Origin of the sequence: Bacillus sp. FSL K6-0923 (genome assembly GCF_038630825.1) — a bacterium.
Taxonomy (GTDB): domain Bacteria; phylum Bacillota; class Bacilli; order Bacillales; family Bacillaceae; genus Bacillus; species Bacillus pumilus.
In genome coordinates this window covers 1,031,658-1,089,098 of record NZ_CP152044.1, presented here as the reverse complement: position 1 = coordinate 1,089,098, position 57,441 = coordinate 1,031,658, and the positions used below count along the sequence as shown (strand labels likewise).

At 40.7% G+C, this 57,441-nt stretch carries 58 protein-coding genes (1 of these 58 cut by a window edge); 27 read left to right on the top strand and 31 right to left on the bottom strand.

Annotated elements, in window-relative coordinates; translation table 11 throughout:
- From MHI16_RS05420 to MHI16_RS05410, 3 genes are all read left to right on the top strand, one after another.
- Window positions 1-390, top strand: partial view of a globin-coupled sensor protein gene (locus MHI16_RS05420; RefSeq protein WP_058014375.1) — the end only. 906 nt of this gene lie to the left of the window's left edge; the window shows 390 of its 1,296 coding nt (coding positions 907-1,296); its start codon lies off the left edge, out of view; the stop codon is at window positions 388-390.
- A 61-nt stretch (window positions 391-451) separates the two neighbouring features.
- Window positions 452-1,036, top strand: coding sequence for a histidine phosphatase family protein (locus MHI16_RS05415; RefSeq protein ID WP_058014376.1), 585 nt, complete (start codon window positions 452-454; stop codon window positions 1,034-1,036).
- Window positions 1,037-1,423: 387 nt separating this feature from the next.
- Window positions 1,424-2,569 (top strand): S8 family peptidase, encoded by a 1,146-nt coding sequence (locus tag MHI16_RS05410; protein ID WP_058014377.1) that lies wholly within the window; start codon window positions 1,424-1,426, stop codon window positions 2,567-2,569.
- 41 nt (window positions 2,570-2,610) lie between these two features.
- Here the strand turns inward: MHI16_RS05410 and MHI16_RS05405 are convergent, their stop codons facing one another.
- A complete protein-coding gene (locus MHI16_RS05405; protein WP_058014378.1) occupies window positions 2,611-3,894 on the bottom strand; it encodes a M48 family metallopeptidase in 1,284 nt (427 codons plus the stop codon).
- Between the two features lie 177 nt (window positions 3,895-4,071).
- Between MHI16_RS05405 and MHI16_RS05400 the strand changes: the two genes are divergently transcribed.
- Window positions 4,072-4,479 (top strand): hypothetical protein, encoded by a 408-nt coding sequence (locus tag MHI16_RS05400; RefSeq protein ID WP_058014379.1) that lies wholly within the window; start codon window positions 4,072-4,074, stop codon window positions 4,477-4,479.
- Between the two features lie 83 nt (window positions 4,480-4,562).
- Here the strand turns inward: MHI16_RS05400 and MHI16_RS05395 are convergent, their stop codons facing one another.
- The 3 genes from MHI16_RS05395 to MHI16_RS05385 all read right to left on the bottom strand — a co-directional run bounded on the left by MHI16_RS05395 (window position 4,563) and on the right by MHI16_RS05385 (window position 8,025).
- A complete protein-coding gene (locus MHI16_RS05395; RefSeq protein ID WP_058014380.1) occupies window positions 4,563-6,116 on the bottom strand; it encodes a fatty acid--CoA ligase family protein in 1,554 nt (517 codons plus the stop codon).
- A 171-nt stretch (window positions 6,117-6,287) separates the two neighbouring features.
- Window positions 6,288-7,277 (bottom strand): lipoate--protein ligase, encoded by a 990-nt coding sequence (locus tag MHI16_RS05390; protein WP_044140700.1) that lies wholly within the window; start codon window positions 7,275-7,277, stop codon window positions 6,288-6,290.
- A 4-nt stretch (window positions 7,278-7,281) separates the two neighbouring features.
- Entirely contained in the window at window positions 7,282-8,025 is a 744-nt protein-coding gene (locus MHI16_RS05385) for an MBL fold metallo-hydrolase (RefSeq protein ID WP_268467357.1), read from the bottom strand.
- A 156-nt stretch (window positions 8,026-8,181) separates the two neighbouring features.
- On the opposite strand from MHI16_RS05385, the gene yhfH reads away from it, so the two are divergent.
- Both yhfH and MHI16_RS05375 read left to right on the top strand, forming a co-directional pair.
- The gene (gene yhfH / locus MHI16_RS05380) at window positions 8,182-8,319 is read left to right on the top strand and encodes a protein YhfH (protein WP_008359029.1); all 138 of its coding nucleotides are present in this window, start codon (window positions 8,182-8,184) and stop codon (window positions 8,317-8,319) included.
- A 339-nt stretch (window positions 8,320-8,658) separates the two neighbouring features.
- Window positions 8,659-9,948: a cation:dicarboxylase symporter family transporter gene (locus MHI16_RS05375; protein ID WP_058014381.1), complete on the top strand. Its 1,290-nt coding sequence runs from the start codon at window positions 8,659-8,661 to the stop codon at window positions 9,946-9,948.
- A gap of 33 nt (window positions 9,949-9,981) precedes the next feature.
- On the opposite strand, the gene MHI16_RS05370 is transcribed toward MHI16_RS05375, so the two are convergent.
- From MHI16_RS05370 to MHI16_RS05340, 7 genes are all read right to left on the bottom strand, one after another.
- Window positions 9,982-11,031 carry a M42 family metallopeptidase gene (locus MHI16_RS05370; RefSeq protein ID WP_058014382.1) on the bottom strand — a complete coding sequence of 350 codons (1,050 nt, stop codon included), beginning with the start codon at window positions 11,029-11,031 and terminating at the stop codon, window positions 9,982-9,984.
- A gap of 143 nt (window positions 11,032-11,174) precedes the next feature.
- Window positions 11,175-13,484 (bottom strand): YhgE/Pip domain-containing protein, encoded by a 2,310-nt coding sequence (locus tag MHI16_RS05365; RefSeq protein WP_058014383.1) that lies wholly within the window; start codon window positions 13,482-13,484, stop codon window positions 11,175-11,177.
- A 64-nt stretch (window positions 13,485-13,548) separates the two neighbouring features.
- Window positions 13,549-14,127, bottom strand: coding sequence for a TetR/AcrR family transcriptional regulator (locus tag MHI16_RS05360; RefSeq protein ID WP_034620016.1), 579 nt, complete (start codon window positions 14,125-14,127; stop codon window positions 13,549-13,551).
- Window positions 14,128-14,302: 175 nt separating this feature from the next.
- The gene (gene hemY, locus MHI16_RS05355; RefSeq protein WP_058014384.1) at window positions 14,303-15,715 is read right to left on the bottom strand and encodes a protoporphyrinogen oxidase; all 1,413 of its coding nucleotides are present in this window, start codon (window positions 15,713-15,715) and stop codon (window positions 14,303-14,305) included.
- Between the two features lie 22 nt (window positions 15,716-15,737).
- Entirely contained in the window at window positions 15,738-16,676 is a 939-nt protein-coding gene (gene hemH / locus MHI16_RS05350) for a ferrochelatase (protein WP_339165424.1), read from the bottom strand.
- A gap of 32 nt (window positions 16,677-16,708) precedes the next feature.
- Window positions 16,709-17,767 (bottom strand): uroporphyrinogen decarboxylase, encoded by a 1,059-nt coding sequence (gene hemE / locus MHI16_RS05345; protein WP_144462434.1) that lies wholly within the window; start codon window positions 17,765-17,767, stop codon window positions 16,709-16,711.
- A 124-nt stretch (window positions 17,768-17,891) separates the two neighbouring features.
- A complete protein-coding gene (locus MHI16_RS05340) occupies window positions 17,892-20,027 on the bottom strand; it encodes a PBP1A family penicillin-binding protein (protein ID WP_339165421.1) in 2,136 nt (711 codons plus the stop codon).
- Between the two features lie 127 nt (window positions 20,028-20,154).
- Here MHI16_RS05340 and MHI16_RS05335 point away from each other — a divergent pair, with 127 nt between their 5' ends.
- Window positions 20,155-20,640: an antibiotic biosynthesis monooxygenase gene (locus MHI16_RS05335; RefSeq protein WP_169056223.1), complete on the top strand. Its 486-nt coding sequence runs from the start codon at window positions 20,155-20,157 to the stop codon at window positions 20,638-20,640.
- 63 nt (window positions 20,641-20,703) lie between these two features.
- On the opposite strand, the gene MHI16_RS05330 is transcribed toward MHI16_RS05335, so the two are convergent.
- The gene (locus tag MHI16_RS05330; RefSeq protein ID WP_260850309.1) at window positions 20,704-20,856 is read right to left on the bottom strand and encodes a hypothetical protein; all 153 of its coding nucleotides are present in this window, start codon (window positions 20,854-20,856) and stop codon (window positions 20,704-20,706) included.
- Between the two features lie 283 nt (window positions 20,857-21,139).
- Between MHI16_RS05330 and MHI16_RS05325 the strand changes: the two genes are divergently transcribed.
- Window positions 21,140-22,327: a M20 family metallopeptidase gene (locus MHI16_RS05325; RefSeq protein ID WP_342498132.1), complete on the top strand. Its 1,188-nt coding sequence runs from the start codon at window positions 21,140-21,142 to the stop codon at window positions 22,325-22,327.
- A gap of 28 nt (window positions 22,328-22,355) precedes the next feature.
- On the opposite strand, the gene MHI16_RS05320 is transcribed toward MHI16_RS05325, so the two are convergent.
- The 3 genes from MHI16_RS05320 to MHI16_RS05310 are packed head-to-tail and all read right to left on the bottom strand — an operon-like array spanning window position 22,356 to window position 25,070.
- Entirely contained in the window at window positions 22,356-23,063 is a 708-nt protein-coding gene (locus tag MHI16_RS05320; RefSeq protein ID WP_342498131.1) for an EcsC family protein, read from the bottom strand.
- 53 nt (window positions 23,064-23,116) lie between these two features.
- Window positions 23,117-24,337 (bottom strand): ABC transporter permease, encoded by a 1,221-nt coding sequence (locus MHI16_RS05315; RefSeq protein WP_342498130.1) that lies wholly within the window; start codon window positions 24,335-24,337, stop codon window positions 23,117-23,119.
- The gene (locus MHI16_RS05310; RefSeq protein ID WP_058014392.1) at window positions 24,330-25,070 is read right to left on the bottom strand and encodes an ABC transporter ATP-binding protein; all 741 of its coding nucleotides are present in this window, start codon (window positions 25,068-25,070) and stop codon (window positions 24,330-24,332) included. The genes MHI16_RS05315 and MHI16_RS05310 overlap by 8 nt, the downstream gene beginning before the upstream one ends.
- Before the next feature lie 487 nt (window positions 25,071-25,557).
- On the opposite strand from MHI16_RS05310, the gene MHI16_RS05305 reads away from it, so the two are divergent.
- The 3 genes from MHI16_RS05305 (at window position 25,558) to MHI16_RS05295 (ending at window position 27,872) form a co-directional block, all read left to right on the top strand.
- Window positions 25,558-25,986: an HIT family protein gene (locus MHI16_RS05305; protein WP_058014393.1), complete on the top strand. Its 429-nt coding sequence runs from the start codon at window positions 25,558-25,560 to the stop codon at window positions 25,984-25,986.
- Between the two features lie 162 nt (window positions 25,987-26,148).
- On the top strand, window positions 26,149-27,228 hold the full coding sequence (gene serC, locus MHI16_RS05300; RefSeq protein WP_058014394.1) for a 3-phosphoserine/phosphohydroxythreonine transaminase: 1,080 nt from the start codon (window positions 26,149-26,151) through the stop codon (window positions 27,226-27,228).
- 125 nt (window positions 27,229-27,353) lie between these two features.
- On the top strand, window positions 27,354-27,872 hold the full coding sequence (locus MHI16_RS05295; RefSeq protein ID WP_003212065.1) for a tryptophan transporter: 519 nt from the start codon (window positions 27,354-27,356) through the stop codon (window positions 27,870-27,872).
- 49 nt (window positions 27,873-27,921) lie between these two features.
- Here MHI16_RS05295 and MHI16_RS05290 read toward each other — a convergent pair whose 3' ends face one another.
- Entirely contained in the window at window positions 27,922-28,113 is a 192-nt protein-coding gene (locus tag MHI16_RS05290; RefSeq protein WP_003211362.1) for a hypothetical protein, read from the bottom strand.
- Between the two features lie 128 nt (window positions 28,114-28,241).
- Here MHI16_RS05290 and MHI16_RS05285 point away from each other — a divergent pair, with 128 nt between their 5' ends.
- Window positions 28,242-28,598 carry a YtxH domain-containing protein gene (locus MHI16_RS05285; protein WP_007497160.1) on the top strand — a complete coding sequence of 119 codons (357 nt, stop codon included), beginning with the start codon at window positions 28,242-28,244 and terminating at the stop codon, window positions 28,596-28,598.
- A 187-nt stretch (window positions 28,599-28,785) separates the two neighbouring features.
- Entirely contained in the window at window positions 28,786-29,406 is a 621-nt protein-coding gene (locus tag MHI16_RS05280; RefSeq protein WP_034663587.1) for an HTH-type transcriptional regulator Hpr, read from the top strand.
- Here the strand turns inward: MHI16_RS05280 and MHI16_RS05275 are convergent.
- Window positions 29,384-29,728 carry a YhaI family protein gene (locus MHI16_RS05275; RefSeq protein ID WP_058014395.1) on the bottom strand — a complete coding sequence of 115 codons (345 nt, stop codon included), beginning with the start codon at window positions 29,726-29,728 and terminating at the stop codon, window positions 29,384-29,386. The genes MHI16_RS05280 and MHI16_RS05275 overlap by 23 nt on opposite strands.
- A gap of 233 nt (window positions 29,729-29,961) precedes the next feature.
- Here MHI16_RS05275 and MHI16_RS05270 point away from each other — a divergent pair, with 233 nt between their 5' ends.
- Together MHI16_RS05270 and MHI16_RS05265 are read left to right on the top strand one after the other, a co-directional pair.
- Entirely contained in the window at window positions 29,962-30,480 is a 519-nt protein-coding gene (locus tag MHI16_RS05270; RefSeq protein WP_058014396.1) for a DUF3267 domain-containing protein, read from the top strand.
- Between the two features lie 82 nt (window positions 30,481-30,562).
- Window positions 30,563-30,748, top strand: a complete 186-nt coding sequence (locus MHI16_RS05265; RefSeq protein ID WP_072368131.1) for a hypothetical protein — start codon at window positions 30,563-30,565, stop codon at window positions 30,746-30,748.
- 53 nt (window positions 30,749-30,801) lie between these two features.
- On the opposite strand, the gene MHI16_RS05260 is transcribed toward MHI16_RS05265, so the two are convergent.
- Together MHI16_RS05260 and MHI16_RS05255 are read right to left on the bottom strand one after the other, a co-directional pair.
- Window positions 30,802-30,891, bottom strand: coding sequence for a YjcZ family sporulation protein (locus MHI16_RS05260; protein WP_017360317.1), 90 nt, complete (start codon window positions 30,889-30,891; stop codon window positions 30,802-30,804).
- Between the two features lie 145 nt (window positions 30,892-31,036).
- Entirely contained in the window at window positions 31,037-31,123 is an 87-nt protein-coding gene (locus tag MHI16_RS05255; RefSeq protein ID WP_008361129.1) for a YjcZ family sporulation protein, read from the bottom strand.
- A gap of 161 nt (window positions 31,124-31,284) precedes the next feature.
- Here MHI16_RS05255 and MHI16_RS05250 point away from each other — a divergent pair, with 161 nt between their 5' ends.
- A complete protein-coding gene (locus MHI16_RS05250; RefSeq protein WP_058014397.1) occupies window positions 31,285-32,160 on the top strand; it encodes a peptidylprolyl isomerase in 876 nt (291 codons plus the stop codon).
- A 55-nt stretch (window positions 32,161-32,215) separates the two neighbouring features.
- On the opposite strand, the gene MHI16_RS05245 is transcribed toward MHI16_RS05250, so the two are convergent.
- The 4 genes from MHI16_RS05245 to MHI16_RS05230 all read right to left on the bottom strand — a co-directional run bounded on the left by MHI16_RS05245 (window position 32,216) and on the right by MHI16_RS05230 (window position 37,590).
- On the bottom strand, window positions 32,216-32,446 hold the full coding sequence (locus MHI16_RS05245; protein WP_058014398.1) for a sporulation YhaL family protein: 231 nt from the start codon (window positions 32,444-32,446) through the stop codon (window positions 32,216-32,218).
- Window positions 32,447-32,562: 116 nt separating this feature from the next.
- Complete coding sequence (gene yhaM / locus MHI16_RS05240) at window positions 32,563-33,507, bottom strand: 3'-5' exoribonuclease YhaM (RefSeq protein WP_003211952.1); 945 nt, start codon at window positions 33,505-33,507, stop codon at window positions 32,563-32,565.
- Window positions 33,508-33,569: 62 nt separating this feature from the next.
- A complete protein-coding gene (locus MHI16_RS05235) occupies window positions 33,570-36,359 on the bottom strand; it encodes an AAA family ATPase (RefSeq protein ID WP_058014399.1) in 2,790 nt (929 codons plus the stop codon).
- Between the two features lie 16 nt (window positions 36,360-36,375).
- Entirely contained in the window at window positions 36,376-37,590 is a 1,215-nt protein-coding gene (locus MHI16_RS05230; protein ID WP_058014400.1) for a DNA repair exonuclease, read from the bottom strand.
- 172 nt (window positions 37,591-37,762) lie between these two features.
- Between MHI16_RS05230 and MHI16_RS05225 the strand changes: the two genes are divergently transcribed.
- Window positions 37,763-37,951 carry a YhzD family protein gene (locus MHI16_RS05225; RefSeq protein WP_012009445.1) on the top strand — a complete coding sequence of 63 codons (189 nt, stop codon included), beginning with the start codon at window positions 37,763-37,765 and terminating at the stop codon, window positions 37,949-37,951.
- A gap of 30 nt (window positions 37,952-37,981) precedes the next feature.
- Here MHI16_RS05225 and MHI16_RS05220 read toward each other — a convergent pair whose 3' ends face one another.
- Complete coding sequence (locus MHI16_RS05220; RefSeq protein ID WP_268466934.1) at window positions 37,982-38,755, bottom strand: enoyl-CoA hydratase; 774 nt, start codon at window positions 38,753-38,755, stop codon at window positions 37,982-37,984.
- Window positions 38,756-38,932: 177 nt separating this feature from the next.
- Here MHI16_RS05220 and MHI16_RS05215 point away from each other — a divergent pair, with 177 nt between their 5' ends.
- The 3 genes from MHI16_RS05215 to MHI16_RS05205 all read left to right on the top strand — a co-directional run bounded on the left by MHI16_RS05215 (window position 38,933) and on the right by MHI16_RS05205 (window position 41,048).
- Window positions 38,933-39,256 carry a potassium:proton antiporter gene (locus MHI16_RS05215; RefSeq protein WP_342498129.1) on the top strand — a complete coding sequence of 108 codons (324 nt, stop codon included), beginning with the start codon at window positions 38,933-38,935 and terminating at the stop codon, window positions 39,254-39,256.
- 67 nt (window positions 39,257-39,323) lie between these two features.
- Entirely contained in the window at window positions 39,324-39,821 is a 498-nt protein-coding gene (locus MHI16_RS05210; RefSeq protein WP_268466933.1) for a cation:proton antiporter regulatory subunit, read from the top strand.
- 3 nt (window positions 39,822-39,824) lie between these two features.
- On the top strand, window positions 39,825-41,048 hold the full coding sequence (locus MHI16_RS05205; protein ID WP_268466932.1) for a cation:proton antiporter: 1,224 nt from the start codon (window positions 39,825-39,827) through the stop codon (window positions 41,046-41,048).
- Window positions 41,049-41,084: 36 nt separating this feature from the next.
- Here the strand turns inward: MHI16_RS05205 and MHI16_RS05200 are convergent, their stop codons facing one another.
- From MHI16_RS05200 to MHI16_RS05180, 5 genes are all read right to left on the bottom strand, one after another.
- On the bottom strand, window positions 41,085-42,359 hold the full coding sequence (locus MHI16_RS05200) for a SidA/IucD/PvdA family monooxygenase (protein WP_058014405.1): 1,275 nt from the start codon (window positions 42,357-42,359) through the stop codon (window positions 41,085-41,087).
- Between the two features lie 76 nt (window positions 42,360-42,435).
- The gene (locus MHI16_RS05195) at window positions 42,436-43,935 is read right to left on the bottom strand and encodes a coproporphyrinogen III oxidase (RefSeq protein WP_268466931.1); all 1,500 of its coding nucleotides are present in this window, start codon (window positions 43,933-43,935) and stop codon (window positions 42,436-42,438) included.
- Between the two features lie 114 nt (window positions 43,936-44,049).
- Window positions 44,050-44,916 (bottom strand): Cof-type HAD-IIB family hydrolase, encoded by an 867-nt coding sequence (locus MHI16_RS05190; protein WP_144462461.1) that lies wholly within the window; start codon window positions 44,914-44,916, stop codon window positions 44,050-44,052.
- A gap of 451 nt (window positions 44,917-45,367) precedes the next feature.
- Window positions 45,368-45,724, bottom strand: coding sequence for a YlbF family regulator (locus MHI16_RS05185; RefSeq protein ID WP_012009440.1), 357 nt, complete (start codon window positions 45,722-45,724; stop codon window positions 45,368-45,370).
- Window positions 45,725-45,845: 121 nt separating this feature from the next.
- On the bottom strand, window positions 45,846-46,979 hold the full coding sequence (locus MHI16_RS05180) for a DUF445 family protein (RefSeq protein WP_061407246.1): 1,134 nt from the start codon (window positions 46,977-46,979) through the stop codon (window positions 45,846-45,848).
- 214 nt (window positions 46,980-47,193) lie between these two features.
- On the opposite strand from MHI16_RS05180, the gene MHI16_RS05175 reads away from it, so the two are divergent.
- From MHI16_RS05175 to MHI16_RS05145, 7 genes are all read left to right on the top strand, one after another.
- A complete protein-coding gene (locus tag MHI16_RS05175; protein WP_268466930.1) occupies window positions 47,194-48,297 on the top strand; it encodes a YheC/YheD family protein in 1,104 nt (367 codons plus the stop codon).
- Window positions 48,254-49,612, top strand: coding sequence for a YheC/YheD family protein (locus MHI16_RS05170; protein WP_268466929.1), 1,359 nt, complete (start codon window positions 48,254-48,256; stop codon window positions 49,610-49,612). The genes MHI16_RS05175 and MHI16_RS05170 overlap by 44 nt, the downstream gene beginning before the upstream one ends.
- A 152-nt stretch (window positions 49,613-49,764) precedes the next feature.
- Window positions 49,765-49,974, top strand: coding sequence for a YheE family protein (locus MHI16_RS05165; RefSeq protein WP_003211787.1), 210 nt, complete (start codon window positions 49,765-49,767; stop codon window positions 49,972-49,974).
- Window positions 49,975-49,994: 20 nt separating this feature from the next.
- The gene (locus MHI16_RS05160) at window positions 49,995-50,870 is read left to right on the top strand and encodes a helix-turn-helix domain-containing protein (protein ID WP_058014411.1); all 876 of its coding nucleotides are present in this window, start codon (window positions 49,995-49,997) and stop codon (window positions 50,868-50,870) included.
- Window positions 50,871-51,010: 140 nt separating this feature from the next.
- Window positions 51,011-52,117, top strand: a complete 1,107-nt coding sequence (gene ugpC, locus MHI16_RS05155) for a sn-glycerol-3-phosphate ABC transporter ATP-binding protein UgpC (protein ID WP_058014412.1) — start codon at window positions 51,011-51,013, stop codon at window positions 52,115-52,117.
- Between the two features lie 230 nt (window positions 52,118-52,347).
- Window positions 52,348-52,551: an alpha/beta-type small acid-soluble spore protein gene (locus tag MHI16_RS05150; protein WP_003210761.1), complete on the top strand. Its 204-nt coding sequence runs from the start codon at window positions 52,348-52,350 to the stop codon at window positions 52,549-52,551.
- Between the two features lie 286 nt (window positions 52,552-52,837).
- Window positions 52,838-53,455, top strand: coding sequence for an NAD(P)H-binding protein (locus tag MHI16_RS05145; RefSeq protein WP_268466928.1), 618 nt, complete (start codon window positions 52,838-52,840; stop codon window positions 53,453-53,455).
- Between the two features lie 104 nt (window positions 53,456-53,559).
- On the opposite strand, the gene MHI16_RS05140 is transcribed toward MHI16_RS05145, so the two are convergent.
- Both MHI16_RS05140 and MHI16_RS05135 read right to left on the bottom strand, forming a co-directional pair.
- Window positions 53,560-55,575 (bottom strand): ABC transporter ATP-binding protein, encoded by a 2,016-nt coding sequence (locus MHI16_RS05140; protein WP_268466927.1) that lies wholly within the window; start codon window positions 55,573-55,575, stop codon window positions 53,560-53,562.
- Window positions 55,572-57,329, bottom strand: coding sequence for an ABC transporter transmembrane domain-containing protein (locus tag MHI16_RS05135; RefSeq protein WP_268466926.1), 1,758 nt, complete (start codon window positions 57,327-57,329; stop codon window positions 55,572-55,574). The genes MHI16_RS05140 and MHI16_RS05135 overlap by 4 nt, the downstream gene beginning before the upstream one ends.
- Window positions 57,330-57,441 lie beyond the last annotated feature (112 nt).

The window sequence follows — 57,441 nt, the reverse complement described above, 5'->3', positions numbered from 1 at the left end:
TCTTTAAATGCTTCCATCGAATCTGCACGAGCAGGCGAACACGGAAAAGGCTTTGCTGTCGTCGCAAACGAGGTTCGTAAATTATCAGAGGACACAAAGAAAACGGTGTCAACCGTATCTGAACTTGTCAACAATACCAATTCACAAATCTCCATTGTGTCTCAGCACATTGGGGACGTGAATTTACTCGTGACAGATAGTAAAGAAAAAATGACTCAAATCAATTCGCTCTTCGATGATATCGTCAGCAGCATGAACTTAAGCAAAAATCAAAATGGAAAAATTGAAATAGACCTTCAAACCTTCCTAAACGAACTGAAGGAAGTCAAACAAACGGTGTCTCAAGTTGCCAGCTCAGTCGAATCCTTAACAAGTCTCACAAATCGCTAATCCAGTCTTTTTTCTTCTGCTTTAGTATAATAGAAGAAAAGATAGAAAAGGCGGGATTTGATTGACAACAATTTGCCTAGTCAGACACGGGGAAACAGATTGGAATGCAGCGAAACGAATTCAAGGACGAACAGATATCCCTTTAAATGATACTGGTAAATGGCAGGCTGAACAAACGGGCCTTTATTTAAAAGATGCCCATTGGGATGTTGTCATTTCCAGTCCACTTACAAGGGCAAAAGAAACAGCACATTTGATTTTAAAACATGTAGATGCGCCTCTTGTCATCATGGATGATTTCATTGAACGTGATTATGGCGATGCTGAAGGCATGTCATTTGAGGAGCGCCAAAAGCTGTTTCCAAATAAACAGTATCCAAATATGGAGCCGCTTGAGACAATTCAAGATCGAATGGTAGAAGGCATTGAGAAAGTCAGAGCAGCCTATCCGAATCAACAAGTCCTGATCGTGGCACACGGCGCTGCCATCCATGCTTTACTCACCACCTTAGCGGATGAACATCTTGGTCTTGAGAACACGAGACTCGTCAATGCTTGCTTAAATTATGTGGAATGGAAAGATGGTAAATGGAAGGTGCTTGATTACAATGTGGTCAGCCATTTAACTCAATCCTCTCCTACTTAAAGAACCTGTTATGTAAACAGGTTCTTTTTAAATGACAAAAACAATGATAAAATAATATTTTTTTATATCGAAATTCGAAATAGATGCTAGACGTTTCTACCTATTTTAAGGCTTTTCGTGTATCGAATATTTCTCCAGAAATGGATCATAAGAAAAAAAGCACACTTCCTTTTTAATAGATAACCGCTGAAATAGTAGAATAAACATATTTTACCATCATTTCCAAGTGACTTAATTCCCCAATTTTCGCTAGGACTTTCACAAAAATTCAGGTCTACTCTTATTTGCCTACTTCCATTAAACTGAATATACAGAATAGTCAAACGGATCATTCTTATAGACTACGGATGATTATTCTGAAATAAAAAAAAGGGATGTGGATTGTGCGTGAAAAAGAAAAATGTGATGACAAGTGTTTTATTGGCTGTCCCTCTTTTGTTTTCAGCAGGGTTTGGAGGCTCCATGGCAAATGCCGAAACGGTCTCAAAGTCAGATAGTGAAAAGAGCTATATTGTTGGCTTTAAAGCCTCTGCCACTACAAACAGCTCTAAGAAACAAGCCGTCACTCAAAATGGTGGAAAACTAGAAAAGCAATATCGTCTCATTAATGCCGCACAAGTAAAGATGTCCGAACAAGCCGCAAAAAAACTTGAACATGACCCTAGCATTGCTTACGTAGAAGAAGACCACAAAGCAGAAGCATATGCACAAACCGTCCCTTATGGAATCCCTCAAATCAAAGCTCCCGCTGTACACGCTCAAGGTTATAAAGGTGCTAATGTCAAAGTAGCTGTCCTTGATACGGGCATCCACGCTGCACACCCTGACTTAAATGTTGCAGGCGGTGCCAGCTTCGTCCCTTCAGAACCAAATGCCACCCAAGACTTTCAATCACATGGAACTCACGTAGCCGGAACGATCGCTGCCCTTGATAACACAATTGGTGTTCTTGGAGTCGCTCCAAGTGCTTCCCTATATGCTGTTAAAGTATTAGACCGCTATGGCGACGGACAATATAGCTGGATCATTAGCGGTATTGAATGGGCAGTAGCCAATAATATGGATGTCATCAACATGAGCTTAGGCGGACCAAACGGTTCAACAGCGCTTAAAAATGCCGTTGATACAGCGAATAATCGCGGAGTCGTTGTTGTAGCGGCTGCAGGTAACTCAGGTTCCACTGGTTCTACAAGTACAGTTGGCTATCCAGCAAAATATGATTCTACCATTGCCGTTGCCAATGTAAACAGCAGCAATGTCAGAAATACGTCTTCCAGCGCAGGTCCTGAATTAGATGTTTCTGCACCTGGTACTTCTATTTTAAGTACTGTACCAAGCAGTGGATACACTTCCTATACTGGAACGTCTATGGCGTCTCCTCATGTAGCAGGAGCAGCAGCGCTTATCCTTTCTAAGTACCCGAACCTATCAACTTCTCAGGTTCGTCAGCGCTTAGAAAACACAGCAACACCGCTTGGTAACTCCTTCTATTACGGAAAAGGGTTAATCAACGTTCAAGCGGCTTCTAACTAAAAAAGAATAAATAAAATCCGGCTGATGCAGCCGGATTTTATTTATTGCTTCCTCGATGTTTCCTCTTTTTCCGCTGCTTTTTCCATCTCCATAATTCTCTCCATCATCGTTGGGTGCCCGTAGCGGAAGACCTTCACTAAAAGTGGTGGATTCACCTGAGACAGTCCTGATTTTGCAAGCTTTTGAAAAGACGTCACCCCTGCCTCTCCGTCTTTAGTCAGGTTTATCGCATACTCATCTGCTGCACGTTCTTGATGTCTTGAAACTGCATTTGTAAAAGGTGATGCTGCAAATGACAGCATCGATACAATCATGAGAAGAAGCGGAAGAGCGGCGATATCGCGCGGCTCCCTCAGCCGAAATAGAACTGCTCCTTTGCGATAGAAATAAAAATAGAGACGGTCGATTGCAAAAAATCCCGCAAACGACAGTACTAAATATCCTGCTAATCCTATATAGACATGCTTCATGACGTAATGTCCCATTTCATGCGCCATGATAAATAAAATTTCGCGATCTTTCAGCTTTTGCAGTGTCGTATCCCATAACACAATACGCTTATTTTCACCAATCCCTGTGACATAAGCATTCATCGTGTTCGTTTTCTCAGACATATTGACCTCATATACATGATCTGCCGGGATATGAGCTTTGTCTGCAAGCGTTAAGATCTTGTTCTCAAGAGCTTGATCCTTTAGTGGATAAAAACTGTTATATAACGGATCAATGACGACTGGCTGTATAAAGAAGAGAAATAGTGTGAATGGGACTGTCAGACACCAAGCATACAGCCACCAGCGCTTTCTTCTTTTTTGAATAAGCCAAAAGAATATAATTGCACATAGGGCAAGAAGCGGATATTGAATCCAGAAATCTAGAATTTGATCTTTCAACCAGCTTGCCGTACTTTGAGCAGATACTCCGTAGTGCAAAGACAGCTGATAGCCGATCCACTTAATGGGAAGCGCAATCAGCATTGTCAACAGCGACAATACAAACACATATACAAGTTTGCTTAAAAATGTAAAACGAGCTGCTGCCAGACTCCAGTCTGCTAATTTTCGTGAAAACCCTGAAATGAGCAGAAGAAAAAAGACATACCAATCTAATGGAATTGTCATGAAAAACAGCAAGTTACGTATGTTCGAGAAATTCTCGCTGATGACAAGCTCATGGCTTGTCATAAAGGTATGCGGATCTGCACTTGTTCCTTTTACACTGTCAGGAACCGATGCATCCCCAAATAGAAACAAATAAGAATAAATAAAAAGACCGTACAATATGTATGCTACCGTTGCAAGAGCTACCCACTTACGTCCTCGCACAGGTCAGCCTCCTTTCCATCCCTTTCTCTATTCTAAGCATCCATTCTTTTGTTTAGAACCTGTCTCATGTGGCTCCATCATAGCATGCCCTATCTGAAAAAGCTTTCACGAAAAAAATGATTATGCTATTCAAAAATCGGAGATGCTACATATAAAATAGTGAGTTGGAGGATCGAAATGAAGAAAATCCTTGCAGGAGTTGTGATCTTTGGACTTTTACTTATTACCTTCTTTTATGTATTCAGCCGGACGAGCGACATCTTTGATGAGAATCGAGCAGAAAAATTGCTCCTTTCATCTGAAAACGAGTCCATTTCTTATGAAATAGATGATAAGGACACAGCAGAAGATTTAATAGAAGAATTAAACAAAGGCAAACAAACAAGCAATCATCTCAAAAAAAATTTAAAGAAACCAGATTATATCGCCAAGGTGATGTACGGCCGAACAAACGGCACCACCTTTCAGCTTTGGACAAACCGTTCGCAGGTTGTTTTTTTAGTAGATGGGACTTATTATGAGCTGAATCAAAAACAGTCTCATTCTTTTCAGAAACAGTTAAAAGAAGCCATTCAAAAGAGCTGAAATTTTATCTCTTTGTCTTCTGAACAGTGTTATAGAACCTGTACACACTAAGGGAGTCTCTTCATAAGAGAGACTCCCTTTTCTTATTTACTTTCCTCTGCTTGATACTTTTCCTTTAGTGCTCTTCTTAAAATTTTACCTGTTGTGTTCTTTGGAATATCATCTATGAAATGGATCGTTTGGGGCTGCTTATATTTCGCTAAAAAGCGTGAACAATGTGTGATGATGTCTTCTTGATCGATGTGAGCATGTTTCTTAGGGGAAATGTAACAGACGACAGCCTCTCCGGTGTTCGGATCCGGCACACCGATGACAACGGCTTCTGCTACAGCTTCATGTTGATAAAGCACTTCTTCTACTTCTCTTGGATACACATTATAACCGCCAACGAGAATCATATCCTTTTTCCGATCGACAATATAAATGTATCCTTCTTCATCTCTTCTTGCTAAATCACCGGTGTACAGCCACCCGTCTCTAAGTGCAGCTTCAGTATCTTCTGGCATTTGATAATAGCCTTTCATAATGTTGGGTCCTTTTGCTATGAGCTCTCCGACTTCATTTGGACCGACTTCTTCTCCTAGTTCATTCACAATCTTATTCTTCACATTCATAATGTCGGTCCCGACTGAACCAGGTTTTCTCTTTCCATCAAGAGGGTTGAATGCAGTGACTGGGGAAGCTTCTGATAATCCGTAACCCTCCAGCACCGTGACACCAAATTTTTTCTCAAAACCGTGAAGTAAAGCAACAGGCATTGAGGCACCGCCTGATATACAAATTCTCACAGAGGACATCGCTTTTTCATGCCCTTCCTGGCGGTATAAATAGTTATACATAGTCGGAACACCAACAAATAACGTGGGCTTCTCTTTTTCCATCATTCGCAAAAGCTCTGATGGGCTGAAATGCGGCAGGACATAGATGGTCGCGCCATGAATCAGTGGCGCATTCATACAAACCGTTAAACAAAATACGTGGAACATCGGCAATGCGGCAATCACCTTGTCCTTTGCATCAATGGATAGGTACTCAGCAACGTCTCTAGCATTTGAATACAGGTTGAAATGAGTCAGCATCGCACCCTTTGGTTTTCCTGTCGTGCCAGATGTAAATAAAATAACTGCCGTATCATCCTGATGAATAGAAGGATGCACGCTCTCTTTCGCATGGCCAGACACAAGCTTTCCAAAGAAGACAAGTTGATCTGATACTTCCTTAAAACTTGATCTGCACGCAGATTCATTTTCTGCACAAATAATCACCCGTTCAATAGACGGAAGCTGTTCGTACACCTGCTCGTACACTGGCAGTAGCTGTTCAGGGGCAACAATGCCTTTTACATCACCTGTAATCAGCATATAGCCAATTTCACTAGGCGTGTATGTTGGATTGATTGGTACTACGACAAGCCCTGCCTTTAAAGCACCAAAAAAAGAAATGACAAAATGCGGTGAATTTCCTAAAATAAGCGCGATATGATCCCCGGCTTGAAACCCTTCGCTCACTAAACCATCTGCAAAGCGCTCGATACTTGTCATGAGCTCTCGGTAGGTCCACTGATTTCCTTCAAAGATCAGTGCGATATCTTCTCCTTTCGTCATCGCCGTCTGCTCTAGATTTTTGATCAAATCCATTCTCCCACCCCTTACATGTCATCAATGAATGAATAACCATTCATTTTATGGCCAAACATTCCTCCTTTCTATTATAATAGACAATTGAAAAAATCCACAAGATCAAATGTAAATCGCTTTCATTTCTTTCAATCAAAAAAGCACCGCTATCTCTAGCCGTGCTTGTCCCTCTTAATAAATCAAATCAAGAAAATCCTCTTTTGATACGTTGCCGAAGTAGTGGCGCATGTCCATATCCTCTAATACGTCGCTGATCGTTTTGCGATCATACTGCTGCCCTATGAGTCTTTTTTCAATATCAGCAATATCCCCTACACCAAAGAAATCACCAAAGATCTTGCAGTCCTGAATCATTCCTTTTTTCACTTCTAATCGAAGGTCAATGGAGCCTGCTGAGAATCTCTTAGAATGCTGCAAATTAAATTTCGGCGAACGGCCGTAGTTCCATTCCCATTTTTGATATCGATCACGAGAAATCTCGTGAATCTTTTCCCAATCCTTCTCAGTCAACTGATATTGAGGAACATCCCCATTCGTGTCGAAAATGTAGCTTAACAGAATTTTTCTAAATTCTTCTGTTGTCATCTTTTGATCCATTAGTTCACTAATATTGGCAACCCTGCTTCTAATGGATTTAATGCCTTTTGATTCAATCTTTTCTTTTTTCACATTTAAAGCCGAAACAACATGTTCAATTTCTGAATCAAATAGGAGCGTGCCATGGCTGAAAATGCGCCCTCTTGTAGCAAACTGAGCATTTCCAGAAATTTTCCGACCATCTGCCATGATGTCATTTCTGCCACTTAATTCAGCTTTGACGCCTAGCTTTTCAAGCGCCTGAATGACTGGCTCCGTAAACTTTTTAAAATTATGGAAGCTGTCCCCATCGTCTTTTGTGATAAAGCTGAAGTTTAAGTTTCCTTTGTCATGGTAAACTGCGCCACCACCGGACAGGCGACGGACAACTTTGATGCCGTTGTCTTCGACATACTTTGTGTTGATTTCTTCTATTGTATTTTGGTTCTTTCCAATGATAATCGACGGCTGGTTAATATAGAACAGCAAGTACGTTTCTTCTGGGTCTAAATATTTTAAGCAATATTCTTCAATTGCCAAATTAATCATTGGATCATAATGTTGTTCGTTATCGATAAACAGCATCTCTCTATCTTCCTTCCTTGTTCCATCTAAGCCCTGAATGGGCAAGCTGTATATTGCCAGTATATAACGCATGTGCTTCATTGACTAGGTCTTTATGACGACCAAAATGGGGCAGGTGGGTGATGATCAGTTCCCCAACATTTGCTTCCATTGCAAGCTTGCCCACCTCTGTGCTATTCATATGTCCTGCACCCGATCCGTCCTGTCCAGCGTAGAAGTTGCTTTCAGCAATCAGTAGATCTGCATCCTTGCTAAATGGGACAAATGCCTCCTGATAACTTGAATCTGCTGTATACACCACCACAGCATCCTCTTTCTGAATTCTCATCGCATAGCATTCTACCGGATGAACCGTTTTCAAAAAATCAATTTGAAATGGACCAATTTGAATACCCTCTTCTGGCTGATAAGCTTTTGCCTTAGTATGTACGTCATCCGCAAGCCGCCCAAATGCTTCTTGATTACCTGTATGTCCATAGATCGGAAGCGGACCGCTGCTTTTTCCTAAATGATATCCCACTAGCTTCGCATATTGGAGTGGTCCGATATCTGCAATATGATCGTGGTGATAATGAGAAAGGAGAACAGCATCAAGTTCTTCTATATCTATGTATTGCTGCAGTTTGGAAAGAACACCGCTCCCGCAGTCTACAAGTAGACGAAAGCCATCTGATTCAAAAAGATACCCCGACGTCGCTTCACCAGCGGCCGGAAACCCTCCATAGCATCCAATGACAGTTAACTTCATCGTCATTTTTCCCTCCTTTTCTAAAAATCCCCTTCTTACAATATACCCATTTTTCATGAAAAAAGCACTCTTCTTGCCTATTGTTACAAAACAGATTGACAATTAATAATCTGTTATAATACAATAATAGCAACAAAACGTATTGGAGGATGACAAATGCTAGGAAAAATCACAGAGTTTTTTAGAAATTTGCCCTCAAAAAAATGCACAAAATGTGGAAATGATTTAATGGAACAACACGAGTGTTACGGTAATGAATGTGAGGAATGCTCACAAGTAAGTTATCTTAAATAAGGTAAAAAATTGAATTAAAAAGCACTTTTTTCCTCCGTCATCAGTTGGAGTCAAAAGTGCTTTTTATTTTTTCTGAAAAATAGGTAAAAAGGTAAAACCCTTGTTCTAAAAGGGTTTTTTAGTATTTTCATCTGATGTGTTTTAGTTCCGAAGGCACTTTTTATTGACTTGAATCAATAATGGAGGTTCTAAATGTTCATTTTTTCAAACAATTTTGTATTTTCTTAATATAATTTAATCGTGGACGAAACTCTTTAATTTTAGTTATACTTTAATTCATATATTAAAACTTAATATGATGGGAATATTCCTTTGATGAATATGTTAGGGAGGAAATCTATGAAAAAATTAAAATTTGGATTAGCTACACAAATCCTAATCGGTCTTATTCTCGGTGTCGTTGTTGGGGCAATCTTTTTCGGTAACCCGGGCGTTGAGACTTATTTAAAACCAATTGGAGACTTCTTCTTAAGACTCATTAAGATGATTGTTATACCAATTGTCGTATCTAGCTTAATTTTAGGTGTTGCAGGTGCAGGTGATGGTAAAAAGGTAGGGAAACTTGGCTTTAGAACCATTCTTTATTTTGAAATTATCACAACATTTGCGATTATTCTTGGTCTTGTGCTTGCAAACTTTGTTCAACCTGGTGCAGGCGTTGACTTTGGAAATACGGAAAAACAAGATATTAGCCAGTATGTTGAAACGGAAAAAGAGCAAAGCAGCAAATCAATTGCTGATACGTTCCTTCATATCGTTCCAACGAACTTCTTCCAATCATTGGCGGAAGGTGATTTGCTTGCGATTATTTTCTTCACTGTGCTATTTGCTCTTGGCGTTTCAGCCATCGGTGAACGCGGCAAACCAGTGCTCGCCTTCTTTGAAGGTGTATCACACGCCATGTTCCATGTCGTCAATGTTGTGATGAAAGCTGCACCATTTGGTGTCTTCGCACTCATTGGTGTGACTGTATCAAAATTTGGTCTTGAATCTCTTATTTCATTAGGTAAGCTTGTAGGTCTTGTTTATTTTGCGCTCGCTCTCTTCCTTATCGTTGTATTCGGAATTATTGGAAAGATGATTGGCGTCAATATTTTCAGATTTCTTGCCTACATGAAAGACGAAATGCTTCTTGCCTTTAGTACATCCAGCTCTGAAACAGTTTTACCAAGAGTCATGGATAAAATGGAGCGCATTGGATGTCCAAAGGGAATTGTTTCTTTCGTTATCCCAATCGGTTATACATTTAACCTGGACGGCTCCGTCTTGTATCAAGCGATCGCTGCGCTTTTCCTTGCACAGGTATACGGCATTGATCTTACGATTGTCCAGCAGCTCACACTTATTCTTGTACTGATGGTAACATCTAAAGGTATGGCTGCCGTTCCTGGTACGTCCTTCGTTGTATTACTTGCCACATTAGGAACAATCGGTGTGCCTGCCGAAGGTCTAGCATTTATTGCAGGTGTAGATCGTATCATGGATATGGCACGAACAGTTGTTAACTTAACAGGAAATGCACTTGCAGCTGTTGTGATGTCTAAATGGGAAGGGCAATATGACCCTGAAAAAGGACATCGCGTGATGACTGGACAAGATGTACCTGAACCGACACAGCTTTCAAGCTAATGAAAAAGAACCCCGATCAATGGGGTTCTTTTTTTATGCTGTGATTAATGACGATTGCACGTAGTGATAAAGAAGATTCGCTGTATGGACAAGGGAATCTTCATGCGTTCGTTCAAAAGCATGCGAGGAATCTATTCCCGGACCAATCAGTCCATGAATGATATCATGCCCTGCTCGAATCGCTGCTGATGCATCAGAGCCGTAATAAGGGTAAATATCTAGACGATAATCAATATTATTCTCTTCTGCTAATGCGGCTAAATGCTTGCGTAATCCATAATGATAAGGACCACTTGAGTCCTTCACACAAATAGACACGCTGTATTCATCTGTTGATTGACCATCGCCGATCGCTCCCATATCAACAGCGAGGTATTCCACCGTTTCTTCTGGAATATTGGAGTTTCCACCGTAGCCAATTTCTTCATTATTAGAAATTAAGAAGTGCGTCGTATGCGGCAATGTGATGTTTTCCTTTTGAATGCGGAGGATGAGTCGCAGCAAAAGCGCTACACTCGCCTTGTCATCAAGGTGTCTTGATTTAATAAAACCTGATGACGTCACTTCCACTCTAGGGTCAAATGAGATAAAGTCCCCTACTTGAATGCCAAGTGCTTTGACATCGTCTGCATTTTGCACCTTTTCATCGAGACGAATCTCCATATTCTCTTGGTTTCGTTTTGCTTTTCCAGCATCCGCATAGACGTGAACGGATGTTTGATGCATCAGAATGGTACCTGTGTATGTATGACCTGCTGCTGTTTCAATTTCACAATATTCGCCTTCAATTGAGTTATATTGAAAGCCTCCAATGAGTGCAAGACGAAGCCGTCCATTTGATTTAATTTCCTTTACCATCGCACCGAGCGTATCGACATGTGCTGTCAGCATGCGGTGTTCCTTGTCATCAGTTCCTTTAATAGTGGCAATTAAGCCGCCCTTACGATTTCGTTTTGTCTCAATATTTACATCTTGTAAAAAGCGTTCAACAAAGCCGATCACCTTTTCTGTATTCCCTGACGGACTTGGAATCGATACGAGCTTTTGAATCAGCTGAACGGTTTCATTTACTTCAGTTGTCATTCGGCATTTCCTCCTTTGTGTGAAAGCAATTCCTTCCATGTATGCCTTTTATAGCATCTCTTCTTAAAATATATCGCTTCGGGTTCAAGATGTCTAATTTCAAATCAAAAATCCTTTCTCCATCAAGAGAAAGGATTCATTGATTAAGCTTCGTCTTGTTTCATTTTTCTTACGTTCCAAGCAAAGTATGCGGTTGTTGCCGCCATCATGATGATCGCAACTGTACCGAGAATCGCTGCTTGGTGCCATAAATAGCTGTCATCACCGCTTGCAATGATCGTTCTAAATCCATTGATTGTATACGTCATTGGAAGCAGACTATGAATAACTTGGAAGAACTTCGGTACAAGCTCAAGCGGGAATGTACCAGCACTTGCCGCGAGCTGAAGAACTAAGATAATGACGGCAATGAAGCGTCCTGGGTTCCCCATTGTTGTGGCTAGCAGCTGAATAATCGCTAAGAATGTCAGACTGACGACGATTGCAAATAGATAGAAGCGCCAGAGGCTTTCCACCTCAAGACCAAGTCCAAAGATGAGCATCGTACTTGCAATGACTGCTTGAAGGATACCAACAAGCAGAAGCACGCTATATTTGCTGACAAACCATTCAAACGCATTTCTAGGGCGTCCAGCAGGGTCTTTCATTGGGAATACGACGGTGAGCATTAGAGCCCCAACAAAGAGTCCCATGGATAAAATATAAGGCGTGAGCCCTGTTCCATAATTATCAATCTTTTTCGCTGTATCGTTTTCTGTTTTAACAGGGCTTGCAATCATATTGTAATTATCTTGATTTGCATCAATTTCACCTGTTTCATCAGCAGCGCTTTTCAATTTATTGGACAGCTTACCTGTACCGCTTTTTAAATCTCCCAATCCTTTATCAAGCGATTTTGAGCCTTCGGCAAGCTTAGATGTATTGCTTTGGATATTTGTTGAACCACTTTCCAGCTTATTTAACGCTGCGCTAAGCTGGCTTGATCCATTTGCAAGCTTATCCGCTCCGCTTTTCGCCGTATCAAGCTTTCCATTTGCTGTTTGCAGGCCATCTTGTAATTGGCCTTGACCTGTTTGAAGCTTCAGTGCACCTTGATATAATTTATTCGTACCAGATGTCATTTGGTCGATCGCATTTTGAATCGCGACTGTAGACGTGTACAGCTGTTCTGTTTTCTCTGGCAGCTGTTTGACTTGCTGCAGCTGCGCTTTTGCAGATGCAACTGCTTGTTGAACCTCACTTGCATCAGGTAGTTCCTGCAAGGCCGCTAAGCTTTGTTCGAGTCCAGACAGATCAGGCAGTTCGATTTTAGGCAGACTGTTCAGCTGATCCATTGCCGCCTTTTTCTCTTCATCTGTCATAGAGCTGTTTTGGATAATGCTTTTTACTTTAGCATCTCGATTTGATAATGCTTCTTTTAATGAAGCAAGTTTTGTACTGAACGTTTTTGCGTCTTTTTTCACCTGATCGAGTTTAGGCGCCATCTTTTCAAGATTCGCTAATTCTGGTGACGATAAGACTTTTTCCACTGCTGCAATTTTTTCTGAAAAGGATTGTGCTTTGTTGTTTAGCTGCTCAATGCCTGCTGTGAATTGCGGCATTTTAGAAGCGAGCTGCTGATGTCCTTCTCGGCTTGTGTTTAATCCTTCGGTTAATGTATCAATTCCTGAACCAAGCTCTCCAAATTTCTGATCAATGGTTTGATAGCCTGTTAAAAGCTGACCAAGTCCACTGTCTAAAGACTGTATGCCTGTGTTCAGTTCACCCATTTTCCCTGCGAACTGATGAACACCTTCGCTATAGGTTAACGTACCTTCAGCCAATTTGGCTAAGTTGTCTTTTAATTTCGTACTGCCATCTTTTGCGCTTTTTGTTCCGTCATCAATTTTCTTCGCGCCATCGCTTGCTTGATCTAATCCTTTTGCAATCGTTTTGAAGTTATCAAAGATGACCTCGGCATAATTTTTTGTAACTTCTTTTGAAACCGAGTCTTTTAATTTGATAATGGCATTATTCGCAATTTGTGACGCCGCATAGTTGGCGCCCGGATTCGTATAATATTTCAGATTCGATTTTTTCGGATGCTTTTCTAGCACTGTACTTGCATTTTTCGAGAAATTCTTTGGTATTTCCACCACGAGGTAATAGTCCTCGTTATTTAATCCTTTTATGGCCTTTTCATGACTATCGACAAAGTTCCATTTAAAATTATCGTTTCTCTTTAATTCCTTTACTAAATCATCGCCGACTTGAAGGGTTTTCCCGTCATAATGACTGCCCTCATCCAAGTTGACAACCGCCACAGGCAATTGATCAACTGTACCATAAGGGTCCCAGTACGCTTTTAAAAATACACCACTGTAAATCAGCGGAATAAATAAGACAGCTAAAATCGGGATCAGTAGTTTTTTGCTCGTTACAATGTCTTTCCATTGATTCCGAATTAAATTCATTGCTGTTTTCCTCCCATAGATGAATGACTAAATATACAATTTGGTCATTTGAACTCAAAAAAAATTATGTTGTTGCAGATAGTCCTTTTAAGACATAAAGCTCCAGCGATTCAGCTACCTCTTCTTTTGTTAAAGGCTCGTATCGCTTTTCCCAATCAAAAATCAATGCAATATATAGTTTCACCATCACAAATGCAGTCAATTCAGGATCACAAGGCTTAATGTCGCCTTTATCCATCGCTTCTTGTACTTTCATTTTGATATAGCGAATGATCATCTGCTCCATTTTTTCGATCATTTCCTTGACCGCTGACGTGCCAAGCTCCGCATTTTCCTGAAAAATCTTAATTGTGAGCTGGTGGTTTTTTCGAAATTCTAAAATTGCAAAGAGTGCTAAGTGAAGGTTTTCAGAGAAACTATTCTTCTCATCAATTGCCTCATCCGCAATTTTCCTCATCTCTAGTAAAAGGGATGTGAAAATTTCATCAAACAACTCTTCTTTGTTTTTGAAAAATGTATAAATGGTTCCTTTTCCGACGTTGGCAAGCTTTGCCACAAGATCCATTGTTGTCGCTTTATACCCGAATTGAGTAAATGCCTTCGTCGCACCATCTAAAATCATTTGTCTCCTATCAACACTCATGATCTCACTCCTGAAATGACTATTTGAACGTTTTGGTCATTAAGTACAGAAAGTAATATACCATATCCTTTTCATTAGATGCAACAACTTTGTTCACATTTATGATTCCCAACTCTTTTTGAATGATCGAAACACGAAAAACTCCCTTTCCATGACAGAAAAGGGAGTTGTTTTTTTATGAAAATAGATACGATACAGCCTCTGAGATGGCAGCTTTTCCTTGATCAATACAATCAGGGATTCCGACACCTTCAAAAGCAGCACCTGTGATATAAACACCAGGATATGATTGCTTAAACGTTTCTCGCATGTTCGAAATGGCTTTCTGATGACCGACGTGATATTGCGGCATACTTGTCTTCCACCGAGTCACTGTCGTCAATTCTGGATCTGCTTTAATATCCATGATTTTCTTTAAATCTTCGAGCACGATGCTGACGATTTGACTGTCTGACTGCTCGACAATCGATTCGTCACCAGCTTTTCCGACATACGCACGCAATAGCGTTTTTCCTTTCGGAGCGGTATGCGGCCATTTTTTGTTTGTCCATGTACAGGCCGTAATAGAGAAATCACTGTTTCTTGAGATGACAAAACCAGTGCCGTCATATTCATTATGAACATCCTCTTCTTTAAAACCGAGTGCTACCGTTGCAACAGATGTAGAGGTCATGTCATGCAAATACTCTAGCTCTGCTTCTTTAGGAAACATAGAATAAATCGATTGATGCGGAGTCGTGACAATGGCTGAATCGGCAAAAAGCGTTTGACCGCTGTCTAATTGCAAACCATAGCCTCCATCCGTTTTTTCAATCTGTTTTACTTTTGTCCCTTTATAGACCGTTGTCAGCTTGAGCTTACTTTCTACTGCTTCCACAAGCGACTGCAATCCTTGATTGATCGTTTGGAACTGTCCTTGTTTTTTCGCAGTCACTTGCTGGGCTTTCGCATGCTGCTGTGATTTTTTCATCCCAAGAATCAAACTGCGATGCTGCTGTTCTGTTTGATAAAATTGCGGGAATGTGGACATTAAGCTCAGGCGGTCAATATCCCCTGCATAAATGCCTGATAGAAGCGGCTCAATTAAATTCTCAACGACCTCATCACCCACACGTCTTCTAAAAAATTCACCAAGCGACTGATCTTCGGTCTGCTTGCTTTTTGGCAACACGAAATCCATCGCCGCTCTTGCTTTTCCCGCAACTGAAAAAAGACCAGTTGTAATAAATGGGCTGATTTGAGTTGGAATCCCCATAACAGCACCCTTTGGCATCGGGTGAAGCTTTTCATTGACTAGTACATACGCTTGCCCAGTTTCATTATTGACAAGCTGATCGGACAGACCGACATCTTTCGCAAGCTGCGGCCCACTGACCTTTCTTTCTAAAAATGAATCAGGTCCACGTTCAATGATGTAGCCGTCTTTATATAATGTTTGTATTTTTCCACCTAGCCTAGGGCTCGCTTCAATAAGTGATATTTGAATCGGAAGACCTTTTTCTTCGACTTCCTTTTCCAAATAGAAGGCGGCGGCTAAACCAGTGATGCCACCGCCAATGATGACAAGGTGTTTTTGATTGTCATGCATAGGATCGCCTTCTTTTATATGATTACTTGCTTTCGTCAAGCTTCTTTAATACGACTGTTGCCAGAGCATCAATAAATGCTGGTTTCGCATTTGGCATTTCTGGACGATAGTAGGCTGCACCAATTTCATCTGTCACGACTTTACATTCATAATCGTTGTCGTATAACACTTCAAGATGATCAGCGACAAAACCAACAGGCACATACACGAATGTTTGATAGCCTTTTTGTTCAAATAAATCTCGCGTTAAATCTTGCACGTCTGGTCCAAGCCATGGATCCGGCGTATTGCCTTCACTTTGCCAGCCAATTTCATAGTGTTCAATTCCCGCACCTTCTGCAATCATTTTAGCAGATTGTGCGAGCTGATCCGGATATGGATCTCCTGCTGCAATAATTTTTTCAGGAAGGCTGTGTGCAGACACAATAAGTACTGCGGAATCTCTTTCCTCTTGACTCATTGATGCATACGTATCCTTCACTTGCTTCACCCAATAGTCCACAAACTTCGGCTCATCGTACCAGCTTTCAACAGACGTAATCTGTAGATTGCCTAGCTTGTCCGCCTCATCTTGTGCACGTTTGTTATATGATTTCACACTAAAGGTAGAGAAATGCGGCGCTAAAACGATACTCACAGCTTCTGTAATGCCGTCCTTGTGCATATCAGCAACTGCATCCTCGATGAAAGGCTCGATATGTTTTAAGCCAATGTACACATGAAATTCAATGTCGTCTTGAATGTCATTCAAGTGCTCACACAAACCATGTGCCTGCTGCTCTGTAATTTTTGATAAAGGAGAAATACCGCCGATTGCCTTGTAGCGATCCTTTAAATCTTGCAGCATTTCCGTCTCCGGCTTTCTGCCTCTACGAATATGTGTATAATAACGCTCAATGTCTTCTTCTTTATATGGGGTGCCATATGCCATGACAAGAAGCCCCATTTTCTTTTTCTCCACAACCAACACTCCTTCAGATCAATTGAAATAGTTTAGATGGATGATTTTTTATGTTTAGCTGAATAGTCGTGAATAAAATCGGTCAGCTTCTTTAACGTATCTGGTGAAACATCTGGAAATACCCCATGACCTAAGTTAAAGATGAAGTGATCTGATTTCATCCCTTGATCTAATATGTCTTTTGCTCTTTCTTCAATGACTTCCCAAGGAGAAAGTAAGATCGTTGGATCAAGATTTCCTTGTAACGTTTTTGTGAGCCCTTCTTTTCGCGCTTCGTCTACACTCATACGCCAATCAAGTCCAACGACGTCTAGCGGCAGGTCATGCCAATCTTTCACGAGATGGCTTGCACCAACTCCGTACATGATCATTGGTACATTTTCACTCTTCAACTCTGTGAAAATTCGCTGCATGACAGGTTTAATGAATGTCCGGTAGTCCGCTGCATTTAAAGCGCCCACCCATGAGTCGAAGATTTGAAACGCACTGACCCCTGCTTTTACCTGCGCGCGTATGTACGTGATCGTCATATCAGCTAATTTGTTCATGAGCAGCATCCATGTCTCAGGCTCACTGTACATGAGCGCTTTTGTTTTATGATAGTTTTTAGATGGACCGCCTTCAATCATATAGCTAGCCATCGTAAATGGTGCACCAGCAAAACCGATGAGCGGTACATTCAGCTGCTCCTTCGTTAAAAGCTGAATGGTGTCAAGCACATATGGCAGGTCTTCTTCAGGATGAAGTTCCCCAAGACTTTCGATATCTGCTTTTGTCCGAATCGGTGAATCAATGACAGGTCCAATGCCATTTTTAATTTCAACATCCACTCCAATAGCTGGAAGCGGGGTCATAATATCTTTATATAAAATCGCGGCATCTACACCATATTGTTCTACAGGAAGTCGTGTTACATAAGCACATAGCTCTGGCTGATGCGTAATTTCAAATAGCCCGTACTTTTCTTTAAGGGCACGATATTCAGGCTGTGAGCGTCCTGCCTGTCTCATATACCAAACTGGTACATGGTCTGTTTTTTCCCCTTTGCACGCCTTTAAGAACGTGTCATTAAAAGCCTTCGTTTTTCCCATTACCTTTCATTCCACCTTTCGCCTTACACTCTCTTTGTATAAGGCTCAAACACTGCTTTTACTATACCGCTTTTTCAAGGCACGGTATACTAAACCGGCTCATTGTTCAAAAAATCGCCGAATATTAACGTCCAAAAGCCTCTGGCTTGACATATGGACTGCCTTCTCCTTCTTCTTGCGTTTGGGTATTATACGGAACCACCTTATACGCCGCATCTGAAAACACATTGGCATACGGCATTGTATAGCTATTTGTGCCTGTCACTGAGTCAATCAGCGTCTCGTTTCCATTCCTCTTTTCATAAATACGGTATTCAACTCGTTTATCCTCCTGTTTGTCCCAAGACAGCTCTAATGTAAACAATCCTTTGATTTTAAACGCATAGCGGGCTTCAAATCCTGATAGTCCTTCTAAATGAATTGGCGCTTGAAGTTCTTTAATCCCCTCTGGTTTTTTAAACGTTTCATTCGTCATTCGGGCCGCCGTTAAAATATCCTTAAACAGCTGCACTGGATATTGACTTCCGCCAGTTAAGTAGTGACTGTTATCGGTTTTGTCATACCCCATCCAGATCGCACCCGTTGTACTCGGCGTATAGCCGGCAAACCAAGCATCTTTTGTTGCACCCTTCACACCTGAATATGTGGTTGTGCCAGTTTTACCAACTAAATCTCCAGCATATGAACCGCTTTGGGCTGTTCCGCCTTTGACGACTTGCTGCAGCATTCTTGTCATATTCCAAGCATTCTGCACGCTAAACACTCGTTCTGGCTTACTGCTATTTTTCTTTACCGTTTCTCCTTCATCATTGGTGATTTTCTGAATGAAGAAAGGCTTTTTATATACACCTTCGTTTGCAAATGTATGGAAAGCTCCCGCGATTTGAAGTGGAGAAACCCCTTTTTCTAAACCGCCAAGGGCTATCGCAAGTCCTTGATCCGAAATATCGATTCCCATTTTCTCGAGATATGTTTTCGAAGTATCAATACCAAGCTGGCTTAATGTCCACACCGCTGCTGTATTCTTACTTTTCATGAGGGCCTCCACCATCGTGACCTTGCCTTCATACTGCCCATCGTAATTCTTTGGTGAATAGCCGTCATAGCTTTTTTCTTCGTCTTCAAGCAGGGAATAAGGTCGGAATTTTTTCTCCTGCAGCGCAGGCCCATATACCGCGATCGGCTTGAAAACAGATCCAGGCTGTCTAACAGCGGTCACCCTGTTATAGCCCCTTGCTTGATATTCTCGTCCTCCGATTGCTGCTTTAACTCCTCCAGACTCATTATCAATAAAGATGGCACTGCTTTCAGGAGAACCGCTTTTTCCCGGGAAATAACGGTTGTTTTTCATCGCATCGTAGGTGACCTTTTGCAGATTCATATCAATCGGAACTGTTATGGTATAACCACCTTGAAGCAATTGTTCATGTGAAATGGAATACTCTGATTCTGCTTCCTTAATGATAAGATCGACATAGCTGTCCACCCAAGGCGTTTCTGATTTCTTTTTCAAATGAATGCCTAATGTTCTCCCTTTTGCTTCTACTGTTTCTGTTGATGATAAATATCCTTGCTCATTCATTAAGTTCAGGATCGTATCCCGTCTTTGTTTATTTTTATCAGGGTGTAAAACAGGCGAGTAAGTAGACGGCGCTTTTGGCATCGCAGCGAGTGTCGCCCCTTCACTGACAGTTAAATCTTTCACATCTTTACTAAAGTAATAATTGGCTGCTGCCTGAATACCGTAGACGCCATGACCGAAGTAAAGCTGATTCAAGTACATTTCGAGCAGCTTATCCTTTGAATAATCTCTTTCTAAATTAATCGCAATGATGACTTCTTTTGTTTTCCGCAAAAAGGTTTTGTCATTTGTGAGAAAAATATTTTTTGCGAGCTGCTGAGTAATTGTACTGCCGCCCTCTACCTTTCCACCTGCTAATATATCTCGATAAACCGCCCTTGAAATTGACTGCGCATCTATTCCATGATGCTCATAAAACCGCTTGTCCTCGACAGATACAAAGGCTTTTGCTACTTTATCGGGTACATCCTTTATTGACACGGGGTCCCGATTTTCTGAATACATACTTGTGAGTTCTTTTCCATTCTGATCAATGATTTGAGATGAAGCGTGAAATACAAGCTTCTTTTCATCTATGACATAATGTCCTAAAAATAAAATGGTCAGATAGCCAATAAATGAAAGTACGATGGTACTTCCTGCAATGACTAATGGAATGATTATCTTCTTTTTCTTCAAATTAGGTCACCTCATTCCTTTATACGGATAGTATGGGATGTATTGCTTCATAATATGTTTTATGGATTGACTACCAAAGAATTATATATCATTCTTTTGTTATACTATCAAGCGGGAGGCGGTTTAGATGAATGTCTATATGACATATGGAACAGCAGATTTCTTGCATAAAATCGCAAAAAAACACGATCAGGAAAATCTGCTTTATATGGTCGGAAAAGAACAAGCAGCTCTTTTTCATGAGACGGAGGGTGAGACTGTTTTTAAAGCCCCTCATGCCTATGATGTGATTTATGCAAAAGGTGAGCTTGTCCATACTGGCTTCGTCACCTTGAATCATATCCCTGTGAAGCTTGAAAGCAGGGCACTGTTTGAATCTACTTTCAAGAAGAAGACGAACATCTCAGAACATCAGCGGGGCTTCAAGGCTCTTCGAGTGTTAAGGCCGAAAAAAGATGAAGAAGTTTATTTAATTATGACGCTTTGGGAATCAGAGGACTTATTTGAAGACTTTCAAGAATCAGAAGCATTCTTTCAGCCAAACGATGATACTGGCTCCATCTTCTCTCGTCCTGCTTATCTCACATCCTATCATGCCGTTACAGACAATTAAGGAAGTGCTGCTCTCAGCACTTCTTTTTTCATGAAAAAAAGCCCAATCGCTGGGCTTTTCATTTTAACGTCGTGATGTCAGCTCGTACCGATGTATGATCGGCTGAAATACATAGAAATTCAATAGGAGCCATCCTAATAAGATCGGCCACTTCAACATAGGTGATGCCCCTTTCAATTGAATGAGCATCACCAATAGCGGAATCAAGCAGATCATGAAAAAACTCATTTTCGATACAAAGGTTTCTTTGATTTGATGCCGACAGCTTGGACACATCATCATTTTCGTATGTGATAAATGAAACTTTTCAACGAAAGAAAACACTTTTGAACAATTTGGGCAGCTTCCCAATACAATTCCTCCCTTTCCCCGCTTCATAGCAACTTCGACTTATTATGTAAAATGACCTTTTGTTGCGCAGACGACATCCTCTTCTGTTGAAAGATTCTAACAATTACCATACAATCAGTAAAAGAGTATGAAGGAGGTTTTCAAATCAATGACAATTTCTACTTTACAAAAAAGCATCAATGAACGTCTTGATGAACATTATGAGGAAATGGTTGAAATTAGACGCCATCTCCACATGAATCCTGAACTTTCTTTCCAGGAAGAAGAAACAGCCGCTTTCATCGCCAGCTACTACGACAGATTACATATACCAACACGTACACAGGTGGGCGGCCATGGTGTACTCGCCTTTATCGAAGGAGCTTCTCCGGGACCGACGATTGCCCTCAGGGCTGATTTCGATGCGCTTCCTATCCATGATGAAAAGGAAGTGCCTTACAAGTCGACAAAGCCCGGTGTAATGCATGCCTGCGGGCACGATGGGCACACAGCGACACTACTTGTCTTAGCGAAAATTTTGAATGAGCACCGTGATCAATTAAAAGGGAAAATCGTCCTCATTCATCAGCACGCAGAAGAATATGCGCCAGGCGGCGCAAAACCAATGATCGAAGACGGCTGCTTAGACGGTGTCGATGTCATATTCGGGACGCATCTTTGGTCACCAGAGCCTTGTGGCACGGTTCTTTATAAAAGCGGGAACTTTATGGCAGCTGCCGACCGCTTCTCTATCCGAGTTCAGGGGAAAGGCGGACACGGCGCCCAGCCTCACTTAACGAAAGATGCTGTCCTTATCGGTTCACAAATCGTCGCAAACTTGCAGCAAGTCGTAGCCCGTAAAGTCAATCCAGTTGATTCTGCTGTTGTATCTGTTGGAGGTTTTGTGGCAGAGAATGCTTTTAACGTCATTGCAGATTCAGCAGTTTTAACTGGTACTGCACGATCCTTCGAAGAAAGTGCACGACACACCATCGAACGAGAAATTGAGCAGGTTGTAAAAGGGGTGTGCGACATGCATGATGCCGGCTACACATATGAATATGTAAGAGGATATCCTGCTGTCAAAAATCATCCAAAGCCGACTGAATTTATTGCTGACATCGCAAAACAAACAGATGGTGTCACAGAAGTAAAAGAAGCCGAAACCCAAATGGGTGGAGAAGATTTTGCTTACTACCTTCAGCATGTCCCTGGTACCTTCTTTTACACAGGCGCCATGCCGGAAAACAGCGAAGACGTGTATCCCCATCACCACCCGAAGTTTGATATCAACGAAAAAGCAATGCCCATCGCAGCAAAGGTACTCGCCCGTGCCGTCCTTTCCTACGATGATTAAAAAAAGCCGCTGGCAAACAGCGGCTTTTCTATTTCATTTCTCTCAACACCCGTAAGTGAAACACATGACGAGCGACATCTCCGAGTTGTCCTGTCAGGTGATGATTTGCTACACCGCCAACAGCGGCTCCGACGATCGGCATTAATTGAAACAGCTTCACTAGGTCAATGTAATCTCGATACTCCTGCTGGAAGCTGTACCAATCCATTTTCTCGCGGCTCGTTTCCCAATCTTCTATGATGCTCATCATTTTTTGACGATGCGCACTGCCGGAAAAGGCAAGTTGAAATATACAGAGCAAAAAGAGTCTTTCCTCTTTTTGAGACAAATCAAAGCCATAAATACATGCCAGTTCATAAAGACATTTCATCTTGATGCTAAGCAGCAGCGGAAAGTCTGCCATACCGAGCAAAATACCACCTGCACCTGTTCCAATTCCTTCGATCGCAGCTGCCTTTTGATAGTACTTCACTTTCTCCTTTGCCAGTTCATTCCGCTCAATGATGGTTAATTGCTCATCAATGACTGAAAATGAAGTGAAGTGAGATCCTGATACGGTGGATTCAACCATTGTTTTGACCGCACTTGTGATGACTTGATGAAACTTGGCAGGGATTCGTCGGTTCACCTGCTGCTGAACTCCTTTTGAAAAGCGTTCGATCTTTGATGGTTTTCTTAAAAAACGCGTTTGAAAAAGAATGGCTTCTTCATATAACTCCCGTTCAGCTGCATTCATCCGTTCCCCTCCTTGATGTCATCATACGCTTGCGGTCAGAAACATATCTCTTCTTATCTCATCTTTTTCAATCGACTGAGTACGTAAGGCTTGAAGAGGACAAGTACAAATGCCAGTGAAATCAGAAGGGCAAGTCCACTTCCCTGCCATCCTCCTGCCGGTAGTACTGAACAACTGAGCACAATCGATTGGATGATGAGCACGTTACGGACGAGAATAAAAAAGCTCCGATCCTTTTCTTGATGAGTAACTGGATAAAGTGCCTGTAATGAAAGATGGGCAAAGTGCTTCGTTAACGGCACAAGCTGGACACCTGTGATAAACACGGTAAACAAGACAAGCAGTGCGCCCACCCAGCCTGCTGCACCTGTATACAAAATAATCAGCACAAACACGGCTGTTAGCCTAAACACGAGACCAAAATAGTCATTTGATCGTAAGAATGCCCTCACATACATGTAAGAAAAAGTTTTACGCTGGTCATACGGAACAAACTGCAAAAGCCAGTCCATATAGGCTCTTCTTTTCACCTGTTTCTTTAAATGAGGCACATCTGTAAATAAGTTTGCCAAACGATAAAAACGCTGTTTTCGTTTTAATTCGTCAGAAATATGCAATTCCCATTGAAAAGGCTGCTTTTTGACTGCATTTGTTAAGTAAACAAGATAGACACCATAGATCAGATAAAAAACGATTGCGATTGCATAGGATGCCTGTAAAACGGTATAGATTAAAATCATATTCAATAGAAAACGAAGGACTGCATCAAGCCATCTCATCTGTTTTCCTTGAAAATACGTCATTCTCCATTGAATGGCTGTATTCAAACCCTTAATCAAAATCATTTGCGCCAATATAAGCACATACATCTTAATGCCGCCTGAAGACACTGCCGAATAAAGCGGGAGTGCGACAATGGATACGGCAATGAGAGGAAACAGCTGAGAAATGAAGCTAAAGTTAAAAGCTTGTTTTAAATAAGGCTCCATCTTCCCTTCCAAAGGAAGCAAAAACACGAGATCTGCTTCTTTGATCAACGTCCGCACGTAAGAGCTTGTCAGCACCAATGAGAAAACAACTGCCATGACCCAGTAGGAAGGAAAATGAGCTGGAATTTGTTTAAGCCAGTTACTATACCAGCTCGCTCCGCCTGCAAGAAAAAAAATGAGCACAATGACAAGATGATCATTGAACATATATTTTAAATATTTTCTTGTATCTTGTATGTGTTCCTCTAATCGGGATTTCCAAATGCTTTGCGTCGTTTTACTCATAGCTTTCTTCCTTTGTTAATTCCAAATAAAGATCATCGAGTGTCGCATCTCTCATATCGAACTGTTCTCTCAGCTCTGTCAGTGTTCCTTTCGCTCTGATTTCCCCTTCGTGCAAAATAATAAAGGAATCACAATAGCGTTCTGCTGTCGCCAAGATATGCGTTGACATCAGGACACTAGCGCCGTTTTTCTTTGCAGCATTCATCCGTTCAAGCAGTGCATTGATGGCAAGAGGATCAAGACCTAAGAACGGTTCATCAATGATATACAGTTCTGGTTCAACAAGAAAGGCACACATAATCATGACCTTCTGCTTCATTCCTTTTGAAAAATGAGCAGGGAACCATTTCAAACGTTTCTCCATTCGAAATTCTTTCAGCAATGACGGCAGCCGTTCATCTAATTGTTCTTTTGATAGTCCATAAGCCATCGCTGTCAGCTCTAAATGCTCTTTTAAAGTTAATTCTTCATATAATACAGGTGTTTCTGGAATAAACGTAAATTGCGAGCGATATGCCTCTTGATCCTCTTGAAGGGTTCGTCCATTCAATTCAATAACACCTTTATGCGGTTTCATGAGTCCAATGATATGGCGAATGGTTGTACTTTTCCCCGCCCCGTTTAAACCGATGAGGCCAACGATTTGATTTCTTTCTAATTCAAATGAGATATTTTTTAGAACGGGATTCTTCGTATATCCACCCGTTACATCTTTTACAGTGAGAAGGGACATGAATTCGTTCCTTTCTTTCGTTTTTCCTTTATAGTAACAAAAACGAAAGGTAATTTGAAATGTTTACCTATAGACAAGTCCTGAATAAAAAATAGGCGTCTTGGTCATCATAATGTATGTAGAAGAAATGAACTTGATGACCAATAAGTAAATGAGGTGTTTGTTAAAGGCAAAGAACCGCATGACAAGTTGGTTTTTCATCTAAAAACCTTAGCTTCTGTTTTGCTTCACTGATTCTTGATTTTTGTGTCCTATACAATATGTATACGACAAACCAAAACGTCAAATGAGGTGTTTACGGCAGAAATAGCAGGCATATGAATTCTTTATTTCAGTAAATAGAGAATTCAATAGGCATATCGAATGAAAGCATCAGCATTTCTTCTGCAGGAGCAGGATGAGCGACCAAAGGAGTTCGCTTATCCTGTTTTCTTTTTTGCTCATTTTTGTGATACGATGAAGGAAAATGAATGAGGAGTGACATGACGTGAGCGATTGTATTTTTTGCAAGATCATTGATGGAGACATTCCATGTGCAAAAGTATATGAAGACGAGCATGTATTGGCTTTTCTAGATATTAGCCAAGTAACAAAAGGGCATACCCTTGTAATCCCGAAAATACATAAAGAAAACATCTACGAAATGACACCAGAAGTGTCTAATCACTACTTCCCAGCGATTCCGAAAATTGCAAGAGCCATCAAACAGGAATTTGAACCCATTGGATTAAACCTTTTAAACAACAACGGCGAAAAAGCTGGACAATCTGTGTTCCATTACCATATGCATATCATTCCGCGTTACGGCAAAGGCGATGGCTTTGGTGCCGTATGGAAATCACATCAAGATCAATACACGTCAGAGGATTTAAAAGACATTTCTTCTGCCATCCATACTCGCCTTACCTCATCTTAATAGATGAGGTTTTTCTCATTTCTGCCCCCTCTTTTTATCCCCTTCATTTCTTAATAGTAAGATATTTAGAACGATTCAAATTTTTTGTCCAATTGCTTCAAATTTGTGATAGGATGGTTTTATCTTTTGATCCATTAACGCGAGAAATAGGGAGAGATTGTGATGAAGCGAACGACGAATTTTAATGCTGGTCCGGCGGCACTGCCGCTAGAAGTGCTTCAAAAAGCACAGGAAGAACTTGTTGATTTTAAACAAACTGGAATGTCTGTGATGGAGCTGTCTCATCGCAGCAGTGAATATGAAGAAGTCCACAATAAGGCAAAAGCACTGTTGGTGGAACTGATGGACATTCCTGAAGATTATGAAGTCCTCTTTTTACAGGGCGGAGCTAGCCTTCAATTTGCGATGATTCCTATGAACTTCTTACATGAAGGCGAAACGGCTCATTTCATTCAAACAGGCGCTTGGTCAGAAAAAGCATTATCAGAAGCAAAAGGGTTTGGTGAAACATCTGTGTTTGCTTCAAGTGAAGACGACAACTACTCGTATATTCCAGAAGTAGATGCCTCCGATTTAACAGATGGCGCTTACTTACACATCACATCAAACAATACGATCTTCGGCACTCAGTGGAAAACGTTCCCTGGTACATCATTACCGCTCATTGCGGATATGTCCAGTGATATTCTCAGCAAAAAAATCGATGTTTCTCAATTTGATCTCATTTATGCTGGGGCACAAAAAAACTTAGGGCCTTCTGGTATCACGATTGTGATCGCGCGCAAACGTTTATTAGAAAAAGAGAAAAGCAGCACACCGAAAATATTAAAATATTCAACACACGCAAAAGCTGGCTCTCTTTATCACACACCACCGACTTTTGCGATTTATATGCTGTCTCTTGTCCTTGACCATGTCAAACAGGCTGGCGGTGTAGAAGCAGCGGAAAAACGCAATGAACAAAAAGCAGGCATTCTCTATGACACAATTGATCAAAGCGGCGGTTTTTACAAAGGACACGCACGCACTGACAGCCGGTCGCATATGAATGTCACATTTACCCTTCGTGATGATGCGCTCACTGCTTCCTTTGTAGAGAAAGCAAAGCAAGAACAAATGGTTGGACTTGCCGGCCACCGTTCTGTCGGTGGATGCAGAGCTTCTATTTACAATGCAGTATCGATTGAAGACTGCCAAAAGCTTGCGGACTTTATGAAAAAGTTCCAGCAAGAAAATGAGTGAAAAAGCTTTTCTATAGAGAAATAAATTTGTTATAATAACGAGAAATATAAAGTGATGACTCTTGCAATAAATGATGAGCCATATTATTGGAGAGTTCTAAGAGCTTAGCAGAGGAGAGCATAGAAATGAAAACAAAAGAATTAGTGATTATGTCATTGCTTGCAGCAATGGGAGCTGTTTTGCATACGATTTTCCCGCCCATCTTTTTCGGAATGAAACCTGATATGATGCTGGTCATGATGTTTTTAAGCATCATCCTTTTCCCAAAGGTACAGCATGTAGTGGTTATTGCCCTCGTAACTGGCGCCATTTCTGCATTAACAACAGGTTTCCCAGGCGGACAAATTCCAAATATGATTGATAAACCAGTGACAGCCTTTATCTTCTTAGCCCTTTTCCTATCTTGCATGAAGATAAAGAACAAAGTAGTGCTGACCGCTGTGTTAACTGCGATTGGAACCATCGTATCCGGCGTGATTTTCTTATCTGCCGCATTACTGATCACTGGACTGCCAGCTGCATTACCGGCACTTCTTGTAGGCGTCGTCCTGCCAGCAGCCGTGATTAATACCATTGCCATGGTATTTGTCTTCCCAATTGCACAGTCCATTCTCAGACGTGCAAGAATGATAGAAGTTGCTTAACGAATAATCGAACCTCTTCATAATAGATGAAGAGGTTTTTTTCATGCTTTTATAAAAGAAAAAGAGTTAGCAGCAAAATGAGGAGCGAAATTCCTGCACCTGCCGCACACACAAGTGCTTTTTGCTTTAATACATGTTTTGGCGGATAAGACCCTGCATACCCCAGCTGTCTTGCATAATGAATAGAACCACCTGTAAAAACGACACCGATACACGTAAAAACGAACAGAAAGACAGACAACCTTCTCCCCTCCCTTTTCTTCAAAAGTATGCTAAAATAAAGCAAGCTATGTATGGAAGTTCAATGAAGCTGATCGTCAGCTCAGAGAGAACATGCGAATGTGTAAAATTTGACTAGAGGTGATTTGAATGGCTAGTGGACGTTCTTTATTAACAGGATTATTTGTAGGCGGTCTCCTCGGAGGTGCGGCAGTGCTCCTGACGACTCCCTCTTCTGGCAGAGATGTGCGCGGAAAGATGAAAGACGGCTATGACAAATTCGAAGATACGCTGACAAGATTAAAAAGAGATGGACAAGCTTTAAAAGAGCAAATTGTTGAAACAGCAAAAGAAAGCGCAGAGGTTATTAAAGAAGTCGGAACTGAATTACAAACATCGATTCAGCAATGGCGCGAAGAAATCAAACCTCATCAGCAGGATTTGCAAAAGGAAATTCAGGAAATTGAGGAAAAGCTCAAACAACTGGAGAAAACCTTACAAAACTAATATACTCAAGAAAAAATATTCGTTTACAAAAGTGTGCGGGGTGCGTATCCCGCACTTTTTTTGTTGAAAAAAGGTTATTTTGTCAATGTTTTTCATGAGTTTTAAAAATTCTTGAATTTTCAGCTTTATTAATCTTTATTTTATTGGCATAATAGAATTACAAGAAAAAGAGAAGTAGGTGAAATGGATGAATCATTCGGAACAGCCTTTCGATGTAAAAGAAGCACTTTTATTCAGTCAAAGAATGGCCCAATTGAGCAAAGCTCTTTGGAAATCCATTGAAAAGGACTGGCAGCAGTGGATCAAACCGTATAACCTAAATATCAATGAACATCATATTTTGTGGATTGCGTATCAATTAAAAGGAGCTTCAATATCAGAAATTGCAAAGTTTGGCGTCATGCATGTATCAACGGCGTTTAACTTCTCCAAGAAACTGGAGGAACGAGGATTTTTAAAATTTTCTAAAAAGTTAAACGATAAACGCAATACGTATATTGAGCTAACGCCAAAAGGCGAAGAGACATTCCATAAACTACTCGAAGATTATGACCCGGCACGAACTGGTATTGTCAAAGGCGCACAGCCGCTTCATGACATTTACGGAAAGTTCCCTGAGATTTTAGAAATGATGTGTATTATCCGAAACATCTATGGTGAGGACTTCATGGAGATTTTTGAGAAATCGTTTTCAAACATTGAGAAAGACTTTTTGAATGAGCGAGGAAAAGTCACGAAAAAACCTGAGGAACTTGAAGACTCAGCTGATGCAGCAGAAAAAGCGGCTAAAGCAAATCAAATTGTTTAATGATCTTTATAAATTCATTCATTAACGGCTGAAACAGCCCTTGATCATGCAATGCAAATATCGTCTCATGCACATCCAGCTTTTCAATTAACTGTCCTGCAAAAAGCGCAAGCATATCGTCAAACATGACGTAGCCTTGTGCTTTTTGCTTGTCCATTTCCTCTGAAAGCTCAGCACAAATACGCTCAATTTCCAGCGCCTCTTCTTTCGATACCCGCTGTCTGATTAATAATGCATAATATGGATAACGGCTCATATCGGTCGCCGTCAGCAAAAGTTCCATATAATATTCGAGCTGGCTCATTCGTTCCTCAATACTCATGTACGTTCCCTCTTTCTCTTAGTCTTTCTATTCTAGCCGAAATTACTCATTGACGAAAGAGACGAACCTCCCTCTTCTGTCTTTTTTTCTTGAAAAACCCAAAGTTTCCTCTCTTTATTCCATATGAAGGCAACATTTTATTTTTTTTCATGAAAACCATTGATTTTTATCCTCAGGAAGAGTAAATTATCTTGAGATATTCAATTAGTTTTTTAAGATTGGAAGGATGAAAAATGAATTGTTGGAAGACCATTAATCTTGAAAAGGATTATGGTTATACAAGACTGCTGATTTCAGCCATAAGTCTTGCTATACTTTTTTTCATTACGGCTTTTTTATGTTTTCAACTGACTCATCCTGAAACGAGACTAAGCAGTCACAACGCACCGCTTTTTGCTATGCTTTTACTTGTGACATTGCTTGTCCACCGTGTGGTTCACTTGATCCCAGTGATGAAAAACAAGAAAAAAATGACGCTATTTAAACGAAATTGCTGGCAGCGTGTGCCAAAGAACATCATGCTTTATTCACTTCTCAGTCCATTTTGTGTGATTTCACCGGTTTACTTTGTGTTAGGTGTGGCGCTTCCTATGTATGCACACTATTTTATCATCATCGCAAGTATTCATGCAGGCTATTGTTTGCCTGACTTTTTATTTGCATGGAAACTGCTTAAAGCACCTAAATCCTGCATCATCGATCAAGCCCAAGACGAGTTTGATATTTTAGTTGACCAAACATCCTCATCATGAGGTTTTTAAAGCCAACTTCTATCTTTTTCATAAAAAATTTGGTAATGTAGTATGGGAATAGCATAGAGAGGGGGGATCTCCGATAGTTTTATTTTACTTCATCGTCTTTGCCGCGTTTATTGTGTATTCAATAAACAGGCTTACTAATACATTATGCCTTGTCAGAGAGATTCCTGAAGAACGGCAAGATAAGGTGTTTCGCTTTATCAATGTATCGATACTGATCTTACTGATCTCATCATTTGTTGAAATTACCATATCTATTTAAGATCAAAGCAAAAGCTGCCAGTTTGAGGGCAGCTTTTTGTGTATATTGATTAATTAGCAAATCCAAGATGCACCGATAATGATCAATAAGATGAATAACACGACGACTAGTGCAAAACCGCCAGCGAAGACTTCTCCTCCCATGTAAAAACACCTCCTGCCAGTTCTTCCTCTGTTCTAAGCTCAGTGTATGCAATAAAATTGAAAACGTTTAGGCACCTGTCATCGTTTAAAAAAAGAACCGCCCGCACGCATGGCAGGACGGCTCCTTTCTGTCACAGCGATTTAATTAATAAAGATATGCTGCACCAACGATGATCAGCAAAATGAATAGCACGACCAATAAAGCAAATCCATTAGAATATCCTGCTCCCATATAATTCAGCCTCCTTTTTGTGATCACTATATGTGTATGTCGCGCGCAAATTTTTGACTAGACGAATGCCCTCCCATTTGCATTTCTTTTTACAGCGTGTCACAATATGTTATGATACAAGCAATGATAAATAAATTGGAAAGATTAGGAGTGTTTTTTGAATGAAAAAAATGGCTTTAGCAGCTGTAACAGCAGTTAGTGTTTTAACTCTTGGCGCATGCAGTAGCGGTGATAAAGATGTCATCGCAACAACAAAATCAGGAGATGTCACAAAAGAAGAGCTTTATACAACTCTTAAGAAACAAGCAGGTGGAGATGCTTTAAATCTACTTGTTCAACAAAAGGTTCTTGCTGACAAATACAAAGTATCTGATAAAGAAATTGATAAGAAAATGGAAGAATATAAAAAGACACTTGGTGAAGATCGTTTAAAACAACTTCAAGATGAATTCGGAAAAGATTACATCAAAGATCAAGTGAAATATGAGCTGCTGACTCAAAAGGCTGCCAAAGCTAACATCAAAATCACTGATAAAGAAGTAAAAGCGTATTACGATGACCTAAAAGGCAAAATCCGCGCAAGCCACATTTTAGTAGCTGATAAGAAAACAGCTGACGAAGTGGAAAAGAAATTAGATAAAGGTGAAAAATGGGATGCTGTTGTGTCTGAATATTCAACTGATACCGCTTCAGCTGCACAAGGCGGAGATGTAGGCTGGTTCGCAAAAGAAGGTCAAATGGACGAAAACTTCAGTAAAGCTGCATTCAAACTAAAAGTGAATGAAATCAGCAAACCAGTGAAATCACAATTCGGCTACCATATCATTAAAAAGACCGAAGAACGCGGTAAATACGATGACATGAAAGCAGACTTGAAAAAGGAACTAACTAATCAAAAACAAGCAGACACAAATGAAATCCAAACCATCTTAAACAAATTGGTGAAAGATGCAGATGTGAAAGTAAAAGATAAAGAGCTTGAAAACACGTTCAAAGAAAAGTCTCAACAACCCGCACAAAATCAACAAGGTCAATAATCACAAAAAACCCCCTCTGCAATGAACGTGCAGAGGGGGTTTTTTATGACCAGATTTAAGCAATCGAGTGATCTTCATGTGCCGACGTTTCCTGGGATCTTTTCACTTGCTCCCCCTGACGTCTGCGCTCTCTTTCTTGCTCCATTCGCTCGATAAAAATTTCTCCTTCCTTTTCAATAAAGGATTGATCAATCTCTTGCTCCTCTTTGGCCGTTGTCATTAATTTATACGCACAGAAAATAATGCCAATGATACATGCATACACCCACCATGGAAAAAACAACATTTTTTCATCGCCTCCTTTTTTTCAGAACAGCTCTCTCTTCCCTTGTGTTACATGCTTATGCAAAGAGAAGACAAGTTATGAAAAAAACGCCCGCATAAGCGGACGTTTTGACATGGTTATTCGTGAAAGGTTGGTTTATAAAATGAACGATTCTCTAGCGCAAAAATACGTTCTGTATATTCTCCTGGCTTCACATGCTCAAGCGCACGATCCATCATATTCATCTTCGCATCTAAATTATCAATATAGTGGAGAATTTCGGCTTCCTTTACCATTGGTGGTTTTGGGCTACCCCACTCTCCTTTTCCGTGATGACTTAGGACTAAGTGCTGTAGAATCAGAATTTCTTCTGAATCAATGCCAAGCTCCTCAGCAGCTTTCGCAATTTCTGTCACCATAATCGAAATATGACCAATTAAATTCCCTTCCACCGTATAGGTGGTTGAGACTGGGCCTGAAAGCTCTTTGACTTTTCCTAAATCATGAAGAATGATGCCTGAATATAAAAGATCTCGATCTAAAGATGGATATAGATCAACAATTGATTTAGCCAAATGCAGCATAGACACCACGTGATAAGCAAGACCAGAGACAAATTCGTGATGGTTTTTTGTCGCTGCTGGATAGTCAGCGAATTCCTGTCCATATTTTTTTAGCAAATGTCTTGTGACACGCTGTATATTAGGGTTTTTCATATCAAAAATATATTGCATAATCGTATCCATCATATCATGCTTTGGAATAGGAGCTGTTTCGAGAAAATCATCGATTCGAATTTGCTCATTTTCAGCAACAGGGCGTATATTCCTAAGTTTCAGCTGATTCCTCCCGCGATAATGATGAATATCGCCTACTACCTTCACAATGGTTTGTGCGGCATAGGTTTGTTCATCATTCTGCTTCGCATCCCATAGTTTCGCCTCAATATCTCCACTTTGATCTTGAAGAATTAACGTTAAAAATGGTTTGCCATTACTCGCAATCCCTTTAGTAGATGATTTAATTAATAAATGCAGGTCAACTTGTTCGCCGACATCATAGGTCATGATCCCTTTAGCCATTCAATAAAAGCTCCTTCCATGTTTCTGCTCATATAAGTATAACATAAGTCATTATTTGTCAATCATTCCACTGCTAAACTCGTAACCTGTCCATCTTCTGCCGCTTGCTTCATATGCTCATGACAGGTGAAATAAAACAGCTGTGTTTCAAAACGTGTGAGTTCGTTCATCATCTCCAGCAATCTGCCTAAACGCACGTGATCGAAATGAACAAAGCTGTCATCCATCATAAACGGAAGCTGACAATCTTGCTGATGAGACAAAGCAAGCGCAAAACGAATCGCTAGATAGACCTGTTCACACGTTGCCTGTGAAAGCTCCTCTGGACGGAATAGTCGTCCATCCATTCTTTTCACCATCAGGAAATCATCTTCAGGTGAAAACAAAATTGCTTCATAACGATCATTTGTTAACGGTTGAATAAAACTAGAGGCTGTTTGAAGCAATGCAGGCAGCCTTGTTTCTTTATGCTCATTCAATTTTTCTCGTATGACGGAGCGGACAAGCTGAATGGCCGCCCATTTTTTTGCGAGGTGCTTCGCATGCTCCTGCTCTGCGGCAAGCTGATGAGTCAAATCAGACACCGTTCCAGAAGCTTCTATTTGCCGGATTTCCACTGCTAGTTCTGCTAAACGCTTTTCCAGATTCTCCGCATTCAATTGAATGTCATGAAGGTGCTGCTTTGCTTCTGCACACTCCTCCTCAAGGAGAAGTAGTCCTTTGCGAATAATCCATTCCTCCTCATCAAAACAACCGCTTCTATGAAGCTCTTGATTCAGCTGCTGCAGCTCCAAAAGCCGTTCCCGGTATTCTTTCGATAGATGAGAAAGTACTTGGTAATCTTCTTTGGACTCTGCTTCTACTTGATGAAAAAGCTCATCAGTTTGTTTTTCGTAATATTGAATTTCACTTTCTAGTGTCGCGAGCTGCTGCATCGCATGTTGAATGGATACATGTAATGTTTGACGTTCTTTTTCTCTTTTCGCCTCATCTTCCAATATCTCTTGAAAGGCTGAAATATTCTCCTGCATAGTTCCTTCCTTTTTTTGAAGAATACTGGTTAACGCTGAAACCTTGCGCTCATAAATCGATTGCTGATCGGAGAGTTCTTCTATTTCACGCTGAAGCTCCTCATATGCCGCTGTATTGATTTTTAATTGTTTTAGAATATGGAAGGCCTCTACTAGGAAAGAAAGCTCAGACGACAAGCCAAGCTGTCTCTTCTTTTCCTCTACTTGCTGCTGGACAGGCTCCAGCTCTAGCTCCCAGTCTTCATATTGCCGGATGATTCTTTCGTACAGCAGCTCCTTCTGCCTCATAAGTGTTTCAGCTGAAGCTGCCTGCACTTGAAAGGAATCTAAGGCGGCTTCGCCGTTTCTTTGTTTCATAGGGCTCATTTGACTGGATGAGTAAATGACAAAGAAGAGAAAAACAGAAAATCCCGCAAACGAGAGCGTGATCCACCACTCTGTTAAAAAGAATAGAACAAACAGAAACACCACATCAAATGCGATCAAGCCTTGGAATAACAACGCCAGGGAATAAACCCGTTTCTTTTTCGATCTTGTCCCCTTCGCTTCATCTTCTGCTCCGCGCAGTCTCACTTCTTGTTCCTTTAATCCTTTTAGCGCGGATTCTGCTTCGTCCAGCTCATGTCTTGCGTGATCAAATCGTTCATCTAACTGCGCTTTTCTGTCCATGAGACGAACGTATTGAGTGACAGTCTCCTTTAATTCCCACTCGAATTCAAGCGAATCGTCGATTTGTTCGAGCTTTATCGGGCGCTCCCAGTTTAACTTTGCGACCGCTTCGTCTATTTTTTGTTTCAATGAATCACGGTTTGCTTGACACTCTGCTATGCGCTTTTTCACAAGCTCAACATTAGATGCTTCATCTACGACTCGTTTCATCTCCATAAAGGTTTCCTTGTCATAAAGCGGTTGAACTTGTACGAGTGAGGTTTGCAAATGATCTAACCTCTGTTTCAGTGCAGTCAATTGAGCCTTTTTCGGGTGAAGGTGTGATTCTAGTTTATCCAGCTCATGCTCAGTTTCTGCTCTAAAACGTTTGACTCGGTCTGGATAGCGGGCTAATTCCTTTTTCAACTCCACTTTTTTCTCAATCATGGGATACACTTGAATAGATTCAGTCAGTTTCTGAAGGTGTTCTTCCGCTTGCTTCATTTCATTTTGAAGCTTTTCGATCGTCTCCGTTAATTCAGAATGCTCCCGTTTCTTTTCGATATAGCTGCCTTCTGCCAATCTCGCTTGTTTCAGCTGACCTGTCAGCTCTTTTAAGCGATCAAGCTGCTGATTTAATTCAGGTTTGCGGCCATTTGGTTTAAACAGCTGCTCCTGCTGCTTTAGCAGCCTGCTATCCATCTTGGTGGCTGCATCTGAGCCAAATAAACTTGAGAAAAGTAGAAATTCGCCTATCTGGTCCTGATTTAAGGCTTGGACATTTTGAAGTCCAAACACATCAAACGAATAAATTGATTGATATAATCTGCGATCCGTTCCCTTTAAAAGTGTTTGTAGAAAAGCTTCGTCTTTCACTTCACCATTCGGTAAAAACACCTGTGCTTGCCCACCGCGATCGGATGTTCTCTCAATATGAATGACGCCTAACTCGTCATCTTGGCAAGTGAGGGAACCACCATAAAAAGAACCCTGCTTCATCTTGTACATCTTGTTTTTCGGAAAACCAAATAACATCGATTCAATAAACGTTTTCAATGTCGTTTTCCCCGATTCATTCAGCCCGTAAACTAGCTGAAAACCGTCATCAGAAAAGTGAAAGGTCCGATTTGAAAATTTTCCAAAATGGGCGATATGGAGTGAACGTATTTTCATTGTGCCTCTCCTTTTCTCATAATTGCTTAAGCTGTTCTGTCAGCAGCCTTTGTGCTTCTTCTTTTATATCCACTTCATCCTCTTTTGTAAGAGCTTTTCCTGACTTTCTATAGGTTGGGTGACGCTTGATCGGTGATAGAAGCTCTTCATATGCCTCAAACTGTGAAATTTCAGCAGTGAGTTCCTTTAAAAAGGAATCTTCTGGATAGGCGACGTCCTCGTTTGTCTGGCAGTCAATCGATATCACCCAAACGAATACATCTTCATCTTCCTCCTGTTCATGAAGAACGGCCATCAGCTCCTCAAGCAACTCAAGCTGCGTATGCTCAAAGTAAGAAGGAGAATCACCCGTCAATTCAATTTTCACAAAATGAGGGACGCCTTCTTCTTTCAGTTCAATGATTTTGTTATCCACAAGTGTCACAAGATCCGTCATATGAACCGTCTCTGTGATGTCTATTTCAAGTGTCTCAAACATCACATCCGCACAGCTAATAAATTCCGCTGCCGCAGAATCCTCGGAGAGTTGAACAACGTAACAGCCTTTCTCTCCTGTTTCTTTTATATGTCTACCCTGCATGTTACCAGGGTAAATAATCAACGGGTCTTCATGCAGAAGAGCTCTCTTATGTATATGTCCAAGCGCCCAATAATCGAAATCTCGGGAAAGGAGCTGCTCAAGCTGAAAAGGTGCATACGCGTCATGACCTTCTTGTCCAGCTAATGTACCGTGAAGCATCGCAATGTGATAGGCAGCATCTGTCGTTTTGACGTAATGAGAGGTCATATTTTCATAGACAGCACGCTCTTTGTAGCTAAATCCATAAATACTTGCGACAAGCTGATCTCCTCTATAGTAGGATTGCTCACTTGGGGTACTGGTTGAAAAAACGTGCACATTCTCAGGCCACTCAATCGGTGTCCATTCACCGCCTAAATGATCATGATTACCATAAATAATAAAGACTTCAATCCCTTTGGTTTGCAGTCTTAGAAACTGATTTCTTAAAAACAGCTGTGCTTTCAGACTGCGGTTAGATTCATCAAATAAATCTCCGCTCAGCAGCACAAAGTCTACTGCTCGAGCAATGGCGAGATCAAACATATTCTTCGCACTTTGAAATGTACTTTCTTTGAGCCGCTTAAAGGGTAAGCTAGGGATATTCGACATTCCTGCAAATGGACTGTCTAAATGTAAATCTGCGGCATGAATAAAGGTAAGCTTAGTCAAACGTCTATCTCCTTGTCCGATACTGTCATTGTCCATATTTTATCATGCCATTTTTGCGAATGCACGTTCTATCACTCTCATTCTAAAAAACACATTTTTAAGGGATAAAAAAGAGGTTTTGTCTTATTCCTTGTTTAATTACATAGAAAAGCAGAGGAAAGGAAGATGAGGAATGGAGAAGACATACTTTTTAACTGTATTTGACCCGTCAGGTGAGACTTTACTAAATGAAAAAATCACAACAGATAGTGATGAAAAGGCAAAGGAATTAGGTCGCCATCGCTTATTAGAACAGCAATACACGAAGCATTCTCATCGGCTCGTTGATGATGCAGGCAAGCTACTTTTATTTGAACGTTAAAAAGCCGGCATTCGCCGGCCTCACATTCGTTTATACATTCTGGAACACAGGTCGTCTTTTTTCTAAAAAGGCCTGAATGCCTTCCTTATGATCATGGCTTTGCCTCAGTCTAGCCTGTGCTGCCCTCTCCTTTTGAAGAACGGCTAACAGCTGTGATTCTGACTGCTGGAAATAGATTCGCTTTGTCTCGATAAATGCTTGAAGCGGCATGTTCATAAACGGCTTCACACATACCTTTTGATACGCATCGACGTCCTCTTGAAATACGCCGTCTGCAAGGCGCAGCTTTAGCGCTTCTTCAGCCGGAAGCTTTTGTCCGCTCCAAATCAATTGTTTCGCGGTTTGTTCACTGACTCTTTTTGTGAGGAAAAAGTGCCCTCCGCCATCTGGAATTAAGCCTACTCCATTAAAATTCATGGCGAGTTTTGCATCTTGATGCATAAACAAGTAGTCACAGCTTAAAGCAAAGCTAAAAGCAAGGCCTGCCGCTGACCCGTGGACAAGGGCAATCGTCACTTTTTTCATACCAGCTAGAGAAAGCGTAATCCCCTCGATCAAATCCATCACACGATGGAAATCCTCTTCACTTTCCTGCTTAAGCATCATGCCAATATCTCCGCCTGCTGAAAATCCTTTTCCCGCACCCTTAATCACAATGACTTTTGCACTACTATCCTCCGCCGCATCACATGCTTCTTTGAATTCAGCAAACATCTCCACATGAAATGAATTGTAAGCATCCGGTCTATCGAAAACGATTTCAAAAATATCTCCGTCTAGCTGACAATTGATATATGTCATCATCCATCCCCCTTTTTTAAGCACATGACTTACTTCCATTTCAACCCGAATAATCCTTTTTCCTCTGCATAAAAAATTTCAGGATCAGTTGATACCAAAACAAGCATAATTGTTGAAACGAAAAATATATTTTTATATAGTAAATGAAGAAAGAAATTGATGGTGAAAGGGGGAGAATGGTTGATCAGGTGTTCCCTATTCATATTAGTTCATTTCATCGTCATGTTTTCTCCTTTTTCAAATGTCGTTTTTGCTCCACAAGCAGAAGCGAGCACACCTAGTCTTATTTCTCCATCCATCTACGATGAAGAAATACACGCTGTGAAGACACCTCCATTTTCAAAAAAACATGCCTCTTCTATTCTATTAAAGGACAAATTATCACTGGCTGATTCAAAGATTTTTCTTCTAAAGCCTGCTCCATCAGCTGCGTTATCGATTGATCTATGTTTTTTGAAAATGAAGTGTGCGATCCCTATTATGTGTCAATCAAATTATCTATAATGATTCATTTTATTTCATCCGTATTCACTATATGAAAATCACAACCTATCATATTCGGAGGGATAAAATGAATATTAAAGAAAATGATCTTCCTGGGATCGGAAAGAAATTTGAAATTGAAACGAGAAATAGAGAAAAGATGACGATCGTGATTCATGATGATGGCAGACGGGAGATTTATCGTTTTGATGATGATGATCCAGATGAAGTGCTGTCCACCATTTCTCTCGATGATGCTGAATCACGGCAAATCGCTGCAATTATTGGCGGCATGGTGTATAAACCACAGGCACTCGAAACCATTGAAATGGCCTTCAACGACTTGATGATTGAATGGTTTAAGGTGGAAAAAGAAGCAAAAGCGGTTGGACATACACTCGGTGATTTAGATGTGCGGCAAAACTATGAAGTCACCGTCATTGCGATCATAAAGCATACAAATGAAAAATTACTCAACCCTGGTGCCGAATCGATTATTGAAGCAAATGATACACTGGTCATTTCAGGCGAAAGAAAACACTTAAAGCGATTGATACGTGATTTTCTTTCAAGAGGGGGAGAGTGATGAATGGATCATTTAGTCTTTGAAGTTGGGACGGCACTGATTCTCATCGCCATCGCCAGCTTAATCGCCAATAAAATGAAATTCTCAATCATTCCTTTCCTCATTGTCCTTGGTATGATCGTTGGTCCGCATGCTCCAACCATTGGGATCATTGATCTAAAATTTATTGAAAGCACCGACATTATTTCGTTTTTTGGCAGAATGGGCGTCTTGTTCCTTCTTTTCTACCTTGGACTTGAGTTCTCTGCGGGAAAGCTCATTAAATCGGGCAAGTCCATTGCTGTCGGCGGATCTATATATATTTTGATTAACTTCAGCTTAGGACTGCTTTACGGCTTTATTACAGGGTTTGGGGTCCTCGAAGTTCTCATTATGGCAGGAGTTATCACGATTTCATCCAGTGCCATTGTGGCCAAAGTTCTTGTTGATTTGAAACGGACAGCGAATCCTGAAACTGAGTTAATTCTTGGGATCATCATGTTTGAGGATATTTTCCTCGCTGTTTATTTATCCGTCGTATCCGGTCTTGTCCTTGGAGATGCCACAACTGTTGGCGGTGCATTATTATCTATTTTCATTGCTTTTGGTTATATGATGCTTTTCTTTATCATTGCACGTAAGCTGCCGAAACGATTAAACAAGTTATTCGATATCCGTTCGAACGAAGTGTTCATCATTGTGATTTTTGCGGCTTTATTTTTTGTCGCAGGTTTCTCAGAGACGATCCATGTAGCAGAGGCCATTGGTGCTCTCTTACTTGGTCTTGTTTTCTCAGAAACAGAGCACGCTGACCGCATTGAACATCTTGTGGTACCATTTAGAGATTTCTTCGGGGCCATGTTTTTCTTCAGCTTCGGTCTCAGCATTGATCCATTTACATTAGGTGATGCATTTTGGCTTGCGATTGGCGCTGTGGTCCTCACCTTCATTGGGAATTTCACTGCTGGAATGTTCGCTGGGAGAAGAGCTGGATTTTCTCATAAAGCGTCTTCTAATATTGGTTTAACCATCGTATCACGCGGAGAGTTTTCAATTATTGTAGCCGAGCTCGGTATTGCGGGCGGACTTGCCGCTACCTTAAAGCCATTTGCTGCATTGTATGTCTTAATCCTTGCGATATTAGGTCCACTAGTGACGAAGGAATCTAAGCGAATCTATCAAATCCTAAACAAAGTGTTCAAATGGCAAACAGAAAAACCAAAAGCGAAAAAAGAAACGACAATCTAATGAAAAAGGGCCCTATGCTTGGGCCCTTTTTATCTCTTATTCAAATTGCTGAAAAGCTGTTTCTTGCTTGACTGGCGCTTCTTTGACCCCGCGAATCGTTTGAATCACTTTCTGGTTGCGGTAGATGGATAGTTTTAAATTGGTCGCCGCTGTTCCATGAGAGTGATCTAGGTGCGTGAATGTAAAAAAATGATGCGGACGCTTGTCTTTGAACACAAGCCTGAAGTCTTTTGTCACTTTAAAATGTTCCTCACTTTCCCATTCAATCAAAGGTTCATACGCACTAAACCACGCCGGGATATTCGGTGTGTACCCTGTAGCCAATACGGCACGATCTACTGTTATACTCTTTTCTTTCTTTAGCTGCCACTGCTTTAGTTTCAGCTTCAGAGACTGATTCTCCTCCACCTGAATCGCTTCAAGCTCGGTCATTGGCTGAATAATCACAGATGGCTCTTCGCCAGAAACAGACCGATGATACAATTCTTGATAAATGCGTGAGAGCGTCGATGCATCTATCCCATTTCTTAATCCAGTCAGCCTAGGCAATGTGTTCATTCGTTCTTCATAAGGAAGCGAATGGAAATATTCAACGTACTTTGGTGTAAATAGCTCCTGACCAAGCTCAGCCGTCTCTAGCTCTCTAAATTCACTAGATCGCGTAAACCAAGATAGCTGCTGCCCTTTCTTCTGATGCTGAAGCAAGTCTAAGAAGATTTCGGCTGCACTCTGCCCAGAGCCAATCACCGTCACCGACTCAGCTTCATGAAGTTCTTTCTGCTGGTCTAAATACCGGCTGCTATGGGTCACATTTGGCAGTGCAGCATCAGGCACATCGACAGGAATCATCGGTTTGCTCCCTGTTCCAAGCACGACATGCTTTGCCCGATACTCAGAAAGCGATCCATCCTTTAAGCACCTGACTTTCACAAGATAACCACCTTGACAGTCCGTCACTTCTTCTACCTTCATGCCAAATTGACAGCTATCTATTTCACCTGCGACCCATGATAAATACTCATTGAATTCTCTTCGCGGAATGTCAAACTGTTCAAATGTATAGAACCGGTGAAGTCTATTGGATTCATGTAAATAATTTAAAAATGTATATCTGCTCCTTGGATTCGCCATCGTCACAAGATCAGCTAAAAAGGAGACTTGTAAATCCGTTCCTTTGATCAGCATACCAGGATGCCAGGCAAATTCAGACTCCTGTTCAAAAAAACAGCATGAAACATCTTCATACTCCTCTAACAAAGCCGCCAAACCTAAATTGGCAGGTCCAATCCCAATTCCGATCACATCAATCATATGTACACCTGCTTTAACTTTTTATCACTTATATACCCTTTTACAAATGAAAAAAAACACTACGTCACCGCAGTGTTTAAACGTGAGGAACAAATAATGACTCAAGAAATTGAATTTTCTCTTCAGTATAGTGTTCATAACGGTCATTATATGATTTTGGATCTTTTGGATTGGCATATTGCGTAATTTTTCCTGAACGTGGATCAATGAATTTACTAGCAGCACCGCATCCAATCCCAATGATTGTCTGCACTTCTTCCATAATAATGATATTATACAAACTTTCCTGTCCATCTAATGAATACCCGACATTTTCAAGGTTCCCTAAGATGTTTTTTTGTCTATATAAATAATAAGGATGATAGTCATGTGCTTTCGTCCAAGCGACCGCTTCATCCATCATACGTGTGATTTCTTCTCGGTCAGCTACTTGATATTTGTCCTTATTGCGCGTCATCTCAGACGCTCTTTTAAAGGAGAGCGTATGCACAGTTAAAGATTCAGGCTTAAGTTCTTCAGTCTGCTGCAAGGAATGCTGGAATTCCTTTAGCCCTTCTCCCGGCAAACCAATAATTAAGTCCATATTAATGTTATTCATGCCATACTGTCTTGATAAGTGATACTTTTCAATCGTTTCTTCTACACTATGGTGACGGCCAATGGCTTTCAGTGTTTCATTCTCATACGATTGTGGATTGATACTAATCCGGTCAATATGATATCGGTTTAGCACCTCTAGCTTATCAGGCGAAATCGTATCAGGACGCCCTGCTTCGACAGTCACTTCCCGTATATGTTTCACATCAGGGAATGAGCGGTACATTTCTTCATACAGTAAATCCATTTCTTCCGCAGTGATACTTGTCGGCGTACCTCCGCCAAAGTAAACGGTCGTCACTTTAATCCCATGTTCTTTTAGCCAAGTACCGATTTTTTGCATCTCATAATGCAGACCAAACAAAAACGTTCCCACTCTTCCAGCTTGTCCTTTAATCGCATAAGCAGGAAACGTGCAATAAGCGCATTTTGTTGGGCAGAAAGGAATACCAATATAAATACTTACCTCCTGCTGAAGGTCATACAGGTCAGGAATCGCTTGAAGCTGACGATCGACAATCTCCTGCATCAAATCGATTTTTTCATCATGAATCAAATAATCACGCTTTAATGCGGCATGCGCATCTTCCTTTGTCATACCATCTCTCAGCATCTTATGAAGTAATTTTGTAGGACGTATCCCTGTGAGAATCCCCCACTTTTGCGTCATTCCTGTGTGCTCCTGAAGCAGATGTAAATAAACAGACAACACTGTGTTTTTAATTTGCTTCCAGCGCTCCTTGTCGTTCAATCCCTTTGGGACGTCTCGCGAAAAACGACTAGTGATGTCTGTTCCAGCGATGTGACCAGATGCCTCCACCGTTCCATTTTCTTCTTTCCAGCTAAACTCCATGACTAGTCCATCATGCAATTCATCTGGACCAAACAGCACTTCACTATCTTCTTCAAATAAATTGGCTATATTGACAAGCGGGCGATGAAATCGTTCATCTGACAGCCCTTTAATTAAAATTCGCATCGTATCACCTTTATCTTCAAACTTGTTTCATTTTACAAAATCTATGTAGGAAAAGCAATGACTGGAACAGTTGAAGGCCCTGCCATTTCTTGATTGACAGGACCTTCGTCTATATTATCGCTTAATATCGAATTGATGTAAAAATCCTTCTCTTTGCTGCATTCTAAAGTATTCTTTGATCATATAAGCGACTCCCTGTTCATCGTGTGACCGTGTCACCCAATCGGCTTTACGTTTAACAGAATGAGGTGCATTTCCCATCGCAACGCCTAAGCCAGCCAATTCGAGCATTGGAATATCATCTGTTCCCTGCCCAATGACCACCGTATCTTCTAATGTCAAACCTAAGGCTGAGGTCAAAAGAGAAAGCCCCGCTTCTTTTGATACGCCTTTGCATACAATATTCATTTTCTCATCACTAATCCGAATAAGATCGACAGATGGAAAAGCTTGTTGAATAGTTCGGTGAATTTCAGCCTGAAGCTCTGCGGTTGAATACACTTCAATCACTGGTGTACTGACCGGTTCATCCATCAGCATATCACTTAGCGATTCAACAAATTGCACGGGATAGAAAATTGGATCAGACGGATGAATCAACGTCTTTCCCATCAGCTGTGACTGCGTTTTTTTCCGGTTGCCAATCGAGAATTTTTCATGCAGCAAGCGAACATTACAATCAAAGCTTTCAAGAATTTGCACAAGATTAAATGTTTTTTCTTCCGTTAGTTTTTTCACATGAAGCGGCTCATCGAGTTTATTCGCGATAAATGCACCACTATGCGTTACAAGGGTTGACGTTGGAATCTTCAACGCCTTGGCAATTTTTTGTGCGGAACGAAAATGCCGATTGGTGACAAGCGTCACGTAAACCCCTTTTTTCTTTACGTATTCCACAGCTTCTTTTGTAGCGGAATGGATTTTTCCATTGGAACGAAGTAACGTTCCATCTATATTGAGTGCAAGTAATTTTTTTGACACTGAGGCATCCCCCTTCTTGATGACTGTACTTACGATGAGGATATGCCCTAGCTTGGTGCTTTAGAACATGCAGTTGAAAGAGCCCTGTGTGTTATGAATCTTTTGCAAATAAAAAAAGCCTACCCCTAGGCTTTTTTTTATGTATGGTTTGGATGCGTCACAATGAGGTGATGAAGCTCCCCATGATCCCCTTATCTTTCACACACCAAAGCATTGCTTATATCAGATCCCCTTATGCTTTGCGTTTCTCCCAGAAGCGCTTCTCTCTCGTTTGGCTAATCGCCTTAAATCCCAAGTGAAACGCACCCAATTGTCCCATGAGAGTGCTTATTTGAAAGCACTTTCAATATAAGTATTATCGCAGAATTTATGAGCTTCGACAACCTTTTTTTGAAAAGTTGGACAGGGAACATGTGAAATAAAAAAAGGGCGAATATCATCGCCCTTTTCATTAATTTTCTTCTGGATTCCCATAAAGCTCTTCAAGAGGCTTCATGATCACTTTATTTAATTCTCCGATGAGAACACTCACACGTTGTTCTGCTTCCATCAACTGAGAGATTTTATCGTGCTGTTGAACAAGTGCCACTGTTTTTTGTGCTTGCTCCACTTCTTCTTGTGTGATCTCTTGACCAGTCATTTGTTTTTGTTGAAGGTTTACTTGAATGTCACGGAAGTTCTCGAACATTCTTTTAGAGGACTCATCCGCGTTAACCTCATCATAAAGATTTTTTAGAGTTGAGTATTCTTCGCTATGACGCAATGCTTTTTCAAGGTCATATGCAACATCATAAACATTTACAGACATGTTATGTCTCCTTTCTATCCGTTATCACCGATATGATCGGCGGACACCACTCCACTATAACAAACTATGGCTTTCGTTTCACATATATACAACGAATTCATTAAAATTTCTCTCGTCTGTCTTAAAATAACGTGACAAAGATTGCTTGGATTGCGCCGATTAATCCCCCTAAAAAACCACCTAAAAACGTGATCATCTTAAGTTCATTGTTGGAAATGCTAACGACAAGCTCCTCCATTTTTTTAAGCGGAAACAGTTCAATCTGCTCACGAATGATATCTTCAAACTTGAGCTTTGCGAGCAGTCCCTCTAATGCATTTGATGCTGCTTTAATCCCCTTATCGACAAGCACTGGTGCTAAGTGTATTTTGAGATCAACCGCTACTACGCTGACATAAGATCCAACTGGCTTGTCTAATATCAGCTTTGTAGAGAAGTGTGAAAGCAATTGCTTTTTCACACTATAAGCAAGCTCCTTCACATTCCATTTATCATCCAGTTCCTGAAGAGAAAATTGTTTCACCTTGTCCCATTCCTGAACGAGCAAATCTGATAAAAACCTCTTTGTTTCTGCATTTCTTAAAAATTTAATGATTTCAGGATGTACACGGTCAATTAAGCTTGAATTTCCTAAAAACATTTGAACCATACCGCCAAGCATGCCGCGTTCCTTTAAGAAATCATCAATCATATTGCCAAGCCTCGCTTTACCTTCTTCACTTTCAAAGTAATGGATGCCTCTCTTTAAAATATAATCTGCTGCATCTGGAATTTTTGACGAAATTTTGTTTTCTACTTCTAATGGGAGTAACTCAGATAACGTTTGCTCATTATATTTTTTTAGTAATGAATCGAGCTTCTGATCAGACCAATGATGAATCCATTCATCTGCTTTGACGTCAGCATGTGATACACCGAATCTTTCTAACAAAGAGAGCATTGTGATCTCCATGTCAGCGCCTTTATCAATCAATCGATGAACTGTATGCAAGATCTCCTGCTTAGCTTCAGATGATTCAAATCGCTTTTGAATACCTTCTGGCGTAAGCAAATGCTCCATAACCAAGACTCCAACCTGCTTGGCTACTTCATCTCTTCTTTTAGGAATGAGCCCTGGTGTAAAAGGAAGCTGTTTCCCGAATAAGTAATACGGCTTATAAGGACGAAAAAGCATTTTAATCGCAAGATGGTTTGTCGCTGCTCCTATAACGGCACCTATAACAATCATAAAGATAAACGTTGTGAATATATTCAAAGTCGTCATCTACCTTTCAAACAATACCCGATGTTTATTGGTTTAATCTATACGTATTATAGTTGTTGTCATGTCCTCAAGCAAATGAAGCATGCTGCTAGACATATGATCAATCGATCTGTCGTAATGATAAAGGAGCGCAATCTTTATGTAAAATCATGAAAAAGTGTTTTTCTGCTGGTAAAAAAAGAAGTTGAAAAGAAGGTGTTTTTTAATGACATCAACATTAGGTATTGTGACGCTTTCACCGAAGTATGAAGAGGCATTCACACGTGGGCTAGCCAAAGCTGCCCCTGCTTATGGTTTAAAGGTTGTCCGTTTTACACCACTTGATTTAAAGCCGGCTTCAAATTTAATACAAGGTCAAACATATACGAATGGTCAAGGATTCACCGCAGCAGAATTTGAAATTCCTGACTTGATTTACGATCGATGCCTTTACAAGCATGACGCACAATCTAAAAAAGCAAAACCAATCATGAAATGGCTGAAAAAGTATCCGAAAACAGATTTTTTGAATACAGGTATTTCAAATAAAATGATGCTATTCGAGCAGCTCCGTCTTCTCCCTGCTTTACAGCCATATTTACCTGTCTGCTCATTATTAAAAGAGCCATCAGACCTTCTCAGCATGTTAAGCAAAGACGGTTATTGTAAAATGCAGCCGCTCTCTCAACAACATGCAGCATCTACTTACTTCATTTTCTTAAAAGACAACACTTTCACTGTTCAGCTAAGTCCCGAACAAGTCATCACATTTTCGCGTCCATCAGATATAGAGCGCTGGTGCAGAAAGTATGTAGGCCGATATTTCCTTCAATTTTTTCAGACAAGTGATCAAAAAGACTTTTTATTCAATGAAATAAGGATTTCCCTGATAAAAGATTCACAAAATCAGTGGAATCGCATAGGGATTCACACAAAATCACCTACAGAAAATAATCATTTAAGCATTACACAAAAATCAGCATCCATGATAGGCTTTGATCACTATCTAAACACCTTGCAGCCGCACATCAAAGAGCTTCTTTTAGATGATATTGCATCCATTCAAGCATCTCTGCCAGCATATATAGATAAAACCCTTTCCCCTTGCTTTGAATTCGCTGTAGACTTACTCCATACAAGTGAAGGCAGGCTTTTCATATCAAATATAAGATCAAAACCAGGGCGATCCGCTTTTTTAAAAGCTTATCCTGACAAGGAAAATGAATTGATTCGTACCATTCTTGCACATGCACAGTCGATGAAGTCACAACCGAAGGAGGTTTCTCATGAACAAAAATCGTTACATCATCGCCACTCATCCCGCAAGTGAAAAAACAATTCATCTTCCCATTCATTTTAAACAGCAGGAGGCGATCTATTCTCTTGCTTTAGGTTCCCGTCTAGTAGATGACTTCACCGTTTCCTATCATCAACATACAAATAAAATTTTATTATCAGAAGATCTATATAGAGATTTACTCATTCCTTATCAATCAAAAGCTGATGTGATTGCCATTGATCATACCCTGTTCATAGGGCCACTGCTTGGTATTTTCACCGCAGGTTTTGAGCAAAGCACGCAGCCACTAGGAACGAGATCAGACTTTTTTATCAAACTGCTGCGCTCTTTCAAACAGCATGCCGGTTTTGCTTATCTTTTTGGGACACATTCTATTGATTGGGATAAAGGAATAGTAGAAGGATTGTTGTACCAACAGCAAACATGGGTTAAAAAACAAATGCCCCTGCCTTCAGTCATTTACGATCGTCTTCCAAATAGAAAGGCTGCTCAGTCAGCATTCATTCAAGAAACAAAGCGCAAATTCACTCAAGACTATGATATTCCTTGGTTCAACCCTCATTTTTTTAATAAATGGGACATTCATGAACAATTGTTAACAGATGAAAAAACATGTCCTTTTCTTCCACATTCCATACAATTGGACCCGGTGGACGCTCTAAATAAAATAGAAACACTCCTCCATCTACATCAGGTCATTTACTTAAAACCGTCGAACGGCAGTCATGGCGACGGTATTTATCAATTAAACAAGAAGGCTCATGGAATCACTGTATGCTCAAATCAAGGAAGGGCTGTTCCATATGACTCTTTAGAGGATTTCGTTATCAATCTCCGGAAAGATCACGCAATTCAAGATTTTATGGCTCAACAAGGCATTGCACTTCTTCAAATAGACAATCAACAAATGGATTTCAGAGTTCATACCAATAAAAGTAAGTACGGTCATTGGACAGTCACAGCAGTAGCAGCAAAAATTTCTGGCAATCACACCGTCACGACTCACCATTCACATGGAGGCTCGGTGAAAACACTTTATGATGTTTTTCCAGAAAAGAAGAAGCGTTTGAAAATCTTAGAGCAGCTTTCTTATACTGCTATCACGCTTAGTCAGGTAATTGATGAAAAATTGTCCGGTCATATTGGTGAAATCGGTTTTGATTTAGGTATTGATCGGACAGGAGCTATCTGGATGTTTGAAGCCAATTCTCGCCCTGGCCGAGAGGTTTTCCAGCATGTCTCATTGCGAAACTCAGAAAGGCTGATTGGAAAAAGAATCATGGATTACGCCTCTCACCTTTCACAAACGACCTTAACAACTACAGACCACACAAACATCTATTGACAGTTTTTAAAAAAGTAAGGGTGTGATGAAATCTATGCTTTTCCTATGCTCTTTTCATCAGATGAGATACAATAAAATCAAGTTCAAGATTGTTTCCGTATTGTCGTGTTTATTTATTGTTTCATCAATAAAAGCAAGGAGGCAATGATGATATGATTTCTCATTTTCAATGGAAACCTCTCTTTAAAAAAGCACAATTGCCAGGCTGGAAAATATCCTTTTTTCACAATGGTGCGCACTACGAAGGCATCTACCACAAAACAGGTGATATTGAATGGGGCTCTCAGCTTCCGCCTCATGAAGTCGAACCAACCTTAAAAGAAGAAATCCACGAATTAATGCTATTCCATGTCTATGATTAAACTGTTTAAGGAGCTTCGCCATGTTAGAAAAATTAAAGCTTGTTTACGGAGAGCATATCATCAGCTCCCCTACAGATGATCATCAAATACTTTGGTACCAAACAGACGAAGGCGAATTATTTGGAGTAGACAAATCAAAGCTTACAGCTAGAGAAACACATCTTCTCAATACTTTCCTTACACCAATTGATCTTTCTCACACAAAGCGGACTGAGGATGAACAACAATGGTACAGCTATCTTTTTGATAACAAGCCACTAACCGTTCAGCACCCCGTCCGTGTATATTATTTTAAAATGTCACATCAAGCAGAACAAAGGCAGCAAATAAAAGAGGCTGTGGTTCACAGCCTCGAACAAACTCATTTCATTTGGACAGGCGCTCATACAGCGATGCTGATTCAAACAAACGCTACATCAGAAAATAGTCAATTAGAGCTGCTATATGATTTGTCTCTAGCCATTACAAGTGACTTTTTAACAGACTCATTCTTTTTACAAGGACAACTTCATTTGCCAAATGAACATTTACAGAAGAAATTGTTAAATGAACAGCAGCTTGTCTTTGGTCATATGCAGCGAGGTAAGCTTAGGTCAGGGACTTCCACATTTTATCAATGTCTGCCATCACTTTTGCGTTATGATGAATCCGCCCTCTCTCATGCTATTTCAGATGCTTTTAAAGAGGCGGTTCTTGATCGGGACGTTTACCGTACCCTCATGACTTATATGCAATGTAACTTAAATGCATCTCAGGCAGCAAAAGCTTTATATGTTCACAGAAACAGCCTTCAATATCGAATCGATAAATTTATTGAGCGAACAGGAATAGATATACGACATTTTCCAGAAGCATCTGCTGTTTATTTTATAATGAACCTTCTCGATATTTCATAACATTCCGTGACATGAGCAACCTGCCCAAAAATGAAAATGAGATGTTGTGCACGTTGTCCATTTACAGACGCTTCCCCATTTTATACACTTTATGTACAATATAAAGCGCTTTCAATAAAAGAATGGGGAGGTTATCATTTATGGCTGAAATGATGCTCAATCAAATTTATAAAGTGTATGATAACAAGGTAACAGCAGTAGACAACTTTAATCTACATATAGAAGATAAAGAATTTATTGTGTTTGTTGGTCCATCTGGATGCGGAAAATCAACAACCCTTCGCATGATTGCAGGACTTGAAGAGATTTCACAAGGGGATTTTCTTTTAGACGGCAAACGGATGAACGATGTAGCACCAAAAGACCGAGATATCGCAATGGTTTTCCAAAACTATGCATTATACCCTCATATGAATGTATACGATAATATGGCTTTTGGATTAAAGCTGCGGAAGTTCCCGAAAGCAGAAATTGATGAGCGGGTTCGAAATGCCGCTAAAATATTAGGCCTTGAGCAATATTTAGACAGGAAACCAAAAGCACTGTCTGGCGGTCAAAGGCAGCGTGTTGCACTTGGGAGAGCAATTGTGCGTGATGCAAAGGTCTTTCTTTTGGATGAGCCGCTTTCTAATTTAGATGCAAAACTTCGCGTTCAAATGCGTGCTGAAATATCTAAGCTTCATCAGCGTCTGCAAACGACATTTATCTATGTCACACATGACCAGACTGAAGCTATGACAATGGCTACACGTCTTGTTGTAATGAAAGATGGCTTTATTCAGCAGGTTGGAGCGCCAAAGGATGTATATGAAAATCCAGAAAATGTATTTGTTGGTGGATTCATTGGCTCTCCTGCGATGAATTTTTTTACAGGAAAGCTCTCTGACGGTGCCATTGCAGTTGGAAAAACGCATATACGTGTACCAGAAGGAAAGATGAAGGTATTACGGAGCCAAGGTTATATCGGAAAAAATATCATCCTTGGGATCAGACCAGAAGATTTTCATGATGAACCCGTGTTTATAGAAGCGTCTGAGGGTACAAAGATCGATGCCAACGTAGAAGTTGCTGAATTAATGGGAGCAGAAACGATGCTTTACTCTTCTCTCGATGGTCAGTCTTTTATTGCACGTGTTGATTCTCGTACCGATGTTCAGGCCGGACAAACTATACCTCTTGCCATCGATATGAATAAAGCCCACTTCTTTGACTCAGATACGGAGCTCCGCATTCGTTCCGCTGAATAAATATATATGCAGTGCCATCACTCAATCATGAGTGATGGCTTTTTTGCATGTTGAACAACATTTACCATGTTCTTTTCTCGTATGTTTTTTTCGAAAATCACCATAATACTTAGTACAAAGCAGTTACCGCATTGGGTTTCGCCAAGTGGCAAATGACTTGATCATTTCGCTGGTGCGATTCCAGCAAACCCAACCATAAAAAAATCACATACAAAAAGGAGATTCACATCATGGCTAATTCTAATAGTTCAAATCAATTACTAGTTCCTGGAGCAGAGCAAGCAATCGATCAAATGAAATACGAAATCGCTTCTGAATTTGGCGTTAACCTTGGAGCAGAAACTACAGCTCGTGCTAACGGTTCAGTTGGTGGAGAAATCACAAAACGTCTTGTGTCTTACGCTCAACAACACATGGGTGGAACAAAAGCTTAATTTCATATCTGGATCATAGAAGGCACCTCTTAAGGTGTCTTCTTTTTTTGTTGTTATCCCTCACCAATCTCCTTTCCAGCTCATATCATGGAGTAGAAAGGAGCGGATCTTCATGGACATTATTTCCGGTATGAACTTTGAACTTCTACAATTCGTCGGTATCTCTCTATTATGTGAATATGCTCATAGTATTCGGTCCTTTCACCTTTATAAAAAAAGCATCACATAAAAGTTGTACCATTTTGGGTTCTTTTCACTTATAGTATGTAGTGGAGGGATCGAACAGATGAAAATAGCTCTTTTCGGTGCTCATGGACGTGTAGGACAAGCATTTCTTCGTTTCGTTCAAGTAGATGATCGGTACATCGTTCGTTCATTGATTCGGACAAGCCGAGAAGAAATGCTTGCGGGTATGTTTCAAGTCACCGGCAATTCAAGAAATCGAGAAGATGTGCTTGAGACGATCAAAGGAGCAGATATTGTTGTGAGCTGTCTATCCACAGATGGTGATGATACATTATCTGTTTCAATGGAGCATATCGTACATGCCATGAAGCAATCAAATACATCAAGAATTATTACAATAGGTACGGCAGGTATTTTAAAGGCAAGGCAGCAGCCGGAGCATTACCGTTTTGAAACAAATGAATCAAGGCGGACCACTTCCCGAGCAGCTAAAGAGCATGCCAAAGCGTTTGAACTCCTTCAATCGACTGATTTAGATTGGACCATTATTTGTCCAACCTATTTGCCAGACGGAGAAGTGACACGGTCATATCGCTATGAGAAAGATTTTCTCCCTATAGATGGAAAGAAAATTTCAGTTGAAGATACCGCACACTTTTTATATCAGCAGTTAAATTCGAAGGAATTTGTACATCAACGTGTCGGGATTGCTTACTAATGACGCATAATGAGTAAAGATCGAGGTCAAAAACGATTTCTCGACTTTTTTATGCAAATAAAAAGAGCCCCATTCAATATGAATAGGCTCTTTTTTGTGATTCATCAGCTGTTTGCCACAGCACCCTTTTGCAGTTCGTACATTTGCGCATATAGCCCTTCTTGCTGCATGAGTTGATCATGACTGCCCCGCTCGACAATTTCCCCTTTTTCTAAAACCAAAATCATATCGGCTTTCTTAATGGTGGATAATCGGTGAGCAATGACAAAAGTTGTTCGTCCTTCTTTGACGACATCAAGCGCTCGCTGAATGATCGCTTCTGTTTCTGTATCAATGTTTGCGGTGGCTTCATCTAAAATTAAGATCGCTGGATTGTATGCTAGTGCACGAGCAAATGAAATGAGCTGACGTTCCCCTGAGGAAAGAGTACTTCCCTTTTCAACGACTGGTTCATCAAATCCTTCTGGCAGGTGCTTCAATAACTCTACTGCGCCTACTTGTTTTAATGATGATTCAATCGTTTCTCTTTTAATGTCTTCATTTCCTAAGCTGACATTGGATGCAATCGTTCCGGAAAATAAATACGGGTCTTGAAGCACAATGCCCATTTGTTTCCGCAACGTTTGCCGGGACTGGCGATAAATGCTTTCCCCATCAATGAGAATGTCTCCTTGCTGAATGTCATAAAAACGCAGCAGCAAGTTCATAATCGAGCTTTTCCCAGAACCAGTATGCCCCACAAGTGCAATCGTCTGGCCTTTTTTGGCCTCGAATGTAATGTTCTTTAATACATTTTTTCCTTCATTATAAGCAAAGGTGACGTCTTGGAACTGAACGTGCCCTTCCATTTCCTTCTGAACAGGTTCTTCCACTGTTGTTCCTGGCTCATCTAATAATCGGAAAACCCTTTCCGATGAAACCCGTGCTAATTCCAATCTCGAGAATTGGTTCACAATGCCTGTAATCGGCTGAAATAATCGATTTAGGTAATCGACAAACGCATAGAGCACACCAATCGACACAATTCCCGTCGCACTTAAAGAGGCACCGCCAAAATACCAAATGAGTGCCACGTAGGCTAAATTCCGAAGCAGGTTAACCAAGTTATGCGACAGAAGTGAATTTAAATGAAGCATCTTTCGCTGATATCGAAAGTGATTGTTGTTCAGCTCATCGAATTCCTCTTTTGTCACTTTTTCATGACGAAACGCTTGAATAATGGTCATCCCTTGAATGGCTTCATTTAGCTTGGCATTGATGTCACTAATGATCGAACGAATGCGGTGGTTGTATACCGATGCAAATTTTCTGTAGGTCATTGACCATAGGAAAATAATCGGTACCGCCACCAAACAAATAAGTGCCAGCTTCACATTTAATAAAAACATGGCAATATAAATCCCAATCATGTAAATCGCACTCGTCACAAAATTGGCGAGGACTGTCACATATAAATCACGAATGGTTTCAGTGTCATTGGTAATCCTCGCTACAACCTTTCCAGCCGGTAAATTATCAAAATACCGGATAGGCAGCGTTTGAATATGTTCAAACACATCTACTCTCATTTTTTGAATAATTCGGTTGGCTATTCGCTGTAACAGGTAATGCTGCGCATATTGAAAGAAAATCGCAATGACGAGAAGCCCTAGATAAAATAGAACAAGCTGCACCAAACCACTGATTTCCGGCTCATAAAAAGAGAAAATTTCCTCTTTTGATAAAGGCTGTACTTGATAGGTCTCGCGCTCGTTTCCATTTTCAATGGTAAGTTGATCTCCCGATATTTTTCGGTTTCCGTCAAAGCGAATCGGCTCATTTACAAAATAGTAACCGAATCCGACTTGCACCACATTGATTTGTTTTCCGGATTCCATCTCACTGTCTAATCGATCGCTTCGTATATAGTTATTTCCCTGGTAATAAACGGTTTTGTCTGTTTTTTCATTGACCTCGACATATGGCTTTTCTACACCTAAAATATGATCATCAATCATTTTCTTCCCAATAAATGGTCCTGTCAGTTCAGCACCTACTGCAATGATGAGAAAGATCAAGGCAACAGACAGTACTTTTTTATAAAGGAGTGCGTAGGCGAGGAGTCTTCTTCCCGTTGTCATGCCTCATCCCCTCCTTCCAGCTGGTTTGTCAGCTGTTGACGCAGAAATTGTTCTTTGTACCACCCATCTTGCTGAATGAGCTCTTCGTGAGTTCCCTTTTGGACGATGCGTCCTTCTTCCATGACAAGTATAAGATCTGCATGCTCAACAGCTGATAGACGATGAGTCGTAATAAACGTCGTTTTCCCATGACGATTTTGCCTTAAATTTTCTAAAATAGCGGTTTCTGTTTTTGCATCTACCGCAGAAAGCGAGTCATCCAGTATTAAAATGTCGGGATCTATTAATAAAGCGCGCGCAATGGAAATTCTCTGCTTTTGTCCACCTGACAGCGCCACACCTTTTTCTCCGACCATCGTTTCGAGACCCTCTGGCAAAAGACGTAAATCTTTTTCAAAATAAGCATCTTTGATTGCTTGTGCTAATTCATTTTGTTTTGCGTCTCGATGACCAAAACGCATATTCTCTTCTACACTTTTTGAAAAGAGAATATGATCCTGCGGCACGTATCCAATCCATTGAAATAGCTGATCCAATTCGATCTCTTGGATTGGGATTCCTGATAGCAGGATGTGACCATCACCTGTTGGATACTGGCGCAGAAGCTGTTTTACAATAGTTGTTTTACCGCTTCCTGTTTTGCCTGTAATTCCGATCGTCTGCCCCTTTCGAACCGTAAAGGACACATCAATTAAATTATCTTTTGGGGAAGTTGGATACCTAAATGTCACGTGGTCAAACTGAATATCGCCAGGCTCTTGTAACATTTTTGGCTGAGAAGCGTCTGTAACATCCGGCTTATAGCTGAGTGTATGATTCAACCGGTCTAACGACGCATTTCCTCTTTGCATAATATTAATCAACTCGCCGATCGCAAACATTGGCCAGATCATCATCCCAAGATATACGTTAAAAGCGACAAGCTCACCAATGGTTAAATCGCTTTGGAATACAAGGTAGGCACCGTATCCAATTCCTATTAAGTAGCTGACCCCGACAAGTAATTTCACTGTCGGCTCAAACAATGAATCAATGACCGCCACTCTCATATTTTTTTGAAATACATCATCTGTCATTTGGCGAAAGCGTTCCACATCTTGCTTCTCCTGTACAAAAGACCGGATGACCCGGACACCTGCGACCGATTCAAGGACGCGATCATTCATATCACCAAATGCATCTTGAGCAACTGTAAAGCGATCATGAATTTTGCTGCCATAATACGCAATCAAGAGCGCCATCAGCGGCATAGGAATGATCGCCATTAAAGTTAATTTCCAGCTAATCGTCAGACCCATCGTAAAAAAGATCATCAGCATATAAGCAGTGGAATCCACCAATGTCAGAACGCCAAAACCTGTCGTTAAAGCTACAGCATTCAAATCGTTTGTACCTAATGCCATTAAGTTACCGGTTTTTTTCTTTTCATAAAAGGTGGGTGTCATCTTGAGTAAGTGACGCATAAGTTTCCCGCGCATCACACGTTCCATGACATTTGCGCCGCCAAATAACTGATACATCCAGAAATATGTCAGTGTATAGACAACGACACCTAGCAAGCAAAAAACGGCTACATAAAACATCATACTAGATGTTGTAAATTGACCAGAACGAATGTCATCAACTGCCTGCCCAAGATATCTTGGCGGCAGCATTTCAAGCACATTCACAATGAGCAGGAGCGTAATGGCGATCGTATAACGCCTCCACTCTTGTTTGAAGAACCAGCCTAATTTCGTAAATACTGAAAACATGTTTGTCTCTCCTTTTAAAGCTAGCCGCTTTCTATATTTTCTTGGCTGTCACCTTGAATTGTTTTTTTGTTTTTTGTCATTTGTCTTGTTTTTGGCATGTTCACATGCTTTC

Excerpts from the sequence above, each read along its gene's own strand:
- MHI16_RS05320 (WP_342498131.1), bottom strand. The coding sequence starts at position 23,063 with ATGAATGCAGCTGAACGGGAGTTATATGAAGAAGCCATTCTTTTTCAA.
- hemE (WP_144462434.1), bottom strand. The coding sequence starts at position 17,767 with ATGGGAAAAACGAAGGCTTTTAATGACACGTTCTTAAAGGCGTGCAAA.
- yhaM (WP_003211952.1), bottom strand. The coding sequence starts at position 33,507 with ATGGCTAAAGGGATCATGACCTATGATGTCGGCGAACAAGTTGACCTG.
- MHI16_RS05145 (WP_268466928.1), top strand. The coding sequence starts at position 52,838 with ATGAAAATAGCTCTTTTCGGTGCTCATGGACGTGTAGGACAAGCATTT.
- MHI16_RS05280 (WP_034663587.1), top strand. The coding sequence starts at position 28,786 with ATGAATCATTCGGAACAGCCTTTCGATGTAAAAGAAGCACTTTTATTC.
- hemY (WP_058014384.1), bottom strand. The coding sequence starts at position 15,715 with ATGCATGACAATCAAAAACACCTTGTCATCATTGGCGGTGGCATCACT.
- MHI16_RS05200 (WP_058014405.1), bottom strand. The coding sequence starts at position 42,359 with ATGATTGATGTGATCGGAATTGGGATTGGACCTGCCAATTTAGGTTTG.
- MHI16_RS05250 (WP_058014397.1), top strand. The coding sequence starts at position 31,285 with ATGAAAAAAATGGCTTTAGCAGCTGTAACAGCAGTTAGTGTTTTAACT.
- yhfH (WP_008359029.1), top strand. The coding sequence starts at position 8,182 with ATGCTAGGAAAAATCACAGAGTTTTTTAGAAATTTGCCCTCAAAAAAA.
- MHI16_RS05260 (WP_017360317.1), bottom strand. The coding sequence starts at position 30,891 with ATGGGAGGAGAAGTCTTCGCTGGCGGTTTTGCACTAGTCGTCGTGTTA.
- MHI16_RS05285 (WP_007497160.1), top strand. The coding sequence starts at position 28,242 with ATGGCTAGTGGACGTTCTTTATTAACAGGATTATTTGTAGGCGGTCTC.
- serC (WP_058014394.1), top strand. The coding sequence starts at position 26,149 with ATGAAGCGAACGACGAATTTTAATGCTGGTCCGGCGGCACTGCCGCTA.
- ugpC (WP_058014412.1), top strand. The coding sequence starts at position 51,011 with ATGGCTGAAATGATGCTCAATCAAATTTATAAAGTGTATGATAACAAG.
- MHI16_RS05360 (WP_034620016.1), bottom strand. The coding sequence starts at position 14,127 with ATGAGTGTTGATAGGAGACAAATGATTTTAGATGGTGCGACGAAGGCA.
- MHI16_RS05185 (WP_012009440.1), bottom strand. The coding sequence starts at position 45,724 with ATGTCTGTAAATGTTTATGATGTTGCATATGACCTTGAAAAAGCATTG.
- MHI16_RS05295 (WP_003212065.1), top strand. The coding sequence starts at position 27,354 with ATGAAAACAAAAGAATTAGTGATTATGTCATTGCTTGCAGCAATGGGA.
- MHI16_RS05235 (WP_058014399.1), bottom strand. The coding sequence starts at position 36,359 with ATGAAAATACGTTCACTCCATATCGCCCATTTTGGAAAATTTTCAAAT.
- MHI16_RS05375 (WP_058014381.1), top strand. The coding sequence starts at position 8,659 with ATGAAAAAATTAAAATTTGGATTAGCTACACAAATCCTAATCGGTCTT.
- MHI16_RS05195 (WP_268466931.1), bottom strand. The coding sequence starts at position 43,935 with ATGCGAATTTTAATTAAAGGGCTGTCAGATGAACGATTTCATCGCCCG.
- MHI16_RS05255 (WP_008361129.1), bottom strand. The coding sequence starts at position 31,123 with ATGGGAGCAGGATATTCTAATGGATTTGCTTTATTGGTCGTGCTATTC.
- MHI16_RS05315 (WP_342498130.1), bottom strand. The coding sequence starts at position 24,337 with ATGAGTAAAACGACGCAAAGCATTTGGAAATCCCGATTAGAGGAACAC.
- MHI16_RS05225 (WP_012009445.1), top strand. The coding sequence starts at position 37,763 with ATGGAGAAGACATACTTTTTAACTGTATTTGACCCGTCAGGTGAGACT.
- MHI16_RS05325 (WP_342498132.1), top strand. The coding sequence starts at position 21,140 with ATGACAATTTCTACTTTACAAAAAAGCATCAATGAACGTCTTGATGAA.
- MHI16_RS05270 (WP_058014396.1), top strand. The coding sequence starts at position 29,962 with ATGAATTGTTGGAAGACCATTAATCTTGAAAAGGATTATGGTTATACA.
- MHI16_RS05205 (WP_268466932.1), top strand. The coding sequence starts at position 39,825 with ATGGATCATTTAGTCTTTGAAGTTGGGACGGCACTGATTCTCATCGCC.
- MHI16_RS05385 (WP_268467357.1), bottom strand. The coding sequence starts at position 8,025 with ATGAAGTTAACTGTCATTGGATGCTATGGAGGGTTTCCGGCCGCTGGT.
- MHI16_RS05245 (WP_058014398.1), bottom strand. The coding sequence starts at position 32,446 with ATGTTGTTTTTTCCATGGTGGGTGTATGCATGTATCATTGGCATTATT.
- MHI16_RS05310 (WP_058014392.1), bottom strand. The coding sequence starts at position 25,070 with ATGTCCCTTCTCACTGTAAAAGATGTAACGGGTGGATATACGAAGAAT.
- MHI16_RS05135 (WP_268466926.1), bottom strand. The coding sequence starts at position 57,329 with ATGTTTTCAGTATTTACGAAATTAGGCTGGTTCTTCAAACAAGAGTGG.
- MHI16_RS05220 (WP_268466934.1), bottom strand. The coding sequence starts at position 38,755 with ATGATGACATATATCAATTGTCAGCTAGACGGAGATATTTTTGAAATC.
- MHI16_RS05390 (WP_044140700.1), bottom strand. The coding sequence starts at position 7,277 with ATGCTGTTTATCGATAACGAACAACATTATGATCCAATGATTAATTTG.
- MHI16_RS05275 (WP_058014395.1), bottom strand. The coding sequence starts at position 29,728 with ATGAGTATTGAGGAACGAATGAGCCAGCTCGAATATTATATGGAACTT.
- MHI16_RS05370 (WP_058014382.1), bottom strand. The coding sequence starts at position 11,031 with ATGACAACTGAAGTAAATGAAACCGTTCAGCTGATTCAAAAGCTCGTA.
- MHI16_RS05150 (WP_003210761.1), top strand. The coding sequence starts at position 52,348 with ATGGCTAATTCTAATAGTTCAAATCAATTACTAGTTCCTGGAGCAGAG.
- MHI16_RS05330 (WP_260850309.1), bottom strand. The coding sequence starts at position 20,856 with ATGATCTGCTTGATTCCGCTATTGGTGATGCTCATTCAATTGAAAGGG.
- MHI16_RS05175 (WP_268466930.1), top strand. The coding sequence starts at position 47,194 with ATGACATCAACATTAGGTATTGTGACGCTTTCACCGAAGTATGAAGAG.
- MHI16_RS05165 (WP_003211787.1), top strand. The coding sequence starts at position 49,765 with ATGATTTCTCATTTTCAATGGAAACCTCTCTTTAAAAAAGCACAATTG.
- MHI16_RS05400 (WP_058014379.1), top strand. The coding sequence starts at position 4,072 with ATGAAGAAAATCCTTGCAGGAGTTGTGATCTTTGGACTTTTACTTATT.
- MHI16_RS05170 (WP_268466929.1), top strand. The coding sequence starts at position 48,254 with ATGAACAAAAATCGTTACATCATCGCCACTCATCCCGCAAGTGAAAAA.
- MHI16_RS05395 (WP_058014380.1), bottom strand. The coding sequence starts at position 6,116 with ATGGATTTGATCAAAAATCTAGAGCAGACGGCGATGACGAAAGGAGAA.
- MHI16_RS05160 (WP_058014411.1), top strand. The coding sequence starts at position 49,995 with ATGTTAGAAAAATTAAAGCTTGTTTACGGAGAGCATATCATCAGCTCC.
- MHI16_RS05365 (WP_058014383.1), bottom strand. The coding sequence starts at position 13,484 with ATGAATTTAATTCGGAATCAATGGAAAGACATTGTAACGAGCAAAAAA.
- MHI16_RS05335 (WP_169056223.1), top strand. The coding sequence starts at position 20,155 with ATGAATGTCTATATGACATATGGAACAGCAGATTTCTTGCATAAAATC.
- MHI16_RS05140 (WP_268466927.1), bottom strand. The coding sequence starts at position 55,575 with ATGACAACGGGAAGAAGACTCCTCGCCTACGCACTCCTTTATAAAAAA.
- MHI16_RS05210 (WP_268466933.1), top strand. The coding sequence starts at position 39,324 with ATGAATATTAAAGAAAATGATCTTCCTGGGATCGGAAAGAAATTTGAA.